52 protein-coding genes (1 of these 52 only partly in view) are annotated in these 57,671 nt (G+C 60.6%); 30 read left to right on the forward strand and 22 right to left on the reverse strand.

All coding sequences use genetic code 11. The annotated features are described in order from the left end of the window. The 4 genes in view from HKD28_RS00245 to HKD28_RS00260 are tightly spaced (each overlapping or abutting the next) and all read left to right on the forward strand, a layout consistent with a single transcriptional unit that may run on beyond the window. Window positions 1–1,061, forward strand: the 3' portion of a protein-coding gene (locus HKD28_RS00245) for an LptF/LptG family permease (protein ID WP_194266415.1). 49 nt of this gene lie to the left of the window's left edge; 1,061 of the gene's 1,110 nt are visible here — the last part of the coding sequence; the start codon falls outside the window, past its left edge; its stop codon occupies window positions 1,059–1,061. Further along, the gene (locus HKD28_RS00250; RefSeq protein ID WP_194266416.1) at window positions 1,058–1,873 is read left to right on the forward strand and encodes a sterol desaturase family protein; all 816 of its coding nucleotides are present in this window, start codon (window positions 1,058–1,060) and stop codon (window positions 1,871–1,873) included. Before HKD28_RS00245 ends, HKD28_RS00250 begins: the two co-directional genes overlap by 4 nt. Next, window positions 1,870–2,625 carry a nucleotidyltransferase family protein gene (locus HKD28_RS00255; protein ID WP_194266417.1) on the forward strand — a complete coding sequence of 252 codons (756 nt, stop codon included), beginning with the start codon at window positions 1,870–1,872 and terminating at the stop codon, window positions 2,623–2,625. Before HKD28_RS00250 ends, HKD28_RS00255 begins: the two co-directional genes overlap by 4 nt. Next, entirely contained in the window at window positions 2,622–3,692 is a 1,071-nt protein-coding gene (locus tag HKD28_RS00260; RefSeq protein WP_194266418.1) for a glycosyltransferase, read from the forward strand. Before HKD28_RS00255 ends, HKD28_RS00260 begins: the two co-directional genes overlap by 4 nt. A gap of 17 nt (window positions 3,693–3,709) precedes the next feature. Here HKD28_RS00260 and HKD28_RS00265 read toward each other — a convergent pair whose 3' ends face one another. Continuing rightward, window positions 3,710–4,600 carry a glucosamine inositolphosphorylceramide transferase family protein gene (locus HKD28_RS00265; RefSeq protein ID WP_194266419.1) on the reverse strand — a complete coding sequence of 297 codons (891 nt, stop codon included), beginning with the start codon at window positions 4,598–4,600 and terminating at the stop codon, window positions 3,710–3,712. Window positions 4,601–4,683: 83 nt separating this feature from the next. Between HKD28_RS00265 and HKD28_RS00270 the strand changes: the two genes are divergently transcribed. From HKD28_RS00270 to HKD28_RS00280, 3 genes are all read left to right on the forward strand, one after another. Next, window positions 4,684–5,223, forward strand: a complete 540-nt coding sequence (locus HKD28_RS00270) for an MmcB family DNA repair protein (RefSeq protein ID WP_194266420.1) — start codon at window positions 4,684–4,686, stop codon at window positions 5,221–5,223. A 9-nt stretch (window positions 5,224–5,232) separates the two neighbouring features. After that, entirely contained in the window at window positions 5,233–6,021 is a 789-nt protein-coding gene (locus HKD28_RS00275) for an inositol monophosphatase family protein (protein ID WP_194266421.1), read from the forward strand. A gap of 86 nt (window positions 6,022–6,107) precedes the next feature. Next, on the forward strand, window positions 6,108–6,974 hold the full coding sequence (locus HKD28_RS00280) for a lipid-binding SYLF domain-containing protein (RefSeq protein WP_194266422.1): 867 nt from the start codon (window positions 6,108–6,110) through the stop codon (window positions 6,972–6,974). Window positions 6,975–7,008: 34 nt separating this feature from the next. Here the strand turns inward: HKD28_RS00280 and mltG are convergent, their stop codons facing one another. From mltG to HKD28_RS00315, 7 genes are all read right to left on the reverse strand, one after another. Next, entirely contained in the window at window positions 7,009–8,058 is a 1,050-nt protein-coding gene (mltG, locus tag HKD28_RS00285) for an endolytic transglycosylase MltG (protein ID WP_194266423.1), read from the reverse strand. Window positions 8,059–8,075: 17 nt separating this feature from the next. After that, window positions 8,076–9,362 (reverse strand): beta-ketoacyl-ACP synthase II, encoded by a 1,287-nt coding sequence (fabF, locus tag HKD28_RS00290; protein WP_062110332.1) that lies wholly within the window; start codon window positions 9,360–9,362, stop codon window positions 8,076–8,078. 134 nt (window positions 9,363–9,496) lie between these two features. After that, window positions 9,497–9,736: an acyl carrier protein gene (locus HKD28_RS00295; RefSeq protein ID WP_011253554.1), complete on the reverse strand. Its 240-nt coding sequence runs from the start codon at window positions 9,734–9,736 to the stop codon at window positions 9,497–9,499. Window positions 9,737–9,958: 222 nt separating this feature from the next. Further along, window positions 9,959–10,699: a 3-oxoacyl-[acyl-carrier-protein] reductase gene (gene fabG, locus HKD28_RS00300; protein WP_194266424.1), complete on the reverse strand. Its 741-nt coding sequence runs from the start codon at window positions 10,697–10,699 to the stop codon at window positions 9,959–9,961. A 12-nt stretch (window positions 10,700–10,711) separates the two neighbouring features. After that, window positions 10,712–11,656: an ACP S-malonyltransferase gene (gene fabD / locus HKD28_RS00305; protein WP_194266425.1), complete on the reverse strand. Its 945-nt coding sequence runs from the start codon at window positions 11,654–11,656 to the stop codon at window positions 10,712–10,714. Between the two features lie 72 nt (window positions 11,657–11,728). Continuing rightward, window positions 11,729–12,475, reverse strand: a complete 747-nt coding sequence (locus HKD28_RS00310) for a hypothetical protein (RefSeq protein ID WP_194266426.1) — start codon at window positions 12,473–12,475, stop codon at window positions 11,729–11,731. A 44-nt stretch (window positions 12,476–12,519) separates the two neighbouring features. Beyond that, window positions 12,520–13,398, reverse strand: coding sequence for a class I SAM-dependent methyltransferase (locus HKD28_RS00315; RefSeq protein WP_194266427.1), 879 nt, complete (start codon window positions 13,396–13,398; stop codon window positions 12,520–12,522). A 255-nt stretch (window positions 13,399–13,653) separates the two neighbouring features. Between HKD28_RS00315 and HKD28_RS00320 the strand changes: the two genes are divergently transcribed. Then, a complete protein-coding gene (locus HKD28_RS00320) occupies window positions 13,654–14,433 on the forward strand; it encodes an acetoin reductase (RefSeq protein WP_194266428.1) in 780 nt (259 codons plus the stop codon). Between the two features lie 42 nt (window positions 14,434–14,475). Here the strand turns inward: HKD28_RS00320 and HKD28_RS00325 are convergent, their stop codons facing one another. From HKD28_RS00325 to HKD28_RS00340, 4 genes are all read right to left on the reverse strand, one after another. Further along, window positions 14,476–15,201 (reverse strand): glycine betaine ABC transporter substrate-binding protein, encoded by a 726-nt coding sequence (locus HKD28_RS00325; protein WP_194266429.1) that lies wholly within the window; start codon window positions 15,199–15,201, stop codon window positions 14,476–14,478. 74 nt (window positions 15,202–15,275) lie between these two features. Beyond that, window positions 15,276–17,372 carry a M13 family metallopeptidase gene (locus HKD28_RS00330; RefSeq protein ID WP_194266430.1) on the reverse strand — a complete coding sequence of 699 codons (2,097 nt, stop codon included), beginning with the start codon at window positions 17,370–17,372 and terminating at the stop codon, window positions 15,276–15,278. Window positions 17,373–17,443: 71 nt separating this feature from the next. Then, window positions 17,444–18,079 (reverse strand): Dabb family protein, encoded by a 636-nt coding sequence (locus tag HKD28_RS00335; RefSeq protein ID WP_194266431.1) that lies wholly within the window; start codon window positions 18,077–18,079, stop codon window positions 17,444–17,446. 101 nt (window positions 18,080–18,180) lie between these two features. Then, a complete protein-coding gene (locus HKD28_RS00340; RefSeq protein WP_194266432.1) occupies window positions 18,181–19,002 on the reverse strand; it encodes an acyl-ACP desaturase in 822 nt (273 codons plus the stop codon). Between the two features lie 103 nt (window positions 19,003–19,105). On the opposite strand from HKD28_RS00340, the gene bioB reads away from it, so the two are divergent. From bioB to HKD28_RS00360, 4 genes are all read left to right on the forward strand, one after another. Continuing rightward, the gene (bioB, locus tag HKD28_RS00345; RefSeq protein WP_194266433.1) at window positions 19,106–20,146 is read left to right on the forward strand and encodes a biotin synthase BioB; all 1,041 of its coding nucleotides are present in this window, start codon (window positions 19,106–19,108) and stop codon (window positions 20,144–20,146) included. A gap of 123 nt (window positions 20,147–20,269) precedes the next feature. Next, entirely contained in the window at window positions 20,270–21,571 is a 1,302-nt protein-coding gene (locus tag HKD28_RS00350) for an Hsp70 family protein (RefSeq protein WP_194266434.1), read from the forward strand. Between the two features lie 259 nt (window positions 21,572–21,830). Further along, window positions 21,831–23,381 (forward strand): carbohydrate porin, encoded by a 1,551-nt coding sequence (locus HKD28_RS00355; protein WP_235993227.1) that lies wholly within the window; start codon window positions 21,831–21,833, stop codon window positions 23,379–23,381. Window positions 23,382–23,529: 148 nt separating this feature from the next. Beyond that, window positions 23,530–23,820 carry a hypothetical protein gene (locus HKD28_RS00360; protein WP_194266435.1) on the forward strand — a complete coding sequence of 97 codons (291 nt, stop codon included), beginning with the start codon at window positions 23,530–23,532 and terminating at the stop codon, window positions 23,818–23,820. Between the two features lie 5 nt (window positions 23,821–23,825). On the opposite strand, the gene HKD28_RS00365 is transcribed toward HKD28_RS00360, so the two are convergent. Genes HKD28_RS00365 through HKD28_RS00385 form a run of 5 tightly spaced genes read right to left on the reverse strand, consistent with a single transcriptional unit; the run spans window position 23,826 to window position 29,433 of the window. Then, entirely contained in the window at window positions 23,826–24,632 is an 807-nt protein-coding gene (locus HKD28_RS00365) for a hypothetical protein (RefSeq protein WP_194266436.1), read from the reverse strand. Further along, window positions 24,629–25,585: an MlaD family protein gene (locus tag HKD28_RS00370; protein ID WP_194266437.1), complete on the reverse strand. Its 957-nt coding sequence runs from the start codon at window positions 25,583–25,585 to the stop codon at window positions 24,629–24,631. The genes HKD28_RS00365 and HKD28_RS00370 overlap by 4 nt, the downstream gene beginning before the upstream one ends. Continuing rightward, on the reverse strand, window positions 25,585–26,304 hold the full coding sequence (locus HKD28_RS00375) for a P-loop NTPase family protein (protein WP_194261415.1): 720 nt from the start codon (window positions 26,302–26,304) through the stop codon (window positions 25,585–25,587). The genes HKD28_RS00370 and HKD28_RS00375 overlap by 1 nt, the downstream gene beginning before the upstream one ends. Beyond that, entirely contained in the window at window positions 26,297–27,121 is an 825-nt protein-coding gene (locus HKD28_RS00380; RefSeq protein WP_062030244.1) for an MlaE family ABC transporter permease, read from the reverse strand. The genes HKD28_RS00375 and HKD28_RS00380 overlap by 8 nt, the downstream gene beginning before the upstream one ends. Next, window positions 27,118–29,433, reverse strand: a complete 2,316-nt coding sequence (locus HKD28_RS00385; protein WP_194266438.1) for a cache domain-containing protein — start codon at window positions 29,431–29,433, stop codon at window positions 27,118–27,120. The genes HKD28_RS00380 and HKD28_RS00385 overlap by 4 nt, the downstream gene beginning before the upstream one ends. Before the next feature lie 234 nt (window positions 29,434–29,667). Between HKD28_RS00385 and ygfZ the strand changes: the two genes are divergently transcribed. Then, window positions 29,668–30,477, forward strand: coding sequence for a CAF17-like 4Fe-4S cluster assembly/insertion protein YgfZ (ygfZ, locus tag HKD28_RS00390; protein WP_194266439.1), 810 nt, complete (start codon window positions 29,668–29,670; stop codon window positions 30,475–30,477). Between the two features lie 12 nt (window positions 30,478–30,489). Continuing rightward, on the forward strand, window positions 30,490–30,900 hold the full coding sequence (hisI, locus tag HKD28_RS00395; RefSeq protein WP_194266440.1) for a phosphoribosyl-AMP cyclohydrolase: 411 nt from the start codon (window positions 30,490–30,492) through the stop codon (window positions 30,898–30,900). Here hisI and HKD28_RS00400 read toward each other — a convergent pair. The 3 genes from HKD28_RS00400 to HKD28_RS00410 are packed head-to-tail and all read right to left on the reverse strand — an operon-like array spanning window position 30,888 to window position 33,615. Continuing rightward, the gene (locus HKD28_RS00400) at window positions 30,888–31,652 is read right to left on the reverse strand and encodes a ribonuclease T2 family protein (RefSeq protein ID WP_194266441.1); all 765 of its coding nucleotides are present in this window, start codon (window positions 31,650–31,652) and stop codon (window positions 30,888–30,890) included. The two genes, hisI and HKD28_RS00400, sit on opposite strands and share 13 nt — an antisense overlap. Then, window positions 31,649–32,497: an S-formylglutathione hydrolase gene (fghA, locus tag HKD28_RS00405; RefSeq protein WP_207728805.1), complete on the reverse strand. Its 849-nt coding sequence runs from the start codon at window positions 32,495–32,497 to the stop codon at window positions 31,649–31,651. The genes HKD28_RS00400 and fghA overlap by 4 nt, the downstream gene beginning before the upstream one ends. A 2-nt stretch (window positions 32,498–32,499) precedes the next feature. After that, a complete protein-coding gene (locus HKD28_RS00410) occupies window positions 32,500–33,615 on the reverse strand; it encodes an S-(hydroxymethyl)glutathione dehydrogenase/class III alcohol dehydrogenase (RefSeq protein WP_194266442.1) in 1,116 nt (371 codons plus the stop codon). Between the two features lie 183 nt (window positions 33,616–33,798). On the opposite strand from HKD28_RS00410, the gene HKD28_RS00415 reads away from it, so the two are divergent. The 5 genes from HKD28_RS00415 (at window position 33,799) to HKD28_RS00435 (ending at window position 38,359) form a co-directional block, all read left to right on the forward strand. After that, the gene (locus HKD28_RS00415; protein ID WP_194261422.1) at window positions 33,799–34,674 is read left to right on the forward strand and encodes a bestrophin family protein; all 876 of its coding nucleotides are present in this window, start codon (window positions 33,799–33,801) and stop codon (window positions 34,672–34,674) included. Window positions 34,675–34,761: 87 nt separating this feature from the next. Further along, window positions 34,762–35,349 carry a CarD family transcriptional regulator gene (locus tag HKD28_RS00420; protein ID WP_194261423.1) on the forward strand — a complete coding sequence of 196 codons (588 nt, stop codon included), beginning with the start codon at window positions 34,762–34,764 and terminating at the stop codon, window positions 35,347–35,349. 173 nt (window positions 35,350–35,522) lie between these two features. Next, window positions 35,523–36,323, forward strand: a complete 801-nt coding sequence (locus tag HKD28_RS00425) for an SDR family NAD(P)-dependent oxidoreductase (RefSeq protein ID WP_194266443.1) — start codon at window positions 35,523–35,525, stop codon at window positions 36,321–36,323. A 5-nt stretch (window positions 36,324–36,328) separates the two neighbouring features. After that, on the forward strand, window positions 36,329–36,709 hold the full coding sequence (locus tag HKD28_RS00430) for a response regulator (RefSeq protein ID WP_194261425.1): 381 nt from the start codon (window positions 36,329–36,331) through the stop codon (window positions 36,707–36,709). A gap of 9 nt (window positions 36,710–36,718) precedes the next feature. Then, window positions 36,719–38,359, forward strand: a complete 1,641-nt coding sequence (locus HKD28_RS00435) for a tetratricopeptide repeat protein (protein WP_194266444.1) — start codon at window positions 36,719–36,721, stop codon at window positions 38,357–38,359. Here HKD28_RS00435 and HKD28_RS00440 read toward each other — a convergent pair. Both HKD28_RS00440 and HKD28_RS00445 read right to left on the reverse strand, forming a co-directional pair. After that, on the reverse strand, window positions 38,356–42,501 hold the full coding sequence (locus HKD28_RS00440) for a translocation/assembly module TamB domain-containing protein (RefSeq protein ID WP_194266445.1): 4,146 nt from the start codon (window positions 42,499–42,501) through the stop codon (window positions 38,356–38,358). The genes HKD28_RS00435 and HKD28_RS00440 overlap by 4 nt on opposite strands. Continuing rightward, complete coding sequence (locus HKD28_RS00445) at window positions 42,501–44,657, reverse strand: autotransporter assembly complex protein TamA (RefSeq protein ID WP_328748492.1); 2,157 nt, start codon at window positions 44,655–44,657, stop codon at window positions 42,501–42,503. The genes HKD28_RS00440 and HKD28_RS00445 overlap by 1 nt, the downstream gene beginning before the upstream one ends. Before the next feature lie 219 nt (window positions 44,658–44,876). Between HKD28_RS00445 and HKD28_RS00450 the strand changes: the two genes are divergently transcribed. The 11 genes from HKD28_RS00450 (at window position 44,877) to HKD28_RS00500 (ending at window position 57,643) form a co-directional block, all read left to right on the forward strand. Then, a complete protein-coding gene (locus HKD28_RS00450) occupies window positions 44,877–45,833 on the forward strand; it encodes a lysophospholipid acyltransferase family protein (RefSeq protein WP_194266446.1) in 957 nt (318 codons plus the stop codon). A gap of 272 nt (window positions 45,834–46,105) precedes the next feature. After that, entirely contained in the window at window positions 46,106–47,506 is a 1,401-nt protein-coding gene (gene miaB, locus HKD28_RS00455; RefSeq protein ID WP_194266774.1) for a tRNA (N6-isopentenyl adenosine(37)-C2)-methylthiotransferase MiaB, read from the forward strand. Further along, window positions 47,500–48,684, forward strand: a complete 1,185-nt coding sequence (locus HKD28_RS00460) for a PhoH family protein (RefSeq protein ID WP_194266447.1) — start codon at window positions 47,500–47,502, stop codon at window positions 48,682–48,684. The genes miaB and HKD28_RS00460 overlap by 7 nt, the downstream gene beginning before the upstream one ends. Next, complete coding sequence (ybeY, locus tag HKD28_RS00465) at window positions 48,653–49,159, forward strand: rRNA maturation RNase YbeY (RefSeq protein ID WP_194266448.1); 507 nt, start codon at window positions 48,653–48,655, stop codon at window positions 49,157–49,159. The genes HKD28_RS00460 and ybeY overlap by 32 nt, the downstream gene beginning before the upstream one ends. Then, a complete protein-coding gene (locus HKD28_RS00470) occupies window positions 49,156–50,103 on the forward strand; it encodes a hemolysin family protein (protein ID WP_194266449.1) in 948 nt (315 codons plus the stop codon). The genes ybeY and HKD28_RS00470 overlap by 4 nt, the downstream gene beginning before the upstream one ends. Window positions 50,104–50,159: 56 nt before the next feature. Next, window positions 50,160–50,789, forward strand: a complete 630-nt coding sequence (locus tag HKD28_RS00475) for a DsbA family protein (RefSeq protein WP_194266450.1) — start codon at window positions 50,160–50,162, stop codon at window positions 50,787–50,789. Further along, window positions 50,790–51,425, forward strand: coding sequence for a thioredoxin domain-containing protein (locus HKD28_RS00480; protein ID WP_194266451.1), 636 nt, complete (start codon window positions 50,790–50,792; stop codon window positions 51,423–51,425). Between the two features lie 34 nt (window positions 51,426–51,459). After that, window positions 51,460–55,995, forward strand: a complete 4,536-nt coding sequence (locus tag HKD28_RS00485) for an AAA family ATPase (RefSeq protein WP_194266452.1) — start codon at window positions 51,460–51,462, stop codon at window positions 55,993–55,995. Between the two features lie 112 nt (window positions 55,996–56,107). Next, window positions 56,108–56,794 carry a metallophosphoesterase gene (locus HKD28_RS00490; protein WP_099285136.1) on the forward strand — a complete coding sequence of 229 codons (687 nt, stop codon included), beginning with the start codon at window positions 56,108–56,110 and terminating at the stop codon, window positions 56,792–56,794. Beyond that, window positions 56,784–57,128 carry a chorismate mutase gene (locus HKD28_RS00495; RefSeq protein WP_194266453.1) on the forward strand — a complete coding sequence of 115 codons (345 nt, stop codon included), beginning with the start codon at window positions 56,784–56,786 and terminating at the stop codon, window positions 57,126–57,128. The genes HKD28_RS00490 and HKD28_RS00495 overlap by 11 nt, the downstream gene beginning before the upstream one ends. Next, window positions 57,128–57,643 (forward strand): SixA phosphatase family protein, encoded by a 516-nt coding sequence (locus HKD28_RS00500; protein ID WP_194266454.1) that lies wholly within the window; start codon window positions 57,128–57,130, stop codon window positions 57,641–57,643. Before HKD28_RS00495 ends, HKD28_RS00500 begins: the two co-directional genes overlap by 1 nt. Window positions 57,644–57,671 lie beyond the last annotated feature (28 nt).

Raw genomic sequence — 57,671 nt, forward strand, 5'->3', positions numbered from 1 at the left:
TCAATCGTGCCTTGCTGGGCCGGTTCTTACTGTGCGGTGTCGTGCTCGTCTCTCTGCTGGAAATTCTGGCCCTGATGGAGAAGACGACGCCGATCCTGAACCGGCATCTCGGTCTTCGCGGGATCCTGACATTCGCGTTCCTGCACCTGCCAGCACTGAGCATCGACATTCTGCCGCTGGCCTTCATGGTCGGCACACTTTTCCTGCTGACGCAGATGACGCTGTCGAGCGAAATCTCCGCCCTGCGCGCAGCCGGACTTTCGACACCCTCGCTGTACCGCCTCCTTCTGCCCGCCGTCCTGATTGTAGGTCTCTGCGGAACCTGCGCCCAGTACTGGCTGGTCCCCGCCTGTGAAAATGCCCTCACCACATGGTGGAACAGGACAGACCCTCTGGCCGGGCAGGACGGACAGCCTGAAGACGACATCCTGTGGTTTCGCGCAGGCCCCACTCTGGTGCGGATCGGGCAGATCGCCCAGGGCGGATATTTCCTGCGGGATGTGACGATCTATCACCGTGACTCCACGGGGCTGCTGACCGGAACCGAACATACGAATACCCTGACCTACACACAGGGCCGGTGGCATCCTGATGGCGCGCAGGATCTGTCCCTTTCCGAAGACAAATCGTTTGTGAACGTCACGAAGGGCGACAGCACCTTCATCATCCCCGCCACCCCGTCCACCATCATGACACTGTCCCAGAGCGGCGCTTTCGTCACACCGGGGCAGATCAGTGCCATTCTGCACAAGGGGGCTCCTGCAAGTCTGCCCAGAGCCACCTACCGCATGGCCCTCTTTGGCGGCATGATTTTACCGTTTGAAATTGCAGTAATGCTTCTATTGACGCTTCCGGTGATCTATATCCCTCCCCGTGCAGGACTTCGAAATCCGCTTCCGGTGTATGTTCTTGCCGCCGGAATGGGCTTCGTCATCCTGCAAGGAATGATTTCCGCACTTGGAAACGCAGGCACGCTGCCAGCCCCGCTGGCTGTCAGCGTCGGGACATTGCTTGGCGCCCTTCTGGGTTTGACCTGGATCCTGCGGATGGAGGAACGATGAGCACTTTCACTGCACCGTGGCGCAACATGTCCGCCATCCGGACTGGCCGCAGCTTTGATCTGGGGAAGATGAACCTCTCCCAGCTCTGGTTCGCCTATCTGACCTATCCGACAATCCTGCTCTATTTCGCCCTGATCGCGGGCGCTGTCTGGGCGGCCCTGCATTTCTCGACTGCCCTGTGGGTGACACTCATCCCCGTTCCCGTCGTGATCGTGGTCTATCCACTGGCCTGGTATGCGATCCACCGTTTCATCCTTCATGGGCGCTGGCTCTATCGCAATCACTGGACCGCCTCCCTGTGGAAGCGCATCCATTTCGACCATCATCAGGACCCGCATCTGCTGGACGTTCTGTTCGGCTCTCCGCTGAATACGGTGCCGACGATGGCCATCATCACGATGCCGATCGGCGGTCTGATCGCGGGCTGGAGCGGCGCGTTCTGCGCCCTTTCGACCGCACTGGTCATGACCTGTATCTATGAATTCTTCCACTGCATCCAGCATCTGGCTTACAAGCCGCGCTGGAAATGGGTGGCGAACATCAAGCAGTTGCACGTCCTGCATCACTTCCACGACGAAGACGGCAATTACGGCATCACGAACTATGTGCCGGACCGTCTGTTCAGCAGCTTCTACCGTGAAGCGCGTGACCGGCCCCGCAGCAAACACGTCTTCAATCTCGGTTACGATCTTGAAGAGGCGCACCGCTATCCATGGGTCATGGACCTGACCGGCTCGCCGCCGAAAGATCGCCCCGACGGGGCCCGTCCGGCAGCATCGCGCAAAACGTCAGACCGTAACCCCGCGGCATGAGTCTTCCGGTTCTGGTGCTCGCTGGTTCGCGTGACGGCGAGAATGATGTTCTCGCAAAACTCGGGCGGGTTTCTCACAAAGCGCTTCTTCCCGTCGCGGGTCAGCCCATGCTGGCCCGCGTGCTTGACACCATCGCCCGCACGCCCGGCCTCGGCCCGGTTACGATCAGCATCGAAAACCCGGATTGCATCCGGGACCTCGCTGGCAATGCCACGATCCTGCGCTCAGCTCCTTCTCCCAGCGAAAGCGTTGCCGAAGCGATCGACCGGATTGGCACGCCCTGTCTGGTGACGACAGCCGACCATGCGCTTCTTCGCCCGGAATGGATTGAGGAATTTCTGGCCAAAGCACAGGGCTGCGATCTGGCAGCAGGCGTGGCCTTGCGCGCAACGGTTGAGCGCGATGTTCCCGGCACGAAACGCACCTATATCCATCTTTCGGATATGAGTTTTTCAGGCTGCAACCTGTTCCTGATCGGGACGCCAAAAGGGCGGAACGTCATCGAATTGTGGAAGCGCCTTCAGCAGAACCGCAAACAGCCGCTTCGAATGGCTCTGACTCTTGGCCTCGGCACGTTATTGCGCGCTGTAACACGTACACTGGATTCCAGCGCTCTTTACCGCCGTATCCAGAAGCTCACCGGCGCGAATGTCCGGCTGGTGACACTATCGGACGGGCGCGCGGCGGTGGATGTGGACAAACCGTCCGACCTGACGCTGGCTGAACAGATTCTGGCGCAGACGACCCCATGAAAATCGCCTACATCATAAATTCGCTCGAATGTGGCGGTGCACAACTTCCCATTCCGGACATCGTGTCCGTTCTGAAAGCGCGCGGCGGTGATGTGACGGTCTTCGCGCTGGCCCGCAAAGACGGCCTCGCGATTCCGTTGCTCGAAGCCGCAGGCATTCCCGTCCGCGTACGCGAAGGCACGACGCGTGACCATATCGCGGCCTATCTCTGGCTGCGCGACGAGATGGAAGCGTTCCAGCCCGACCTGATCTGGACATCACTGAGCCGCGCCACACTTCTGGGGCAACTGGTCGCCCTGCGTCGCAAGACTCCAACAGTCCACTGGCAGCATTGCGGACGCCTCAAGAAGGCCAACGCATTCCTCCTCAGGCTCTGCCGTCCCTACACCACGCTCTGGGTCGCCGACTCCCAGTCGGTCATCACCTTTGCCGCAAAAGAACTTGGCCTCAGCGATAATTTCGTGGCCTGGCCCATTTTCCGCGCCGATCCCGATGCCCCCATCGCAACACCGTGGAAAGAGGGCGAAATTGTCCGTGTCGGCTCTCTGGGGCGCCTCAATCCGGTCAAGGCCTATGACATCCTTTGCGATGCCGTGACTTTGCTGAAGGACCATCCCGACCTGCCGCCGTTTCGTCTTCAAATTGCGGGAGACGGCCCTCTGCATGGCGCGCTTCAGGCCCGCATCACGGCCGAAAATCTGCCGATCGACCTTCCGGGTTATACGTCAAAGCCCATGGATTTCCTGGAAACCCTGCACCTCTACGTCCAGTCGTCGCACTGGGAGGGCATGTGTGTCGCAGGACATGAAGCCATGACATGCGGTCTCCCGGTTGTCGCAACTCCTGCCGGAGAACTGCCGTCCAGCATCCTCGACGGCGAAACAGGGCGCATCGTACCATTCGACAACGCCCCTGCCCTCGCAGCCGCTCTGGCGGATCTGATCAGCAGACCCGCCGATCTGACAGCAATGGGTGAACGCTCCCGCAAGCGGGTTCTGGAACGCTTCGGCCCGGAAGCCTTCACCCGTAACGGTAACGCCGTACTGGATCGCATTCCGGGCTTCTGAACACCCGGATCACGCTTTCAGGCTCCGAAGAGCCGCCGCTTCACATTCAGCAGATCCCGTTTCGGGCCAAGTCCGATTTTCTTGACGTCAATCAGCGTCACCTGCCCGGCTGCGGAGAGCGTGTGCATTCCGTCCCCAAAACGCCGACGCAGGGATGCTGGAATGGAAATCGTCAGCCCGGGCGTGACTTTCGGCAGTTCACGCTCCAGCCCCTCAATTTCCAGCAGTCGAATACCGCGCCCATAGGTGCCCTGACAGTCCTGTGTCGGCAGAATGATCTTTCCATCCACAACAACCGGCGTTCCTGCCGGACGCGCACCTGCACGGTCATTCAGGAAAAGTCCGAGGTTCTTCCATGAACCCGTCAGCGTATCGGCAACTGAAATATTCAGCAGACTCTGCCGCTCGACCTTGCTCCCCGCAGGAGTCCAGAACATCCACCAGCGACCGGCATGCTGGAACGGTGTGGCGTCGATCGCGGCTTCGGGGAAATCGAAAGCCTCGACGCGCTCCCAGCCCTTGGGAAACGATGTTGCACGATAGAGCGAAAGACGCCCCGAAGCGCTCGCTTCGGGCAACAGGTAAACCTCTCCCTCATGCTCAAACACAACCGGGTAAGACAGGTGCCAAGACTCTTCCAGAACGCTCTCGCGGGACAGCAGACGCCCCGTACCGTCATAGATCAGAACCTCGATCGTGCCTTTCGGATGGCGATAATCGAACGCTTCGGCAAAGACATACAGCTTTCCATCTCGCCACAGCCCAAAAGGATCTGCCAGAAAACGATGGTCCCCGATGTCGGGCAGCGTCGTGATGGGAAAACCGTTCAGGCTGGCCGCATCGACGATCTCTGCCAGAGGCGCGTGAACGATGGCGCATCGCCAGTGATCTGTCCGCAGAAATGGCATGAGGCACTCCTCCCGCAAAAATACAGCTTCAAAAAATATCTGCCGGGGCAGACGTAGAGCGCAGATCGGGGCAGGATGGAACCATGAGTGAGGCTCTTTCCGCAATTCCCGCAGACATCGCCTGCGGTCTGCCCGAAACGCAACTGGCCATCCGGCGCGCCGTTCTCCGCCTGTGCCGGACGATGAACTGGGCGGCCATCAATGAATTTTCCCTGCCCGCCGCAGGTCGTCGCGCGGACGTGATGGCGCTTCTGCCCGACCACTCCCTGACCTGTATCGAGATCAAGTCCGGCCTGCGCGATTTTCAGACCGATCAGAAATGGCCCGAATACCGCGACTGGTCCGACCGTCTGTTTTTCGCCGTGGATGATGCTTTTCCCGTGGACATCATCCCGCCGGACGTAGGTCTGATCGTCGTCAGCGTCAGCGCCGTCCCCCCTGCCCTGCGCGATAGCGTTCTGGCAGAATGCACGATCATCCGGGAACCGGCACTCCACAGACTCGCCCCTGCCCGGAGGCGGACACTGCTGCATCTGTTCGCAACAACCGCCGCCAGCCGACTCATGGGCCTTGAAGACCCCGCCATCACCTCATCCCTCCGCGCCGCACGACGCGCTGAATAGGACTGTTCCATGACCTTCGATCCGATTGCCGTCCGCCTCGAAGCCGCCCGCAGCGTCGTCCGCGACGCAGCCCAACTGGCCCTCTCCCTGCGCCCGGCCCCCGGCGGCCCGAGCGGCACTCTCAAGGGACGTCAGGACTATCTGACCGAAGCGGACGGCGCTGTCGAAGCCCTCGTCAGCCGCCGCATTCAGGAGCTTTTTCCCGAAGACGGTTTTCAGGGCGAAGAAAACGGTGCCACCCGCCAGGGCCGCTTCCGCTGGGTCGTAGACCCGATCGACGGGACATCGAACTATGCCCGTGGTCGGGACCGCTGGTGCGTCTCCCTCGGCCTTCTGGAAGGCGACGAACCTGTTGCGGGCGTGATCGAGGCCCCGGCTCTGGGTGAAGTCTTCACGGCCAGCAAAGGCAAGGGCGCGTTCCTGAACGGCAAGCCCATCAAGGCCTCTCCCATCACCAACACGCAGGAGGCCATGATCGAAATAGGCTGGTCCTCCCGCGTCCCTGCCGAAACGTTCAACGAAAAGATCGCCGCCATCATGGCTCTGGGTGCCATGCCACGCTCGGGCGGGTCCGGCGCGCTGGCTTTGGCGGATGTGGCCTGTGGTCGCTCCGACGGCTATCTGGAAATTGTCATCCAGCTCTGGGATGTCGCCGCCGCACTAGCCATTCTCGCGGAGTCCGGCGCGGCCGTCTCGCCCTTCCTTCAGACTGGTGGCCTGACCGGAGGGGCGACCATCCTCGCAGCCGCTCCGGGCGTTGCAAAGGCCCTCTCAGCCGCGGTCAACGTGGAAATCTGACATCTCCTTTCCCGCACTCGTGATTTGGCCGCATTTGGCGCATAGTGCGGGAAACATCCTTTCGATGACTGCAGAAGGTATCTTTCATGACCCTGTCCGGTCTCCTGCGTACGACCACGCTCGTCGCTTCGGGCTGTCTTGCCCTGTCAGCCTGCTCCGACGCACCCCAGACCACTGCCAGCCAGCAGCAGCTTATCGTTGATCGCGCCACACTGGCTGTTCAGGACCTTTTTGCGGGGACCACGCCCCAGTCGCGCTCGCAGAAACTGCTTGCCGAAGCCAAGGCCGTCATGGTCTGCCCGTCCGTGCTGAACATGTCGTTCGGGATCGGCGGCTCCGGCGGTCGCTGCCTGCTGCTCAGTCGCGACGCACGCGGCTCATGGTCCGATCCGGCATTCTATCGTCTGAGCACAGCTTCGCTGGGATTACAGGTTGGCGTGCAGAGCGCGGAAACCATCCTGTTCATCATGTCCCAGCGCGGCATTCAGGCCATTCTGGACAGCCAGTTCAAGTTTGACGCCTCCGCTTCCGCCTCCTTCGCCAGCATTGGCACGGGTCTGGAAAACAGTACGGCCGGTGCGCACAACACCGACATTTACGCTGCCCAGAAAAACGAGGGCCTCTATGCCGGTGCAGCTCTGGGTGGCTCCAAACTGACCGTCGATAGTGGTGCAAACCGCGCTTATTACAACCAGACGGTCGGCCCCGAGGACATCGTCGTGACGATGCGCGTCAACAACCCGTCTGCTGATCCGCTGCGCCGCGCCCTGATGTCGGTCGCCCAGACGCCAGCAGCCTCCACAGTCCCATGGCGCGTGACGCAAGCGGCCACCACAACCGCACAGGATGTAGTCGGCAACAGTCCGTACCCGACGACCTACGATGCATCGCGCCCCTATTCGGCGCAGGCCGCAGGCGTCCAGAGCCAGAGCCTCGCTCCACTGAAGCACTGAAAACCCGTCCCGCTCTCTTCCAAAGAGCGGGACATCAGTTCGGGGTCTGCGTAGCCCCGGACAGATGCGCGCGATAGGCGCGGATGTTTTTATCCTGATCGGCAAGGGTTTCGGCAAAATTATGCCCGCCCGATCCTGTCGCCACGAAATACAGCATTTTGCCATCAGCCGGATGCGCCGCCGCATCCAGAGAACTCTGCCCGGGTGAGCAGATGGGTCCGGGGGGCAATCCGGCCTGAAGATAGGTATTGTACGGCCCCGGTGTTTGCAGGTCCTCATGGGTCAGAGGCGCATCAAGCGTCCCCACGCCGTTGCTGAGCCCGTAAATTACGCTCGGATCTGTCTGTAGTCGCATTCCCAGCTTCAAACGGTTGAGAAATACGCGCGCCACCATGGGGCGCTCCGATGGAACTGCCGTTTCACGCTCGATTAGAGACGCCAGAACCAACAGTTCCTGCGGAGACTGTATCAACCCGTCCAAAGCCTCGACATTGCGCCCGTCCCATGCGGCGGCCAGCCTGGTTGCCATCATTTTCTGCAATTTTTCGGCCAAAGCCTGACGCGACGTTCCCCAGACATAAGACACCGTCTGCGGAAAAACCGTTCCTTCAACGAGCGTCGGTAATGCACCACTCAGTGCCGGCGCCTTATCGAGAATGGTTGTGATTTTAAGCGCCGTCAGTCCCTCAGGTACCGTCACCTGATGGGAGACAGGCTTGCCGTGACGCAGGATCTCAAGAACATGCGCGACCGAGACGCGGGAAGGAAACTGGAGTTCTGCCGCATGAATCTGACCGTCGCGATGCGTCAGAAAGGCAGCGATCCGGAAAAATGTGCCCGACGCCCAAGTCGGCGACAGGATGCCATCGTCCTGCAGGGCTTTTGTCACGCGGGCATTGTTGCCGTGCGGAATAACAAATGTCTTCGCGTCCTGTAGCGGACCGGGATCGGTGTAATGGCCATATCCCGCAACCAGTCCGGCCACGAGAAGCAAAGGCGCTCCGAAGAACGCCAGCTTGCGGCCAGCCTTTGGAGGAAGAACGAGCTTCCGCAGTTCCTCGCCGTCAGACTGACCTTCAGACATGGGAAACGAACCCTTCCTCAGTCCTTGAAGCGCTTGAGGATGATGCTTGCATTCGTCCCGCCGAAGCCAAAGCTGTTGGACAGGGCGACGTCGATCTTGCGCTGCTGAGCGACATGCGCCACGCGATCGATCACGCTTTCCCGCGCCGGGTTATCCAGGTTCAGGGTCGGCGGCACAACGCCGTCACGGATGGCCTGAAGGCAGAAGATCGCCTCAACCGCACCGGCCGCCCCCAGAAGATGGCCAATGGCCGACTTCGTGGAGGACATAACCAGACGCTTGGCGTCTTCGCCGAAGAAGCGCTCGACCGCATCAAGCTCAAGGTCATCCGCCATGGTGGAGGTGCCGTGCGCGTTGACATAGTCGATATCGGCCGTAGTCAGGCCACCGCTGTTGCGCAGCGCGGCCTTCATGGCACGGAACGCACCCTCATGCCCTTCAGCCGGAGCCGTGATGTGATGGGCATCGCCGGACATGCCGTAGCCGCCGATTTCACCGTAGATCTTCGCACCACGGCGCTTGGCGTGCTCAAGTTCCTCAAGCACGACTACACCGGCACCTTCACCCATGATGAAGCCATCACGGTCCTTGTCCCAGGGGCGCGAAGCCTTGGTTGGATCGTCGTTGGAAGCGGTGGACAGCGCACGTGCCGAGCAGAACCCGGCAATGCCGAGCGAGCAGATCGCAGCTTCCGCACCACCGGCAATCATCACGTCCGCATCGCCATACTGAATCAGACGCGAGGCGTCGCCAATGGCATGAACGCCCGTCGCGCAGGCCGTCACGACCGCATGGTTCGGTCCTTTGAATCCGTAGCGGATCGAAAGATGGCCGGAAATCAGATTGATCAGGGCCGAGGGAATGAAGAACGGCGACAGACGGCGGGCCTTACCGCTCGAAACCGTCAGGGAGCCGTCATAAATCGTCTGAAGACCGCCGATCCCCGAGCCGATCATGACGCCAGTGGCGCAGCGATCGTCTTCGTCCTCAGGCTTCCAGCCTGAATCCTCGACAGCCTGAATGGCTGCGGCAAGGCCCAGATGGATGAAGCGATCCATCTTCTTCTGGTCCTTGACCGGCACCCAGTCGGACAACGTGAGACCACCTTCCGCCGTCGGGCCGTCCGGAACCTGTCCGGCAACCTGGGCAGGAAGTTCGGAGGGATCGAAATGCGTGATCCGGCCAATGCCGGACTGTCCTTCGATCAGCCGCTTCCAGGTCAGTTCCGCGCCCACAGCCAGTGGGCTGACAACACCGATACCGGTTACGACGACACGCCGCCCGTTAGTTGCAGTCCCGCTCATCGATGCCTCTTGTCTCACGTTATGTCCGGGTCTTGCAGCCGAACCTCATGACAAGGCCCGGCTGATCTTCCACCCCTGAATGGGGTAGGAATCCGGGGCCGAAAAAGCAGCCCCGGTCAGTCTGAGGACTGGCCTCAGGCTGCTTTCTGCTTTTCGATATAGTCGATGGCATCCTTGACGGTTGCGATCTTCTCGGCTGCATCTTCCGGGATCTCGACGGAGAAGGCTTCTTCGAAAGCCATGACCAGCTCAACCGTGTCGAGGCTGTCTGCGCCCAGATCGTCGATGAACGACGCGTCCGGCGTTACCTTGCTTTCGTCCACACCGAGGTGCTCGACAACGATCTTCTTTACCTTGTCAGCAATGTCGCTCATCTGTTCGTTCCTTATGCCCATCCGGGACCCTGTTGCCCGTCCGGTGCGTTACATCAAAACTCGTACTGCCGCCTGCCAGTCCGGAAGCCCAGTGGTTCCTCCAGAGCAGGGCCGCCCCCGTTGAAGGGGAGGCGTTGCCGCCGGAAGAACCGGACATCAGCCTTCAGCAGGCCGGGCAAAGCAGCGCGCGATTAGCATGCTTTAACCAAAAAGGCCAAGCATTCACACCATCGCCATGCCACCATTGACATGCAGGGTCGTACCCGTGACCCATGCTGCCTCTTCGGAAGCCAGATATACCACTGCGGACGCCACGTCACCAGTATTCCCCATCCGACCGAGCGGAATAGAGCCAACCAGCTTTTCGCGGACTGCTTCCGGCAGCACATCCGTCATCGGCGTTTCGATGAAACCGGGTGCCACGACATTGACCGTGACACCACGCGGACCGGCTTCCTGCGCCAGAGATTTGCTCATGCCCACGATACCGGCCTTGGCGGCAGCGTAGTTGGCCTGACCGGCATTGCCCGTCGTTCCCACCACGGAGGCGATCGAGATGATCCGCCCCGCACGACGGCGCAGCATGCCCTTGAGCGCAGCGCGGGCCAGACGGAACGGGCTTTCCAGATCGACGGTCAGAACCTGCGACCAGTCGCTGTCCTTCATGCGGATGGCCAGCGTATCGCGCGTCAGACCGGCATTGTTGACCAGAATGTCCAGCGGCGCGCCCGCAGCGGCTTCGGCCTTGGCCACGAGACCGTCGGCCTCGGTGGGATCGGACAGGTTGGCGACGGCGATGTGGACGCGCTCGCCCAGGCTGTCGGCCAGTTCCTGAAGAGCCGCTTCACGCGTGCCGCTGAGCACGACCGTCGCGCCCTGTTCATGAAGCTGGCGGGCGATCGCGGCACCAATGCCGCCTGATGCGCCCGTTACGAGGGCCGTCTTGCCGGTAAGAGAGAACATGATCGGTTGTCCTTAAAGGGTCTTGAGCAGGGCTTCGATTTCGGCAGGCGTTCCGGCATTGCTTGTGGCCAACTCGGGAGCGATACGACGTGCCAGACCGCACAAGACCTTGCCCGCACCAAGCTCGTGCATGTTCGTCACACCCATTGCCACCATCGCCTGCACGCTCTCGCGCCAGCGCACAGTGCCCGTCACCTGCTTCACGAGAAGTTCGCGAATGGTTGCCGGATCGGTCACCTTGGCAGCCGTGACATTGGCAATCACGGGAACGGACGGCGCATTCAGCGTCGCAGTCGCCAGTGCATCTTCCATCTCGCGTGCGGCAGGCGCCATCAGCGACGAATGGAAAGGTGCAGAGACCGGTAGCTTCACGGCGCGCTTGATGCCATGCTCTTTGGCGACAACGATGGCACGGTCGATGGCGCTCATCACACCGGACACAACGATCTGACCACCGCCATTGTCGTTGGCGATTTCCAGCGTCTCGCCTTGGGAGGCCTCGTCACAGATCGCACGGGCCTGAGACGCATCCACACCCAGAAGAGCCGCCATGCCGCCCTCCCCGGCCGGAACAGCGCGTTGCATGGCCTGACCACGCAGACGCAGCAGACGCGCACCTTCCGCAATCCCAAGCGTGCCAGCAGCGGCGAGAGCGGAATACTCACCCAGCGAATGCCCGGCCAACAGGGCTGCCTTGTCCGCCAGTTTGAAACCGCCTTCGCTTTCCAGAGCACGCACGGCGGCCAGCGAAACCGCGAACAGCGCGGGCTGGGCATTTTCCGTCCGCGTCAGTTCATCCGCATCACCAGTGAACATCAGGCGCGACAGATGATCGCCAAGCGCCTCATCCACTTCCTGAAAAACCGCACGCGAGGATGCAAAAGCCTCGTGAAGGGCCTGTCCCATCCCGACGGACTGGCTCCCCTGTCCCGGAAAGACGAACGCGTGAACCGACATGGATCCCCCTGCTGGCAGTGAATTTAAGGTTTTGCGTGATGCGTCCTCACGCTCCATCTGTCAAATCCGGCATCAGTTTTTACGCTTGAGCGTAAAGAATTCATCAGTCGGAATTTTCACACGGATCATGGAAAACGGCCTGTCGGAACGGAATACGGTGCCATTCTGATAATCCTGCGGGCGGAGAATGAATGTGTAAGGCACCGCACCTTGATTATCGACCAGAAGCCGCGCCGTTCCGTTTTCCACGGCTTCAAAACGCGCGCCGGGAGCGACATCAATCTTCAGCCGATGTGCATCAGGCGCCAGAAAAGCAAGGATTACGCCAAAGAAATCGCGGATGGCGGCATTGATCTCCCCCATCCAGCCCACGGCCTGCTCTTTTGTAAAAGACGGCACCGGGAGAGGATCGACCTCGATCGCCAGCTCAAGCTGGACCTTCCGGTTGGGTGGCAGCGTCAGCAGAACGGGAGGATTTTCCGCCAGAAGGGCCGCGGAACGGGGAAAATGCATCTCCCGATCCTGACCAACAAAAAGCGGAATATCGCCCTCTTTGGTATGGAGGACGACCCGCGCCTCAGACGGTGCAGCATGGTCAGGCACGATATCGCCCAGAAAATGCAGCGACAGATTTTTCCCTGCCTTGTCCGGCAGGCGGTCAAACCGGTCATACACCCGGTAAATACCCTTGTAGCTCCCGACCCGCATAGCGTGCTGGCCAGTAACTGTGACAGTTTCTTCCGGTTCGGCAGAAACGCTGGAAAACGGTGCGACCAGAAGAACTGCGAGCAATCCCATGCCGATGCCGGTTTTTTTCAAGCCCCTCTCCTCCCGCTCTGCCACATCTTCGTGACAAACGATGACTATCCGATCTTCTGCATCACAATCAGGACCTGTGGCAACCGGACGGGATTGTCCATGTATTCGATCAGACGAAACAGACCGCCCCATGCCTTGATGATGTAATTCCGCGGAATGATCGCCTCACCATAATGCGACTGGGGCTGAGGCGGTTTCGAGGATGCTGCGTGAAGGAAACGCCCAGCCTCGAATTCCGCATTCGCACGTGCTTCATCCGTGAAACTGTCAGCACAGGCTTCATGCCACGGATGCTCCAGGCGGATACCCGAGGCACGTTTGAGCCGCTGTTCGGCGCAGAAGGCGATGAACCGGCGGCTCTGCGTCGTCATGACCAGAATCCCGCCCGGTCTGAGCAGACGGTGAAACTCCCGCACCCAGTGCCCCGCAAGAAACTCGTCCAGATGCGAGAACACTGACCATGACGTAATCAGATCAAAGCTCTCCGACGTCAGAAGCATAGGCGGCACCAGATCGCAGCCCAGAAAATTTAGCGCCGGATTGCTCAGTCGCGCCGCCATGAGAAAACGGTCCGTGGTTTCCGCGCCATACAGATTGGAGGGCCGGATATCTTTCATGAACAGCCGGGCAATACGTCCCCAGCCGCAACCGAAGTCCAAAAGACGTGTCTCGGGACGAACCGGCCGCCCGGCATAAGCACAGTACGCCTTGATTTCCCGGAAGAAGACATGCGCTTCGTGGATGGAAATTTCTCCATGATGCCCATGAATTTCCCGTTGCAGGTCATCGGGGGGGAAGGACGGCATCCTCACACCCTGAATTTCAGGAATGTGCACTGACGACACCAAAACCTGAAGCCATTCCTCATCGCTGATGCCACCGAAAGTTTCAAAGACGGCGCTAATACTTTCAGAATGGCTCATTAATTCCCGCCGAAGCCGTGTCATAACGTTTATTTAACGCATTCTTGCAGTCCCTGCCTTCCATGACCAGAGCTGGTTTATGAAAATTACGTCCTTCGCCAGCTCTGCGGGCAGAGCTTCTCCAGACCGACACAATTCCGTGTAACATTTAGAAAACAGGCGATTTTTTGTGGAATCCCGAAAATAAAGAACCGATGGTTTGGGCTGTCATGGCATTCACATGCGGATGACGGACAATCGAAGGATCTTTTTTCAATGTCCCTTTCTGGAAAAGTAGCTGCCGTCACGGGTGCCGCCCAGGGCATCGGCAAGGCCATCGCACTTCGTCTGGCCAAAGATGGCGCGGACGTCATTCTGCTGGACGTCAAACAGGACATTCTCGCCCAGACCGCCAAGGAGGTTGAAGCCCTCGGACGGCGTGCCGTCGCGCTTACGGCCGATATCAGCAACCGCGACCGGTTCGCCACGACCCTGCGCGAAGCCGCGGATACGCTGGGCGGGCTGGATATCATGGTCAACAATGCTGGTATCTGTCAGGTCAAACCGGTTCTGGAGATCGAGCCGACAGAGATCGAAAAGATCTTCAGCATCAACGTGCAGGGCGTGTTGTGGGGCATTCAGGCCGCTGCGAAGATTTTTCAGGAAAAGGGCACGAAAGGCAAAATCATCAATGCCTGTTCGATTGCCGGACATGAAGGCTACCCGCTTCTGGGCGCCTATTCCGCCACCAAATTCGCCGTCCGCGCCCTGACACAGTCAGCAGCCAAGGAACTGGCGTCTTCGGGAATCACGGTCAATTCCTACTGCCCCGGCATTGTCGGAACCGATATGTGGGTCACGATCGACCAGCGCATGGCCGAAATCACCGGCACGGAAGTGGGCGCGACCTACAAGAAATATGTGGAGGGAATTGCTCTGGGCCGCGTGGAAACTGCCGATGATGTCGCAGGTTTCGTGGCCTATCTCTCCAGCAGCGACGCCGATTACATGACGGGTCAGTCTGTGCTGATCGACGGTGGCCTCGTCTTCCGCTGAGAGCAGAAAAAAGGGGGCCGGGTTCCCGCGCCCCCTTACATATCAGCGCCCGATCAGACGGCCGCGCTGCCACGCTTCAGCCGCACTCTCAGGGTCCTGCCCGTCAACGGAAATGACGTAATCGAGGGCACTCATGACCTTGTTGCCCAGCATCATTTCCGAAAGTTCGTCCAGCAGATCGCTGTCCGCCTGACGCGCCACATCCTCACGCAGGATCATCCGCGCAGACATCTCGCCACCAAGCAGACGCGACGGGTCTTCGAGCACGGTCAGCAGATCGGTATGGAACACAGCGTGCGGCTGTGTTGCAACCACAAGCGGCCTTTCGCCAGCATCGCGAGCCTTCTCCAGACGCTCGATCAGAGCACCCTCGCCAATGCTTTCAATAGACAGAACCGAAAGCGCCGGAAGCTGCTTGAGCGCCTCTTCCAATGCCTGACGGCTGTCATCGGCCACGATGATCCGATCCACATCCGTTGCAGTCAGGGTTCCGACAGCGCCCAGCGGCGTCAAGGCTGCGAAGCTGACAACCGGCTGATAGAGGTCTCCCAGAACCCGAAGGCCCGGGCCGGCGAGACGCTCGTCACGCGGGAACCAAGCGGAAACCAGAAGGTCGACCTCCCCCTGTTCCAGCGCATCTTCGACATCATCGGGATCAAGATCGACATACTCGACCTCGACCTCATAGGCCTCAAGCACGCGCGCGACCGCGCTGGCACATCCCGCATGCAACGAGGTGTACAGATGGCCGATCGTCATTTGTGTCATGAGAATGGGTCCGTCAGGCAGAAAATTGAAACGTGAGACCGTGATTAGGCCCCACGTTCCAGTTTGTCACGACCTTACCAGATCTTTACGCGCTGATCCGGTGCCAGATAGAGCTTCTGGCCGGGTTTTACATCAAACGCCCCATACCAGGCATCAATGTTATGAGCCGGGATGTTAACGCGCGTGATCGCCGGGGCGTGTTCGTTGGAGAGAACCTGCTGACGCAGCGCATCCGGACGGTCCTTCTCCCGCCAGACCTGCGCCCAGCCAAGGAACACGCGCTGATCGCCCGTCAGACCATGTACGACCGGCGCGGGCTGACCGTGCAGCGAGTCATGATAAGCCTGAAGGCCGAGGTTCAGACCACCGGAATCCGCGATGTTCTCGCCCATGGTCATCTTGCCGTTCACATACAGGCCCGGCAGGACTTCCTGTGCATCGTACTGCGCGGCCAGACGGTCGGCCAGCTTCTGGAAGGCCTCTGTAGACGCCTTGCTCCACCAGTCGTTCAGACGTCCATGTTCGTCGTAGTGACGACCCTGATCGTCGAAGCCGTGGCTCATTTCATGGCCGATCACGCCACCGATACCACCGTAATTGACGGCTGTATCGCCCTTCGGATCGAAGAACGGGGGCTGAAGGATCGCAGCCGGGAACACGATCTCGTTCATGGTCGGATCGTTATAAGCGTTCACCGTCTGCGGCGTCATGCCCCATTCGTCACGATCAACCGGCTTGTCGAGCTTGTCCAGATCGTGCTGCCAGCTGAACGCCGCACCACGCACGGCATTGCCGTAGACGTCGCCCTTGCGGATGTCGAGCTTGCTGTAATCCCACCATTTTTTCGGATAACCGACCTGAATGGCAAAATGATCCAGCTTGTTCAGAGCGGCCTTGCGGGTCGGCTCGTCCATCCAGCTGTTGTGCTCCAGACGGTCATGGAACGACGCTTTGACCTTCTGCACCAGATCCGTGATCTGCGCCTGTGCGGAAGGCGGGAAATAGCGCGCAACATATTCGCGGCCCAGTGCCCAACCCAGTGCACCATTCGTCACGCGCACGGCACGCTTCCAGCGCGGAGACTGCTGCGCCACGCCCGACAGCGTATGGCTGTTGAAGTCGAACGACGCATCATAGAAGTTGCTGGACAGATAACCGGCAGCATTGTCTCCGAGATGGAACGCCAGCCAGGCGCGCAGCGTCGCAGGGTCAGCAGCCTTGAGAACGGCCGTCATCGCCTTGATTCCGGCGGGTTCACGCACGTCGATCTTGCGGCTTTCGAGCCCTTCTGCCGGAAGGCCGGCGCTGGTCAGGAACGTGACCCAGTCGAAGTCCGGCGCGAGCTTCTGAAGCTCGGACACCGGCATCGGGTTGTAAATTTTGAGCGGATCACGGGTCTGGTCGCGCGGCACTTCGACCTTGGCCAGAGCCGTTTCGAGATCAACCACGGCCTGCGCGTTCTTTGCAGCGTCCGGCCAGCCCTCAAGCGTCAGCATCTTGGCGATATAGGCCTGATAGGCCTTCTTTTTGTCCGCCAGCTTGGGGTTTGTGTAGTAGCTCGTGTCCGGCAGACCGAGGCCACCGCTCACGCCGATGCTCATGCCCTGATCGAGCATCAGCATATACCGTTCCGGGTCCTTTTGGTCCTGCTCCACGCCGATCTGGAACGTGGAGAACATCATGGACTTCAGAGACGCACCGAACGCTGCGGCAAGTGACTTGCCATCGTTAACGTTACGAATTATTTCAAGATCAGCTGCAAGAGGCTTGCCCCCAAGGCGGTCCACGGCCTTCTGGTCAAGGAAGCTGGCGTAATAGGTTCCGATTTTGCCCATGTCGTCCGTGGGCTGTTCAGTAACCTTCTTTGCGGCTTCGTCGAGAATGGTCTTCTGACGCGACAGGGAGAGTTCATACAGGATACGGAACGGGCCGTAGCTGCTCATATCCCCGGGGATTTTGAGGTTTTTGAGATAGGTACCGTTGGCATATTCGAAGAAATTGTTGCCCGGCTCAACGGCGCGGTTCATCCCGGCTTCATCAAAGCCCCAGCCCGCATTGTAGCCAGCAGCCTGTGCACCGGAAACCATCAGGCCTCCAGCGAGGGCGAGAAGGCTGGCCCCATATTTCAGAGTATGTCGTGACGTAAGGAATCGTTTCACAATGTACCTCATTCCAGAGTGGTGCCTTTAGAATGAGGTATAAAGTATCATTTCGTCAAAAGGACAAAACGCCTCCGCTCCGCTCAGCGGGTTTTGTGGACTTTTTTGGATTTTGCGCCCGTACCTTCCGGCGTCACGACAGCCGCGACCGGGTAATCGAAAGCGACGACCTTTTCGAGATAAGGCGCGGCAAATTCCTTGAAGGCTTCATGGGCGGGATCAATGAACGCCACGTCCGTTACGACAGGTTTGCCGACATAATAATTCCGGTCTCCTTCGGAACGAAACGTCACAAGAAATGCCTGCTGAAGACCGGCATCTACCCCCTCGCCACTATTCTGAAAGCCGGTCTCGATGCTGACGACAACCGGCTTGCCATCAGAACGACGGCTGTCCTGCGCGAGATGCAGGAAACGGCCCGACACTTCAGCACGCTGGGCCGTTGTGGAATCCTTGGTGTAGCGAAACATGACCATGTGCCGGACCGGACCAACACGCCAGTCTGGAGCAGTGAACTGCGCATAGCCGACCTGTTTGGCCAACTGCTGGGCAGACAGGGTGGCGGGGCTCACCGTATCGGTTTTGACCGGACCGGAGGACGCGATCGGCAGGGAATAAGGGTCCGCTTTCGCTGTCGGAAACTGATACAGTCCGGCGGCACAGAGGGACAGGGTTGCGCCGTAGACGGCACGACGGGAGAAAATGGCGGAAACGGTCATCGAAATCTCCGGACGCAGGCGAAAGAATCAGGCGTCTTTCATGGCACAGACGCCCGGTTTCGTCTTCTGTTTTCCAGTTTCCGGATGTTGCGTGGAAGTCCTCAGGCCTGAACCTGTTTCCTGAAAACTTTCCGGCGCCACTGGATCAACCGATAGACCAGCGAAGATGCCAGCTTCTGCCAGCGCGAATGCGGCGTAAAACCGATCGTCTTGAAAATCATCGCCGTCACGCGGTCGATATGTTTGGGCTGATAGAAGCCCATCGCCTTGGACATATAGGCCGCGATGCAGCGCTGATGGTCATAGGCCATGCCCGGTGGCTCGTTGGTCGTGTGATAGGCCGAGGCGAGTTCGTCGTCTTCGCTTTCCGTCACACGGCCCAAGGCAATGCGCGTCCGTGCCCACACGCCGAGCTTCTCGCGCTTCAGATAACGGCGCATGTGATCGTAGAACAGCTTGAAATGCCGGTATTCGTCCGCTGCGATCTGCTTGCAGATGGCCTTGAGCAATGGCTCGTCCGTCGCGTCCGCAAGTGCCGTATAAAAGGACGACGTGCCGGTTTCGACCATACATCGCGCAATCAGTTCGCCAGTGCGGGAGCCACGGATCGAAGCATCCACATCGGCGTCGATCTTGTAGGACGCACGGTAGCGGTCGAAAGCCTTTTCATAGTTCCAAGACGGATCGGCCAGCATGGCCCAGCGGCCAAGCGCATCGCCGTGCTGAACTTCTTCGACGGCCCAGTTTGCAGCAGCAGCACTGAAATCCGGGTCTCCCACAAAAACGCGACGCAGATATTCGGCATAATCGAGACCGTTCTTTTCCACCACGGAAGCAGCCTTCACGAGGGGGATAATCTCGGGGTCCACGCGGGACGGATCAAAGGAGTTCCAGTCCATCTGATCGATATGCCAGTGTTTCATTCTGCAACCTCGTCCGTTTTCCGGCTCACCAATAGTGACGATCAGATGACACGGTGGGACAATTTTGGGTAGGTGTGATGCAGCAACCCTTGGAGATTGATCCGTGACGGCCACCCATACGCCCCTCCCAGACGTCCGCCACGACTGGACCCGCGACGAAGTCGAAGCCCTTATCAGCCTGCCCTTCCCCGAGCTGATGTACCGCGCACAAACCCTTCACCGCCGCTATTTCGACCCCACGAAAGTGCAGATTTCCACGCTTCTTTCGATCAAGACGGGCGGCTGCCCGGAAGACTGCGCCTATTGTCCGCAGAGCGCGCTTCACGAAAAAAGCGTCAAGGCCGAGCGCCTGATGGCCGTGGAATCCGTCCTGAAGGAAGCACGCGCTGCCAAGAAAGCCGGTGCGGGCCGATTCTGCATGGGCGCCGCCTGGCGCACGCCGAAGGATCATGACCTCGACACCGTCTGTGAGATGATCGAAGGCGTGAAGTCGCTGGGGCTGGAAACCTGCGTGACGCTCGGCATGCTCGACGCGCAGCAGACGGAGCGCCTGAAGACGGCGGGCCTAGATTATTACAACCACAATCTCGACACGTCCGAAGAGTTCTACGGCTCCATCATTTCCACCCGTACCTATCAGCAGCGTCTCGACACGCTTTCGAACGTGCGCGACGCGGGAATCAATGTCTGCTGTGGCGGAATCGTGGGCATGGGTGAAGACCTGTCCGACCGCGCCGGCCTACTGATGACGCTCGCCAACCTTCCCAAGCACCCCGAGAGCGTGCCCATCAACCTGCTCGTCCGCGTTGAAGGCACCCCGCTGGGCGAGGCCGAAGCCGTTGATCCGATCACCTTCGTCCGCATCATCGCCACGGCCCGCATCATGATGCCGGAAAGCCATGTCCGCCTTGCCGCAGGCCGCGAAAACATGACCGACGAAGCCCATGCGCTGTGCTTCCTCGCGGGTGCGAACTCGATCTTCTGCGGCGAAAAGCTCCTGACCACGCCTAACCCGGCCGAACATCGCGACCGCCAGCTTCTCTCCGCGCTCGGAATGTCTCCGATGGTGCAGTCCGAAGCCGAAATGGGCACGATGCGCCCGGCTGTGGTGGAAGAAGCCGTCTGCGAGATGGCTGCGTCCTGACCGTCAGATCGACCGCTATGGGGAAGCACTCGAAAGGGCGCTTCCCCTTTTTTTATGCTTGGCGTGCGGCCGCTTCTTCCCTAAACCCACGCCCTTTGCCCATACCGGAAGAAAGCAGAACCGATGACGACGCCCGGACACAACCAGACCAAAATCCGCGTCGGAATTGACTTCGGCACCACCAACAGCGTGGTCGTGATTGCGGATGAGAATGGCAATACCCACCCTGCCCGCTTTGTCTTCACGGATCACGCCACCAGCGAAACCTGCCGCACGCTGCTCTGCCTGTGGATGGATCAGGACGGACGCCGCCGTATCATGAAAGACGCGATCGGGCTGGACGCCATCGAGGCTTATCTGGACGACCCGGCCGAGAGCCGTCTGATCATGTCCATGAAGACCTATCTCGCGCAGGGGTCTTTTCGTGAGACGCGGGTTTTCAGCAATGTCATGACGCTCGAAGCCCTGATCGCACGCTTTCTGACGTCTCTCATGGACAAGGCCGGACTGAACCCGTCTGATGTGAGCGCCACGATCGGTCGCCCCGTGCGATTTGCGGGTGAGCTGGCCGATGATTCGCTCGGTGTGGACCGTCTGCGGGAAAGTTTTCTGGAAGCGGGTTTTCCCGAACCCAATATTGTTCTTGAACCCGAAGGCGCGGGCTGGCGCTTCATGCAGCGCCTCGACCGTCCAGCAACTGTTCTGGTCGGCGATTTTGGCGGCGGCACCAGCGATTTCTCGATCATGCGCTTTGATCCGCAGGCGACCCAGCGGGTTACGACACTGGGCCATTCGGGTGTGGGCATCGCGGGCGACCAGTTCGACTACCGTATCATCAGCCATGCCGTAGCCCCGGCGCTGGGCCGGGACGCAACCTATCGCGTCATGGGTGGACAACCCCTGCCCGTCCCGGCGGAATGGTTCGCAAGCCTCGGCCGCTGGCATCGGCTGTCGCTGATGCGGACTCCCCAGACGCTGCGGGACATTGCGGACGTCGCCAAAACATCGTCAGAGCCGGAGAAGCTCCGCAGCCTGTTGCGTCTGATCGAAGATCAGGAAGGCCAGAATCTTTATCGTGCGGTTGGACAGGCCAAGAGCGATCTGTCGCGTCAGGACAGCACTGTTCTGCGCTTCATCCATCGGGATCTGAAAATCGAAGAAACCATCACCCGCGCGGATTTTGAAAGCTGGATTGCCCCTGATCTGAGCCGTCTGGACGACGCGATCGAAGACGCCATGCGTCAGACTGGTCTGGGGCCGAGTGATATTGACCGGGTCTTCCTGACAGGGGGCACATCTTTCGTCCCCGCAGTCCGCAACCTGTTCGACCGGCGTTTCGGCGCGGAACGCGTGGATGGAGGGTCAGAGTTTGTGTCAGTTGCCGAAGGGTTGGCCTTGATTGAACGTGAGCGCCATCTGGCCTGAACCGACGCCTATACAATCAAAATCACTATCCCATTCAGGACGATACAAAAGACAATTACTTAAAGAACACTATATTATACTTTTTTATTTAGTGAAGAAGGTTCCAGATTATGTGATTGGGAATTTTCTTCAATAAGGATTTTATCTTTCCTTGGAGAACCAGAAACGCACCGTGGGAATCCCTAAGCGTTCTGCTTTTACAGGCCAGATTTACAGTCATGCATCATGCAGGCCATGATCGCAGGAAAGAACAGCAGACATGTCTCGCCCGCGTTTTTTGAAAATATTCCTGCAGATCAACATTTTTTCAGTATTCAGCATCCTTCCCCTGACTGTTCATGCGCAAGGTACGGAGCCAGGTCTTCAAGAGCGCGCGCGCCAGCCAACGGCCCGGGTGCTGCCCTCGACCGCACCCGGGATTTCACATCCAGCCAGCGCGGCGCAGCATAAGCATCCCCCCGCCCCTTCGGCAGACCATCTGGGCGCGATTTTTGATACGGAGAGCATTTCCTCGCTCCTGAACCGCAACAATGACGCCCTGCGCCGCAGCGATCTGACAGCCGGTTATTATGTGCCAGCCGAAGCCTTCGGCCATCTCGTGCCCCAGCTTTCGCCTTATCGAAACTGGTTGTCGGAACGCGGCTTCAGCTTTGAGTTCTCCTACAAGGGAGAAGCCATGGCGAATGTTGGCGGCGGCATCAGCAAGGGAATGTCCTACGCCCACGAACTGACGTTCAACACGCGCTGGGATCTCGGACGACTGCTCGGGCTGGATGGCTGGATTCTGCACGCCGTGATGATGGAACGCGCGGGTCGTCAGATCTCTTACGACCATGTCGGGGAGCATCGCATCCTGCTGAGCGAGGTCTACAGCCTTTCGGGCCATGCAGCCGCGCATCTGGCGGATATCTATGTTGAGAAGTCGTTCTTCAACAATCGCGTCAACATCAATATCGGTCGCATCACGCTGACGCATACCTATGCAACGTCGGTGCTGCTCTGCACCTTTATGGTCCAGTGTTCTGCTCCCCCAGCAATCAAGGCTGACGAAGGCTGGAGCGTCTACCCTAAGGCCACATGGGGCGGCACGCTGCGAATCAAGCCCACCCGCGACCTCACGCTACGCACCGGCGTCTACAAAGTCGGGCCGCTGACGGAAAATCCGAGCGGCTGGGCCTGGGGCAGTGAAACCTCCACGGGAGTCATGCTTCCCATCGAGCTGACCTGGGAGCCCTTTATCGGTAAAGACAATCTGCCGGGTCATTACAAACTCGGCTTCGGCCACGATACCTCCCCTTATGCTGATCGTCTGGGAACGATCCCGGCAATGTTCGCGCATGACGTTTTCCATGATGCCAACAAACCGCGGGATACGTTCTATATCGAGGCCGACCAGATGGTTTACCGCAAGGGTGGCCAGCACCAGATGGCGGGCGGATACATTCTTGCGGGCTATGTCCACAATACGCCTAGTGTTTCGACATTTTCCGATCAGGTCTATGTCGGCGCATCGCTTCTGGGCATCATTCCGCGCAGACCGTTCGACCGTTTTGGCGTGATGTATTCTTACTACCAGATGAGTCCCGCCATTACGCTCGGGCAGCGTCTGAGACAGCTTGCAGGCATGTCCATGGGGGCTTTCGTCAACGGCCCACAAACCCATTCCGCCATTCTGGAAGCGTATTACGGTATTCCCATCCACCCCGGCCTCGTGGTGCAGCCTGAGTTCGAATACATGATGCGCCCCGGCGAGACGTCCATCATTCCGAATGCAACGCTGATCGGTCTCAAGGTTCTTGGAAACCTTTAAGACAAAATCACAGGTAAGCGATCCGTTATTTGTGAGTTAACAGCATTGTTATTCTTCAACACTGACATTACCCCTTCGTGATTGGAGTATAAATATTTATTTACATACCCTGACAACAGATAAGGACACCTGACAAAGGATTTTCCGAATGAAAACGATGTTCGCTTCTTTTCTGGTTCTTGGACTTCTGGGCGGAACCGCACTCGCACAGGATCCGAAAGTCGAAAACGCGGTGGCCAGCGCTTCTTCAGACGCGAAGGTCCCTGTCACGCAGGTCGCGGACACAAAGAACAGCGAGACCTGCACTCAGGTCTGGGTCAACACAGTGACCCATGTCTATCATGTACCGGGCAGCTTCTGGTACGGCGCGACGGCGCATGGAACCTATATGTGCGAAGACGACGCCAAGCGGGCGGGGAATACACGCGGCCAGTTCTGAGCCTGTCAGGGGGTTTTTGCAGCCCCCGCTTGTTTTGCTTCCACCTCCCGGCTGGCACTTTCCTGTTGCCGCAGGGCTTCCGCCTGACGTGGATGTCCCGCGGCCTCCGCAGCATCCGCTGCCAGAGTGAGCGCCTGACGCATTCCGCGATAATCCAGAGCATCACGGCGGTTTTTCACGACTGAAAGCGCCTCCTTGGAAGCGAGTTCGGACTGCCCCTGTAACAGATACAGACGGGCCAGAAGTTCCTGCCGGTCAGTCGCAGCCCCATTGTCATGGAAGGTCGCCAGATCGTTAACACGCTGCGTCAGAGCAGCAGACTGCTTCTGATCTGCGGCAATCAGGCCAGACAGATAGAGCGCTCTCTCGCGGATGCCGATATCGGGGGATTGCAGCGCGCGCTGTACGGCCTGCGACGCGAACACCGTATCATGCAGCCTGTACAGGGCAGCCGCGCGGATCACCGCCAGATCAGACGTGTCGGAGACATTGCGCAGGCTCAGCGCGGTCTCGGTTTCGCCGAGACTCTGAAGAGCCTTCTGAGGCTTGTCCTGCGCCAGAAGCACCGTCGCAAGATTGAACCCGGCTTCATGAATGGCGACTGCATCGTCCCGCATCAGCGCCCGATCCATGGCCGTTCGATACTGCGCCTCAGCCTGAGACGCCTGACCGATCCCATAAACGGCTTTGCCCGTATCCATGGCATCTTCATAGGACTGATCGGGCTTGGGTCCCTTCGTTGCAGTTGAAGACGAACAGCCGCCCAACGTCAGAACGACCAAAGCCGTGCAGACCAGAAAACCGTCCCTCATGGCCGCACCGCCTCAGCCGGAAGACGACGGGAAGGCTCCTGTTTTGCACCTCCGCCTCCCAGCAGCCACAACCCCCGGAGCTGATCGGTCAGCTTCCGTAGACTGCTCGCACTTGCTTCGGCCTGCGCAAGCAGGGCCGGAAGCTGAGCCGTAGCGGTGTTGGCATGGCTGATGGTCTGCTGGATCTGGGGTATGCTCTGACGCAGACCCGCAGTCGCGGCCCGCGCGTTGTCCATCGTTCCGTCAGCCTTGGTCATAATCCCCCCGACCTGTTTTTCAATGGGCCGTAGATCCGCAATGACGGCATCAAGATGCGCCAGAGCCGCGTTGGCCTTGTCCAGAACATCATCCTTCACCAGTAGGCCGCCGATCGTACCCTGTCCCTTGCGCATATCGGTCATCATGTCATTCACCTGCGCCGTGATGAGCTGGACGTTGTTCATGGCCGGTACCAGCTTGCTGCGTAGATCCATGACGGTCTGGGTAATCACATCCGCCGGGTTGGCCTCCACCGTGGCCTGAAGGACCGCATAGTCCCAGTCCAGCGGCTTGCCCTTGCCGCGCCCGAGTTCGATATAGCTCGCCCCGGCCACGATCAGGCGATGGCGGATGACGGCCGTGCTGTCCTGACGGATGAAGTTTGCAAATTGCGGGTCCAGATCCCCTTCGGCATACATCCGTCCCGTCTCGTTGAGTTTGAGGCGGCGGATTTCACCGGCATGGACGCCCATGACTTCGATATCGTTGCCGATCGCAAGCCCCGCCACGCCGCTTTCGGGCAGAATGAAATGCAGCTTCTTTTCCGGGGTCAGCCACTGACGCAGGAATCCGGCCTCCACGACCGCAACCGCGAACATGACGATCGCGGCAAGGACAAGCAGTCCGACCCATTCATCCGCATAGCGGTTCTGAAAGAGCGGACGGGCGGTCTCGGTCTGGCGCAGGCGGAACATCAGGAACCTCGCATCGAAAACAGTCCATCATCGTACAGTCTCAGGCGGATCGTGGCATCGGACGCATAATCCCCCCACCCACTTTCATCCGGAGCCATCCACACCACCGCGCAGCCACGGTCCCGCAGATCGGTTACAAGAGACAGAAACGCATTCATCAGGCTGGCGGAAGCCCCTTCCATCGGGTGTTCCAGCAGCAGGAGCGCCGGTTCCCCCAGCATGGCCCGCACACAGGCCGCGCGCTGCCGGTCCATCGCCGACAGGCGTCCCGGCGGAACCACCGGCAGGCCCGGCAGACCCAGCGTGACCGCCAGATGCACGGCCTGTGCCTGAAGTTTTTCAATCGGCGTGCGTGTATGATGAAGCTGCGGCCACAGGATATTCATATGCGTCCCATACAGGTCCACCCAGCCTCCTGTAACCACGATCCGTCCGATCCGCCCCCGCAAGGCGTTGGCGCGCCGCTCGTCCAGATCGGCCCAGTCCATGCCCATGCAACGCACATGGCCGTCATCAAGCGGAATAAGGCCCACGCACATATCGGCGAACAGTGCCGCCTGCCCCATGTCCCGACACTCGATCAGCGCGCACTCGCCGGGGTTGAGACGCAGATTATAGCGGCTCGACACCAACCCGCTTTCATCAAACCGCGGACGCGCATCCACCAGTTCGAGCCGGGCTTCCAGCGCATCGGACAGGACGTCGTCGTTTTCAGCCATCGAAGCACACGCTGAACACGACATTGATGACCATGATCGACAGCATTCCGCGCGCAAACCCGCGCGGCAGCATGCTTGCCAGATCGTCTTCGGTCGTCACATCCATGCCGGAGAGGCACGAACAGACACCCACCGCGTAGCCGCTGAAAACGAACTTGGCCGGAATCACGAAATAGTCGATCGGCTTTACGCTCCCCGCGACCTGATCCATGAACGCCCAGATCGGCATCGTGATCGCATCTTCCACACGACAGACTGCATAACCCACGACAAGCGCCGTCAGACTGAAGATGATGCCCAGCGTAAAGCCGCTGATCGTCATGGCGAGGCTGCGCGGCACCAGAAAGGAAATGAAGGGATCGACCCCCATTCCGGTCATGGCGCGCATCTGCCCACCCGTCGTGAGGGTTCCAAGTTCGGTCAGCATCAGCATCCCCGAACGTCCCAGCAGGATCACACCCACCAGAACCGGCGCGATTTCACGCACCAGCACAGTGGACAGGATGGACCCCGTCATCTGTGCCATGCCTGCAAAGCCGAGCCAGTAGACAGTCTGCGCCACGATCCCGAACCCTGTCAGCGCGGCGGTCACGAGCGTACTCAGTAGCCCTCCGCCCACAGCCTGATGCAGGGATGCCCAGAATTCGATCCGTACCGTCCGCCGCCATGTCGTCAGGCGGGTCGCTTCGCGCATGATGCCCCATCCGGCCCCGATCATCATTAGCGTAAAACGCATCTGCGTGCGGGAAAAATATCCCAGATGGACCAGCATGGTCCGGACCATCGTAATCCGGTCGAGGTTGCGCAGACCTTTCATCGGCGGCCAGCCAGAATGAAGCTGCGGGTAATGCCGCTATTGGGAAGATAGAACATGCCGCGGGCCCGGAAGAGGAAATGCTCCCGCAGGATCAGATAGGCCTGTTCGGACACCTGGATCGTCCCTGCATCCGGCGCACTCCCGGTCAGGAGTTCGGCTCCGTTGAGCGCATCGCCCCAGATGTTGAAGACGGAGGGAGCCTCTCCCAGTTCGGAGGCCATGACAGACCCCACATCCATCCCGATCCGGAACACGGGGTCCAAATCCGCTGCCGCCAGAGACGACAGGCAGGCCTCACGGATCGACACCGCCGCATCCGCAAGACGCACGGCGGCTGACGGGTCCGGCGTTTGCGAGCAGCCGCCCACGAGAACGAGCCTGTTGCTTACCACCTGCACGGAGAACAGCCCGCTGTCGCGGGCGATTTTCTGGATTTCCAGACTAAGCGTGCGGATGACAGTCATAGCGCGCGTGATGCTGTCACGATCCGGCGCATATGGGTCTACGAAGGAAATAACCATGACCGGAACCTGCGGGTAGAACCCGGCCGCAACCGGCTCTCCCGCTGTGGGCGACGGCTCCAGAAGGAAGCCTTCGCCAAAACGCGTCTCGTATTTCTCGGCCGGAACCGCAAATCCGGACGTGCCGTCACCCGCCGCATCGAACGGCTTGGCAAAGCGCAGGGCGACGACCGATCCCACGATGGCAATGATATGCTCCATCGTTTCGACCTGCCCCGGATCTTCCAGAACAATGGCGCCGACCGTCCGGTGAGCATTGCGGACCGGCTGGAACAGCAGCGTGCTGGCACCCACGGCCCGCATGATGACGCGCTGGAAGTTCTGCGTCCGCTCGTCCTGCGAGGCATCCGCGATCGAGAGCGTATGTCCTTCGTCCAGAGCCTCGAACAGCTTGCCGTTTTCACGACGGCTGATCTCAACGCCCGTACTGTGAACATCGCGCGACGGATCGAACGCATCTTCACATAATAGGCGGTCGCCATCCGGCAACAGTCGCCACAGGCTGGCGCGACGTGCGCTGGTCCGCGCGGTCAGGGCTTCAGTCAGAATAGGCGCTTCATGGGCAGGGTCGAACAGATCCGGCGTGCTGGCGATCTCCAGCAACGAGGCATTTTCCGCCCTGATCTGCTCCCGTCCGCGCAGGATCCGCTTTCGCAGACGCTCCACATGCCGCCCCTGCGCCACCAGCGCGAACGCCAGAACGGACGCCAGCATGACGATCAGGAGCGAAAACCCGATATTCTGCCGCCGTGCCGTCTGCGCGAAATCGGCAAAATCGCTTTCAGGCGCATTCAGCAGCAGAACCCACTGCCGGTGTACGAAGGGCAGTTCGGAGGCAATCGTAACGTAGTTCTTCCCCCGGGCCCGCACCGTCCCTGTCCCGGGCCCCTCGATGCGATACCGGTTGAGCGCCTGCGTGAAGACAGGCTGCGTCTTGGGATCGAGAAAGACATTTCCCGGATCGAAGGTTTTCGGGTCCTGTCCGGGAGCCATATTATGACCAGCAATTATCTGGCCGTGCATGTTCACGATTACGGCCTGACCACTGCGTCCGACCTGAAGTTTATTGAGAAACGACGTCAGCTGGTTCAGCGAAACATTGATCGCAAACACCGATTTATGCCCGTCATGCCCATCATAGGCGAGAGACGCCGTGATGATGAACTGGCGCGTTGACACAAAGGCATAAGGATCGGTCCAGTGGAGCTGACGACCCGGGTCGTTCTGATGCTTGATGGCCTTGGCGAACCACGGACGCACCACGACATTATAGCCGTCAGCCGGGTCCGCCGCTTCTCCCGTAATATTGCCATCACGATCTGTATAAACGTGATGATAGACCTGCTTGCCATCGTCGGTCTGGAAATGGGTTTGCTCGAAACCATCCTTTCCATGCCGCGTGATCATCCAGAACTGTCCCTGATCGTTCGCGATATAGAAGCTGTCCACCTGAGGCGCGTGGGCCAGAATGGAGCGTCCGTAGAGCATGAACGTCGTGGGGGTGGCGTTGGTCAGCGGATCGCGGAACATGTCCCGTGCGATCATGGCGCCGACAGAGGCCGGGGCCAGATAGTCGCTCACTTCCTGCGTCACATAGCGCTGCTGGCTGCGCAGAAGATCGTTGGACAGCGCAATCGCGCCTCTCCGGGTTGTCTGGTAATTGTGAAGACTGATGCCCGTGATCGCCGCGATGACCAGCAGAACGCCCACGAACGGCCCCAGAATCTGAAAGATCCGACGACGGTCGCTGGCGGGGCTCTGTGTAGGGTCCACGATCTCTGCGGCTGACAACGTCTTTTCTCTCCGGACAGGCACGGGGTCGCGGAACAGGGCCATACTGCCGCGATAGGTTAATATCCTCCGAGTATTGCGAGACTGCAACCCGCCGTCACGGACTGAAACAACCCTGCGCTCGAAAATACCCTCATGTTCCCGAACTGGCGGTTTGCAGGGTTCCTCGTTATGGTCAGACGTTTTTCCGGCAGGATGGTTTTGCTGGACGCTGTCGGAATTGCGGTCTCTCCCATGAATCAACATCTTTCCCACCGCGCCGTCCTGTCCTTCACAGGTGCGGACCGGACCAGCTTTCTTCAGGGCCTCATCACGAATGACGTCCAGAGCCTCATGCCCGCGACCTCCGTTTGGAGCGCACTTCTGACGCCGCAGGGCCGCTGGCTGAGCGAATTTTTCCTGTATGACGCATCCGACCGTATCCTGATGGATTGCGCGGTCGATCATGCCGACATGCTGGCCAAACGCCTCTCCCGTTTTCGCCTTCGCGCCGATGTGCAGATCGAAAAAACAGACCTGCGCGTCATCACTGGCGCAGAAAGCCGACCCGTTCCACCCGATACGATCACACATGCCCCGGACCCGCGCTGTGATGGCGCGGGCTGGCGGGCCATCGTGACCGGAACGGGGCAAAACGAGGAAACACCTACTGAATTTCTGGAACGCCGACTCACGCTGGGCCTGCCAGACGTCATGGATTTCGAAAGCGAGCAGACACTGGCGCTTGAAGCCGACATGGACCTTCTGAATGGCGTCTCATGGAAAAAGGGCTGCTACATGGGGCAGGAACTGACCGCCCGCACCCATTACCGTGGCCTTGTCAAACGCCGCCTGTTGCCCGTTGTGCTGTCGCACGGGACGTTTCCCGATGAAGGCGGCATCATCATCGCGGGAGACCGCGAGGTTGGAGACATCCGCTCCCGCAGCGGCAACCGAGCACTCGCGATGCTGCGGCGGGACGCCTGGTCTTCCCCCGAACTGACCTGCAACGGGCAACCGCTTTCTGTCGTCTGGCCCGCCTGGTTCCCACCGGAAATGCGTTGAGGAGATGCGTTCGTGACCTATACCCCCCCTTCCCCAGCGATTGTCGATGACATCATCGCGCAGGTGAAATTCGATGCGAACGGCCTGATTTCAGCTCTCGCGCAGGCGCCGGACGGCATGGTGCTGATGCTGGCATGGATGAATGCGGATGCCCTGCGCGAGACGCTTCTGACCGGTCGCGTCTGTTACTGGTCCCGCAGTCGCCAGAAGCTCTGGCGCAAGGGCGAGACTTCGGGCCAGCAACAGAAACTGATCGAAGCGCGCCTCGACTGTGACATGGACGCCATTCTCATGATCGTGGATCAGACCGGCGTAGCTTGCCACACCGGACGCCGGAGCTGTTTCTATCATGGCGTGACGCCGGACGGACTGCGCGATACCGCACAGCCCGAAATCAGCGCCGAAGAACTTTACGGACGCTGAGCAGCCTGACCCGACAGGCTCCAGCCCGGTACGAGGAACGTAGCCGGGCAGCCATTCTGGTCGTCCGGTGAAGACAGATAGGCGCCCTCATAAGGGAAGCGCGACAGCTTCTTCGGGTCCAGCGTGAACCAGAGCTGCGTCAGGACCATCTGTCCGTTATGCGCGGGCTCGCAGCGGACCTGCAGCGCCCGGTCGTCATGCACGTTCATCAGGCGCGAGAACATGACGAGAAGATCGTCGCGCTTGACCTGAAAACCCTCCTGCTGCGACAGCCACACTCCGAAAGCCGACGCCGCGAACCGGTCCCGCAGTTGCATGGATGTGACGAAAAAGCTGTCCGCATCATAGCCGAAGCAACGGGCATGCTTGGTGTATTCATGCACATAAAGCGGCTTTTTCAGATGCGGCACGACGCCCCGCAACGCCTCGACCGTCGTCGGCAGGAGTTGGGGCGGGGTGTCGTCATGGTCGTAAAGATCGCAACCTTTCGACCACCATTCCTGTACCGGCACGCCCTGCGCCTCCAGAGCATGCGGTTCCGAGGCCCACAGCCCGTGCAGACCAATCGAGATCCGATGCGTCTGGTCCCATTCGCACCCGCCGCCCGTGGCGCAGAACCCCGGCTGCCAGGTCAGCGCCAGCGTGTCGTGCCGGAAATCGGTATGGGCGGTGGGCGTAAGCGAAGGCCCGGTTGGCGCCTGAGACACACAGCCTGCCATCAGAAGGAAAGCAGCAAGAACGGAACGCTTCACGCAGAAAGCCCTTTGGCATGATGGGTCAGATGGTCGGCAATAAAGCTCTGCACAAACCAGTAGGAATGGTCATAGGCGGTATGGCGACGCAGTTCGAGCGCCTGTTTGCCCTCTTTTGCCGCCGCCTCCAGCGCGTCGGGGCACAGATCTGCCAGATATTGATCCATCAGCCCCTGATCCACGAGAATGGTTGAGGGATGCGTGCGCCCTGAGCGCAGAAGCAGCGTGGGATCGCAGCTCTGCCATTTCGCCGGATCGCCGCCGAAATAGGCATCGAACGCTTTCTGGCCCCAGGGAACAGTACTCGGATGACAAATCGGCGCAAAGGCCGAGACCGTCTTCCAGCGGTCTGGGTATTTCAACGCCTGTATCAGCGCACCCATACCGCCCATGGAATGTCCCATGATGCCGCGTCGGGTACCATCCAGCGGATAGAGCCGTTCCGTCAGGGCCGGAAGCTCTTGCCCGACATAGGTTTCCATCCGGTAGTGATGGCTCCACGGAGCGGACGTGGCGTCAATATAGAACCCGGCCCCCGATCCCAGATCATAAACGTCATCCTCGCCCTCGATCCCGGTATGGCGCGGGGAGGTGTCGGGCGCGACCAGAGCGATGCCGTGTTCGGCGGCAAAACGCAGGGCATTGGCCTTGATGAGGAACGTCTCCTGCGTCGCCGTCAGCCCGCCAAGCACATGAATGACCGGAACCTTCTGCCCCGCCAGCGCCTCTTTCGGCAGAAATACGCCGAAAGTCGCGGGTATGCCGAGCGCGTCTGACTGATGCCGTACGAACCTGAGTGAACCGTCAAAACAGACGTGGTGCGCCAGAACTTCAATATCCGACATGCTCAGTACTCCACGACGGTGCGGATGCTTTCGCCGCGGCTCATCATGTCAAAGCCCAGATTGATGTCCGCCAGCTTCAGCTTGTGCGTAATCAGGGAGTCGATATCGATCCGGCCCTCCATGTACCAGTCCACGATTTTCGGCACATCGGTCCGGCCGCGTGCGCCACCGAAGGCCGAACCGATCCAGCGTCGTCCTGTCACGAGCTGGAAGGGCCGCGTGCTGATTTCCTGTCCGGCACCGGCGACACCAATGACGCAGGATACACCCCAGCCGCGATGCGCGCTTTCCAGCGCCTGACGCATCAGGGTCGGATTACCGACACACTCGAATGTGTAGTCCAGACCGCCCCCCGTCATCTCGATCAGATGTCCGACAAGGTCTCCATTCTGTCCCAGTTCCTTCGGGTTCACGAAATCCGTCATGCCGAACTCGCGCGCAATCGCCTCGCGCTCGGGATTGATGTCGATGCCGATGATCCGGTTCGCCCCGACCATTTTCGCACCCTGAATGACATTGAGACCAATGCCGCCCAGCCCGAACACCGCAACCGTCGAACCGGCTTCAACCTGCGCCGTAAACAGCACAGCCCCGATGCCCGTCGTCACGCCGCAGCCGATGTAGCAGACCTTATCGAACGGCGCGTCAGATCGGATTTTCGCCAGTGCAATTTCCGGCAGCACCGTGAAATTCGCGAAGGTCGAACAGCCCATATAATGATGGATCGGCTGGCCTTTGTAAGAGAAACGGGACGTCCCATCCGGCATCAGCCCCTTACCCTGCGTGCTGCGAATGGCCGTACACAGGTTGGTCTTGCGTGACAGACAGGACGGACATTCCCGACATTCGGGCGTGTAGAGCGGAATGACATGATCGCCGGGCTTGAGATGCTTCACACCGGCCCCGACCTCCCGAACGATGCCCGCTCCTTCATGGCCCAGAATGGCCGGAAACAGACCTTCAGGGTCCTGACCGGACAGCGTGTACTTGTCGGTATGGCACAGCCCCGTGGCCATAATCTCGACGAGAACTTCCCCGTCGCGTGGGCCTTCAAGCTGAACCGTATCGATTTCCAGCGGCCGACCGGCCTCGAACGCAATGGCTGCGGTCACGTCCATAACATCACTCTCCTCTGAAACGGTGAGAACAGGGTGTCGTATTGGAGGGCATGGCGGCAAGAGGTGCGGCTGCAAAAGAAAGTAAAAAGACAGACACCCTTTGCTGTTGGCCGGACAGACTGTTCGCCGCTACGCTCGACGGGGACTTGTCTGCGTATTCCGCCCATCCGAGGAGACAGCCGTTTGATCGTCAACCGTCCACATGGACTGGCCATTCTTTTCCGGGAATCCCTGCCCCCGCTGTTCATCCTGACACTGTGGGATTTCGTGGTGGTCATCCTGTTCCAGATCTATCATCAGGACTGGATGGAGCAGCCCTCCCTGCCGGTGCCACTCATGGGTACCGCGCTGGCCATCTTTCTGAGCATGCGTAACAACGCCGCCTATAACCGCTGGTGGGAAGGCCGAACCCTGTGGGGCGCGATCACCAACAACTGCCGCTCTTTCGGACGTGAAGCCGCGACACTGCTGGGAGGCCGTCCGGATCTGGCCCGCGCCATGGCTGCGTATCCGCATGTCCTGCGCGCTGCTCTCAGAGGCGATCCCCCCAATGAAGACGCCAAAAGACTCCTGGCGCCAGAAATGTATGAGAAGGTCTTTTCCTGCTCGAATACCGCCAACATGCTGCTTTACCAGATCGGTCTTGGTGTCCGTGAGGAAGTTGAGCTACGCGGAATCGATGGCGCCGTTCACGGTACGGTAGACCGCATCCTGTCAGATATCGCCAACGCACAGGGCGGTCTTGAGCGCATCAAGAACACGCCCCTTCCTGCGCAGTATTCCATGCTGCCCGAAATCGCGACGCATCTGTTCTGCATCATCCTGCCGCTCTCCGCCGTACAGACCCTCGGCTGGATCACGCCGCTTGGATCCAGCATCATCGGGATGCTGTTCCAGATGCTCGACCGCAGCGGCCGTGACCTTCAGGAACCGTTTATAAAGAGCGTTCACGCCCTGCCCATGCTCACCATGGCGCGCACGATCGAGCGCGACCTGCTCCAGCCAATCGGCGATACACCGCCCCCGGCCATTCAGGCCAGCAACGGAGTCCAGCCCTGAGGCAGTAGTAAAAAGCACTCCGGGACCGAAAATACCTCTTGCGATCAGACAAGACAGCAAGGGGTTTTTCTGCTATGAACCGAGCCTATGAACACGTTCAAAAGCCCCCAGAAGGGCGGCATGACCGATGAAATGGCTCGTGTCGCAGCCAACAACACGGCCCGTCAGACCGATCCCGAGCAGGATGCTGACCCTTTCCACGAAGGTGACTCCATTGTCTACGCCGCCCATGGCGTTGGCCGCGTGGAAAAGATCGGCATGGTCGAAGTCGCCGATACCGTGATCGAGATGATCCAGATCTCTTTTCCCGGCAACCAGATGATGCTGCGGATCCCCCTCGCCAAAGCCCGCAAGGCCGGTCTGCGCAAGATCGTCACGCGCGATATCGTCGACAAGGCGATGACCGTCATCAAGGGCAAGCCGCATGTCAGCAAGGGCATGTGGGCCCGTCGCGCTGTGGCCTATCAGGAAAAGATCAACTCTGGCGATCTGATCCAGATTGCCGAAGTGCTGCGCGACCTGCGTCGCAATGTGGATAGTCTCGATGGCAGCTTCTCGGAGCGAAAGCTGTTCGAAGCCGCGCAGGAACGCTTCGTGGCCGAGGTTGCCGTTCTGGAAAATGCCGATCCGGCACAGGTTCTTGAAAACCTGACCAAGACGATGAAGGCCGCCTGAAACGCAGCCTGGGATGCGGTTTGAAAAGCCTGCATTTCTTCAATATGGATCAGGGTGTGGTTTTCTTCGCATCCCGGACGGGGTTTCTCGCGTTGGCGACACGAGAAACCTTTTCCGTGATGTGTTTTCAGTCACGGTTTCAAACCTGCATTCTAAAGGAGAGGTGAGGCCATATGCCTGCCCCTTACAAAAACCGTTTCGCCGGCAAGAAAGTCCTCGTTACCGGGGCATCCCAGGGAATTGGCGAGGCCACCGCGCTTCGTTTTGCCGAAGAAGGCGCGCAGGTCGCCCTCAACGGCCGCAAGGAAGACAAGCTGATCGCCGTCCGCGACAAGCTGCCTAAAGTCCCTGGCGGAGAACACCCGATCGCCACGGGTGATATTTCCAAGGAAGACGACGTCAAACGTCTGGTCGCTGACAGCATCAAGGCCATGGGCGGTCTGGACGTTCTGGTCTGCAATGCGGGCTATCAGATCCCGTCCCCTTCCGAAGACATCAAGCTCGAAGATTTCGAAGGCGTGATGGCCGTCAACGTCACGGGCGTGATGCTGCCGTGCCGGGAAGTCATCCGCTACTGGCTGGAGAATGGCATCGAGGGCGCGATCATCGTGAACTCCTCCGTTCACCAGATCATCCCTAAACCGCATTATCTCGGCTATTCCGCCTCCAAAGGTGCGGTTGGCAACATCGTCCGGACGCTGGCGCTGGAATATGCAGGGCGTGGTATCCGGGTGAATGCCGTGGCACCGGGCGCCATCGTAACGCCGATCAACATGTCGTGGATCAACGATCCGGAGCAGTACAAGGCCGTTTCAAGCCATATTCCGATGAAGCGTCCCGGTGAAAGCCGCGAAATCGCGGACGCCATCACCTTCCTTGCCGCCGAGGACAGCACCTACATCACGGGCCAGACCCTGTATGTCGATGGTGGTCTGACCCTCTATGGCGACTTTGAAAAGAACTGGTCCTCGTAATCCAAATGCCCTCTTCCCTGACTGTCCTGCTGATCGAAGACGATTTCCTCATCCGGACATGTCTGGCGGAATTTCTGCTGGATAATGGCCTGACAGTCAGGGAGGCGGATCATTGCGCCGAAGCCCGCGCCATCATCGGCGCGGAGCCTAAACTCGACGCCCTCGTGGCGGACATGACCCTTCCGGACGGGGATGGCATGACGCTTGTCCAGCCTGCCCGGGAACGCTGGCCGGACCTTCCGGTCATTTATATCAGCGGTCATGGGGATTTGCGCCGAGGGGAAACATCCGGTGACCCGGCCCGGGACCGTTTCATCTCAAAGCCTTATACGCTAGCCAGTATTCTGGAGGCTCTTGAGGATATGACATCAGCGGCCTCGGACTAGGAGATCCGCATGTCCGACAGTCTGGACAAATCCGCCCTCGATACTCCGGTCCCCACGATCGAGGACAACCAGCCTGACCCATCGGACATTCTGAACCGCGCACAAAACGCCATGACCCGTGGCGCTCCGGAAGAAGCACTTGCCATAGCGCGCGCGCCTCTTGATGGAACGCCTGAAATCCCGGCCCTGCATTACGTCAGGGCGCGGGCATATTTTCATCTTCGCCGCTATCAGGACTGCGCGGTGGAGCTTGAAGAGGCCAGTACGAATACAGGGCCTCATGCGATTTCCCTGCTGCTGGATGAAGCTGTTGCCATGCGGCGGCGGGACGATCTTGTCCCGCTTCTGAAAATCTGCCGCAAGCGCAAGCCTGACGATTTTCGCCTGATGAATGCCGGAGCCGCCGTCCTGATCCAGCTTGCGCGGTTTGATGAGGCCGAACTGCTCCTGCGCCTGAGCCTGCAACGGCGCCCCGAAGATCCGTCCACCCTCAATCTGCTCGCTTTGCTCCTGACAGAAACCGGCCGCTTCGACAGCGCGCTTTCAGTAATGAACCGTTTGCGGGACGCGGACCCGCAGGATTGGGAACCGCTCTGCAATATGGCCTGCATTCTCAGCAACATGGGCCGGATGGAAGAAGCCGCCAATCTGTACCGGCAGGCCGTTCCGATGGCGCCCCAGAATGCCCGCCTGCGCCTGAACCATTCTATCACCATGCTCAAAAGCGGCCGGATGGCTCAGGGCTGGACAGAGCATGAATGGCGCTTCGGTCTCCCCGGCCATACCAGCATGCCGCTGGATCGCCTGTTGCCCAACATTTCTCCATCACTGGACCTGAGGGGCAAGCGCGTCCTCATCACGCAGGAGGAAGGTTTAGGCGATACGCTTATGTATCTGCGCTACATCCCGCCCCTCGCCCGTACGGGTGCCATTATTCATATCTGGGGTACGGAAACGCTGGCTGCGATCTGCGACCGCGTGGCCGGGGTTTCGGAAGTGCAGTTCGGTGGTGAGACGCCCGATTATGACTATCACTGCCCGTTCATCAGCCTGCCCCGCGCTTTTTCGGGAACGCCGGATGCCATGGGAGCGCCTGTTCCCTATCTCAGCGCCGATCGCCGGAAGGCCGAAGCATGGCGCCAGCGGTTTCAGGACGATCACAAGTTGAGGGTCGGGCTGGTCTGGGCCGGTGCGGCGCGGCCCGAAGATACGGCGGCGCTTATGGTGGATCGCCAGCGCTCCATGCCACTCTCGGAACTTGCGCCCCTGGCAGGGATTGAAGGTGTGAGCTTTTATTCCCTTCAGAAAGACACCCCAGCCGAACAGATCCCGGATTTTCCGGCCGCGCTGGTAAATGTCATGCCAGACTGTCACACGATGGATGACACGGCGGCCCTGATGGTGAATCTCGACATCATCGTCTCGGTCGATACGTCAGCCGTTCATCTGGCCGGGGGCTTGGGCAAGCCCGTCATCATGATGGACCGCATCAACAACTGCTGGCGCTGGCTGCACGGGCGGGACGACACGCCCTGGTATCCACAGATGCGGATCGTCCGCCAGACCCGTTTTCAGGACTGGTCGGACGTTGTGGCGCGGGTCAAACAGCTTCTCGAAGACGCCGTTACTGCCCGCCGCCACAAACCTTAGTAACTGTAGCCATAGGACAGGCCGATGCTCGATCCCGGATCGTTTTCCGGCGTCGTGAAGCCCGTGACCTGACCACCCGTCCCGACCGTCGTGTTGAACTTCAGCCGCTTCGTCAAGTCGATCTGCACCTGAGCCTGCGTGCCCGAGCCGGATGTCGCCTGTTTGGCGCCAACATAGACGCCCTTCATGACGTATTTTCCGGCCTCGACACTGGTGCCCCCGTTATCGACACCGCTGCCCCCGCCAACAGCCAGACGATCCAGTCCCAGCAGGTTCTGAACCTTGGCCAGCGGATCGAACGCCGAACCGCCTGCAAGCTGCACCACCGCCGCACCCAGTTCCGCAAGCTGCGTGGTGGAGAGCGAATGGGTGTCTGTTCCGAACAGCAGAATGGACAGTACCTGATCGCGCGGCAGGCTGGGCGAGGAGACGAAATCCAGTTTCGGTGCGCTGGCATAGCCCGTCACCAGAAGGCTTGCGAGCGTGCCACTGGCATTGCGGTCCGCCCGGAAATCCAGCGTCGGATCGAGTTTATGGTTCACGCCCGAGCCGTTGAACGCCACGCGCCCGTTCGTGAAGTTGAGGTTGATCCCACCCAGATTGAAATTGCCGCGCTTGAGATCAAACCCACCATTGATCAGAGGCACCGCACTTGTCCCACGAATCCGCAGACGGCCCTGCATTTCAGCGAACACACCGTGCCCGCGCACGAAGAACTCGCCGGGCGAAATCACATCCACGCCCAGTCCGATGATCAGGCTTGATCCCGTCCCGGAGGCTGGCTTCTGCCCCGGACGGATCACGTCCAACTGCGGCACGGAGGCGGGCATGGAATTCGGAATATTGACGGTCGCGTTGGGAATATTGACCTTCCCGTCCACATCCAGTCGTGTCGTGGCCTGACCGTGAATGTGCAGATCGGTATTGATCGTCGCGGTCAGCAGTTCACTGGATACGGGACGGGCTTTGTCGGACGTAATGTGCAGATCAACGGGCAGATCGGGCCGGAAAGCTCCGACCGTGCCGTCGAGCGTGATCGTGCCGGGCCCTGCATGGGCGATGATGTGGTTGACGTTGATCGTATCCCCCGAGGCAACGAGCGCCCCGTTGATCCGGCTGAGATGCACGCCCTGCGCATAATTGTCGAAAGAGGCATTCTCCAGCCCGATCTGGCCTGACGCCCGCAGCTGCGCGGCTGTCCCTGCGACATTGAGGTTGATGCCGATTTTCCCGGCCACAGCCATGCCGTTCGCGCCCAGAACGGCATTTCCAACCGACAGATCGACATGGCCCGTGGTTGCAAGGGCGATCGCACCCGTTTTGGAAAGCGGCGCGGTTCCGCGGACTGCGAGCGCGACGGACGGGCCCGCACCAAATGTTGCATCCACCTTCGCGGACTGTCCCGCAAGGCCGATATTCGCGAGGATCTGCGCCGCTGGAAGGGACGCCGCCGGGCCGGTCTTCATCCGCAGATCACGCCCGTTCAGCGAGACCGTTCCGGTTGGTGCTTCCAGCGTGCCGCCCAGTTTCGCCGCAAGCGAGATTGCACCCGTGGCTGACAGATCCGGCGCAAAAGGCTTTGCGATGGCGGGTGTGAGGTGATCCAGCCGCGCCGTGAGCGCGAGTGCGGGCTTGAACGTGCCCGCAATATCAACCGTTGCGGGCGACACACCCTGCGGTGCGAGGGTCGCTACCAGATGATCCACGCCCATCACATCGCCAAACGATACCACCGCAGGGCGGCTCAGACGCAGGCTCTCTCCTTTAACCAGAGCCGCCAGTCGGCCGAGGCGCACTGTCTTTTCGGGGACGTTCAGGACAAGGGCGGTGTCGATATTGGCCGGGGCATCCATCACGTTCTGGAAAGCCGCATTCAGCGCGACGGCCATTGCGGTCTGGGGTCCCTTGATCGTGGCATGCGCCCTGCCCGTCATGGCCTGATAGCGCAGTCCGGCGAGATCCAGCACCAGAGAGGGTTCGGGCGCATCAATCGGGTTCGCGATGGTTCCGCTGACCTTGAGAGACTGGACGGCGGCCTGCGCCATCCCCAGCATGCCGTCCAGCCCGACCTTGACGACAGGCGGCGCGCCCTCGGTCTCCGTCGTGTGCAGTCCCAGCGTCAGATGGCCGGAAATCGCCTGCCCGATCAGGCGGCGGAAATCACCCAGATTGCGGATCGAGACATCCAGATCCCCGAGCGGGACCTTCGCCCCTTTCGGGAGGCGCAGCTTGCCTTTGCCGCTGAGGCTATTCCAGTCCAGCGTGTTGAGATCCAGATGGTATGCACCCGCGTCATCCTGCTGGAACGCGGTATCAAGCACCAGTGGCGCATGATCGAGCGTTCCCTTAGCCGTCAGCACACCTCCCGGATGAGATGGCAGATGCTGGACATCGGCATGGAGCGCCACAGGACCTTTCGCCACGTCTTTCGTGCCGAACTCCCCGCTCAGATCGGCTTTGACGGCCAGATCGTCGGTCGGGCCATCGGCCGTGGCGGTCAGCGTCGTATTGCCAAGAATGGCGGGGCTGGCCTTTGCAAGATCCGGAAGCTGAACGGAAGCCTTCGTCTGCATCCGGTTGCCATGCGCCATGTCGATCGCGGACGACACCAGCATGTGCAAGGCCGCCCCCTCCAGCGCGAAACTCTTCAGCGTCAGGACATTGGCTGGAGATTTCGCCAGATCGAGCGAGAACGTGCCGCTTTTACCGACCAAATTCAGGGCCTGCGGCTGCCCGCCAGTGATCGCAAGCGTTCCTGTGCTTTTCAGCGTCAGGTCATCCTGTTTCGTCACCGGCATGGCAAAATCGGTATGCAGTCCGGCTGTGCCGCTGAGATCCGTGCTGCCCATTGCCGCCAGCGGATGCAGATCCGGCAGAGCGAGGTCCAGCTGACCTTTCGGCGCAGGCTTCAGATCCGCCGTTGCCGCGGCGTGCAGGAGAGGATGATCCAGCTTCGCCACGACCGGGACAGAGGCCGCCAGCGGATGCGCCAGAACGTCCAGCGTCAGCGGTGCGGACGCCAGAAGCGTGGGCTGTGAACCCGGAATACGCAAGCCATCCAGCACAGCCGCCAGATGAGCGGTCGTGTCTTCGGGTCGTGTACCTTCCACACCGTCAAACCGCGCATGCAGATGCCCGATTCCGGCCCCTGCTGCGGTCAGGGCATCGATATCCAGCACGCCCTGACCGTTCGGCGCCATGAGCGGGCCATGTAGATCCGTGTCCAGCGCGATGCTGTTCCACGCAATGCCCGGACGCAGCGTCATGGACGGCGCATCCGCCTTCACATGCAGGTCCGCAACCATGCTCAGCAGGTTCATCGTTCCGCTGGCGACGGCCTTCACCGGCCCCGCCCCCAAACCGAAATCCAGCACAGCCGCCGTGAGCGGTCCGTTGAGATTCAGATGCAGATCCAGCGGGTCAAGCTGCGGCATCTGGCCCAGCGTGGTGGCAAAGCCGTTTTCACCTTCCTGATATCGCATGCCCACCGCGATGCGGTTTTTGGGCGTCTGGACACCAAGCGTCAGATTACCCGGCTGATCCAGCCGCTTCAGGGCCAGAGCGATGTCCATGACCGGGAGCGTACGCATCGTCACGCCGTCCAGAAACGGCGCGATGCTGTGGATATGGGCGTGTCCGTCCGCTGAAAAGACGGTCGGGGTGACGGTATAATCCGGGCTGATTTCCAGCCGCCCGACATGCAGCGATGCCAGATCGACCCGCAGATGCAGCTTTGACGGCGCAGTACTTGCAGGTGTCGGCTGCGCGGGCGCGGTGTCGGGAGCCGACACCATCTTGCGCAGAACGGTCACACGCGATGCGCTCAGGTTGGTAATCTTCGCATCCAGATGCAGCAGCGACAGCGGAGACCAGCGCAGATCCGCGTTGTCCAGTTCGATCCAGGGGCCTTTCTCATCCTTGATGAGGAGTTTCGTCACCGCGAGATGTTGCGGCAGAAAGCCTGAAAGCCCCGAAATCTCGACCATACCGCCTGTCAGCGGGCCGATTTTCTGTTCGATCAGCCGTTGCCCAACGGGCAGGTTGATCCCGACCAGAACTCCCGTAACCGCCACGACCACCAGCCCGGCAGGAACGATGACCAGACCGGCCGCGACACGGAGAAGAACCTTGCGAACCCGCATCAGAACGTCTCCCCGAGGCCGAAATACAGTTCCCATTTATCGCCCTGCGGCGGCCGGTTCATCGGAAGCGCCACGTCAACGCGGATCGGACCGATCGGCGTGAAATATCGTACGCCCCCACCATATCCGACCCGGAGCGTTCCCTGCCCCGGCCGTGATCCCGTTCCGACCTGCCCGGCATCCACGAAGCCGGCAAAACCCAGATTCATTGGCAGACGCTGACGGAATTCGACACTGCCCGCATCCATGGACGTCCCGCCGATCGCATATTTTGTGCGGCCGTATTGCGGCCCCACGCCCTGATAGCGGAAGCCGCGCACCGTTGCCGGGCCACCCGCATAGAGCCGCTGATCGGGCGGGATCTGATAGGTCGACGCGCCCTGCACGGAACCGACGATACCCCTGACTGCAATCACGCTACGGCCGGGTCTGGAAATCCCGAGATGGTGCAGATCGAAATAGGTCGAAGCCTGTGCGGAGAGAAGCGTGAAGAACGTCGATCCGCTTTCCAGAGATTCCGAGGGCGTGATGGACAGCGACGCCCGCACGCCGTGCGTGGCCGGGTCGATCGGATTGGACAGGCGCGTATTATCGAATGTCGCGTTCAAAGGCGCTGCAACGATGAAATAACTGCGTGTGTCGCCGAACTGTTTGATCTGTTCCTGCTCGCCCATCAGGCTGCCCGAGAGGTTCCAGTATTTCCCCACATGCCGGTTCAGCCCTGCGCGGGCGATGATGGCGGTCTGGTGGTAGGAATAGAGAAGCTGACGCACCCCTTCGAGGCGCACGCTCAGATTCTGTCCTTTCGACAGAAAGTCCGGCTTCATGAAATCCGCATAGACATCGTAGCCCAGCCCCTGCTGTGCGGAGCCGCCAAGCCCCGTGACCAGAGCTGTCAGTTTTAGCTGCTCGGCATTGCCGAACAGATTGTGATGCGTCCAGCTTGCCCCCAGACGGCCGCCAAGATCGGTCGAATAGCCAACTTCAGCCGAAAGCGTACGCCGCTTGGCTTCCTTGAAGCTGAACTCGATGGGCATGGCCTGAAGAATTCCCGGCATCAGGGTACGACTGGGCGGCAGGGTAATGATGGGCGGGGCATTGCGAACCTGCACGGACGCGAACACACCCGTACTCACCAGATCCTGACGCGCGGCCTCGATCCGGGAGGGGCGATACAGTTCGCCCTCTTTCAATTCCAGCCGGTTACGCAGGAAGCTCTGGTTGGTATGGACCAGCCCCTCCATTCCTATGGGACCAATCACCACCCTTGGCCCGCGCTGGACGCGGAACACGATGTCGAGCTTTTGTGCCTGAGGCTCCAGATAGGCCACGGGCGTCGAGACACTTGCGGTCGCGTAGCCGTCTTCCTGGAGCTGATTGAGAAGGGTGTTCTGAGCGGCCAAAACGGTCTCGGCCACTGCGGGCTGGCCGGAGGACAGATCAAACGCCTTACGCTCATCTGGTGCGAGCGTGACGGACTGAGACTGTGCAACGGCCTGCGCGAAGGTTACCGGAGCAGTGGCGGCAGAAGCGGCTTCGGTCGGGACTTTGGTTTTGGCTTTGGACGTGGAGGCCTTCGTGGTGGGCGCTTTCGCGATTTGAGAGCCTGCTACGGGTGCCGGTGCGACAGCCTTTTCGAGGGGCGCAAGGAGCGCGATGCTTCCAAGACTGAAGCGTGGCCCAAGAGTGGCGGAAATCGTGATGGCGACTTTCTGGTTTTTTTCCAGCGCCTTGAGAATATCCGGCAAGGATGGGTCCTTGCCGTTTACGACCCGCGTCCCGACCCTGACGCTGATCTGCACGGAACCCGCATAATATCCCTGCGATTCCAGCGCGATATTCACCCGGTCATAATCGCTGCGGATCCGCCCGGCGAGCGCATAGGCCCCGACGGCATGGGATGCCTGAAGGGACTCAAGCTGGGATGATGCGCTGATCGCGGCATCCAGTTCCGGATGCTTCGTGGGGGTCAGTGTCACGGTGTAAGGGATGGCGGGCTCGGAAGTTCCATCTGAAACCGGCTGAGCGGTCGCAGCCGTTTTGGGTGCCTTCGCATACAGGGGCAACGGCGCACAGAACACCGTTACGACACCCAGCATGCAGGACATCGAAACGACTGATACAGAATAAGAAACTGAGCGGCGGCCTGACTTCACCGTGCGTCCTGAAAATCTGTCTTGAGGGTATTTCCGGCCTGTAAAAGCCGGATACGGGCGCGCAGACCGAACGACAGGACTGCATAATCCGAGGAACCTTGCACGGCGCTCCCTGTCAAGCCCTCCATGGCGGAGACAGCCCGGAAAAATGCTCTGTTTGAAGGCGTGGAAACAAACAAGATTGTGTCGTCCCTGCGAAAACCGTATCACTCAGCACCCATGTCCCATCGTGATGCCAAGACCCCGAAGAGCCGACGCGGTCACAACCGTCCCGTCGTGGATGAAAATGCCGCCTTCCCGGCTTTTCAGCCGACAACATCCACATCCTTCTACAGCCGTCTACGCTGTGCGCTGCGCCTCTCCCTCGTCCTGATCTGGACGTTCTGGGCGTGCAGTCTTCAGGCCGTTCTGGTGCGTCTGCCCGGGCGGTTGAAAATCATGATGCCGCGCATTTACTGGAGAGGCGTGTGCCGGATTCTGGGCATCAAGACAAAAGTCATCGGCCAGAGCGCGGGTGGCGTCCGGACTGCAAAGGACGTCCGGAACGGCAAACGCCCGGTGGTGTTCGTGGCCAATCACTGCTCCTGGCTGGACATCGCCATTATCGGCAGCGAGCTTCCTGTCGTCTTTGTCGCCAAGGGCGAGGTCGGCAAATGGCCCCTCATCGGTACGGCGTCCCGTCTGGGCCGCACGATTTTCGTCAGCCGCAACCGTCAGGATACCGGCCGCGAGCTTCAGGAAATGGCCGCACATCTGTGGGATGGGGACGATATTGTTTTGTTCCCCGAAGGCACGTCCTCGGACGGCTCGCGCGTTCTGCCGTTCCTGTCGTCGTTTTTCGCGGTCGCGAAACCCGGACGTCTGGAAAAAGTCGGCCTGCCCAAGGCCCCGCCCGTTCTGATCCAGCCCGTTTCCGTCGTTTATGACAGTCTGGAAGGCCTGCCGGTCGGACGAAGTCGCCGGAATGTGTTTTCATGGTATGGCGACATGGACCTTGCGCCGCATCTCTGGTCCTTCGGCCAATGGCGGACCATGGGAGCATCTTTGATGCTGCATGAACCGATCACGCCGGATGAGTTCCTCTCCCGCAAGGACCTGTCCCGCGCGACGTACGAGGCCGTCAATACCGGCGCCGCAGACCTCCGCCGCGGCCAGCCCAAAGCGGCCGGGGCCTGAAATGCAGGCTGCAATCCAGTCTGCCATCAGGTTTATCTTGACTTGAAGCCTGCCTCCACGCCACTTTCGGATTATGACACGGCGGCAACCCGGCTTTCGTGTCCGGAGGTGGTATTACCCATTCAGGCCCGTCTGATCATCCGTCGGCCCGTTGTGCTCGGCCAGCCGTTCTCCGGAACAGGCTTGACCCCGAGGATGCCTGCCCCGATGTGTGTGCCTGATTCTGCCATTCCCGGACCGAGACCTTGACCGCCACGCCGACTTCCCCAGCCATGCCCGCTTCTTCCGATCCCGCGTCCGCCGTGCAGGCACCGCGCGGCCTTCATGTCATCACATGGGGCTGCCAGATGAACGTGTATGACAGCGCACGCATGGCCGATGTCCTGCGTCCGCTTGGATATGGTCCGGTCGAGCGTCCCGAAGACGCGGACATGGTCATTCTCAACACCTGTCACATTCGCGAACGGGCGACCGAAAAGGTCTTTTCCGAACTCGGACGCCTACGCAAAATCCGTGACGAGCGGATCGGCAACGGTCAGGATCGGACCATTATCGCGGTGGCAGGCTGCGTCGCACAGGCCGAGGGCGAGGTCATTCTCTCCCGCGCGCCTTATGTCGATCTGGTTCTCGGCCCGCAGACCTATCACAAACTGCCCGAAATGGTGGCCCGCGCCGCCCGTGCGGGTGGTGCGGTGATCGAGACGGACTTTCCGGTCGAGCAGAAATTCGATTTTCTGCCCACGGAAGCAGCTCCCCAGACGCAGGGCAATCTCACGGCGTTCCTCACCATTCAGGAAGGTTGTGACAAGTTCTGCTCGTTCTGCGTCGTGCCCTACACCCGTGGCGCGGAAACGAGTCGTCCGGTTTCTTCCGTTCTGGCGGAAGCGCGACGGATGGCTGAAAGTGGCGTGCGTGAAATCACGCTGCTCGGGCAGAACGTCAATGCCTATCATGGCGATGACGGCAACGGCGGCAGTGCGACGTTGGCGGGACTGGTCGAGCAGCTCGCACAGATCCCCGGTCTGGGCCGCATCCGCTACATGACGTCCCATCCCCGCGACGTGGATCAGAGCCTGATCGACGCGCATCGGGACAATCCGGCACTGATGCCATTCCTGCATCTGCCGGTGCAGAGCGGCTCGGACCGGATCCTCAAGGCCATGAACCGTGGCCACACGGCGGACGAATATCGCGAGAGCGTCCGCAAGCTGCGCGAAGCCCGCCCGGATCTGGCCCTGTCGTCCGATTTCATCGTCGGTCATCCCGGCGAGACGGAAGAAGATTTCGAAGCAACCATGCAGCTCGTGCGCGATATCGGTTTCGCCATGGCCTACAGTTTCAAATATTCTCCCCGTCCGGGCACCCCCGCCGCAGGCCAGCCGATGCAGGTGCCCGAGGACGTGAAGGACCGTCGTCTGGCTGAGTTGCAGGCGCTTCTGCGCGAACAGCAGGACGCCTTCAATGCCGACATGGTCGGGACGGTGCAGGAAATCCTGGTGACGAACCGGGGCCGCAAGCCCGGGCAAATCGCCGGACGTTCGCCTTACCTTCAGCCAGTTCACTTCGACGGCCCCGATCATCTGATCGGCTCCACCGTCAAGGTCGCCATCACCACACGCCGCACCAATTCCCTGGGCGGCACCCTGATCCGGGAGACAGCCTTCGCTTGCTGACAACGCACCCGACCCGTCCCGTCGCCACCAGCAGTGGCTCCGAAGGCAACCGCACCGTTGCCTTGCGTTTCAACGACAACATCCTGCTCCAGCGCCTGCTGGGAGACCATGACCGGCATCTCGTCCGATTGGAGGAAGGGTTCAACGTCAAGCTGTCCTGTCGTGGCAACAAGATTGCCATTTCCGGCGAAACGGACACGGTCGGGCGCGCGCAGGCGGCCATCATCGCGCTGTACAACCAGCTCGAACAGGGCGGTACGATTGATGCCTCGCAGGTCGATGGCGTCATTCGCCTGACGGCCCTCCCGAGCCGTCCGGAGCGTCCGGTCGATACACGGCAGGCCCGGCCGATTGCTTCGCAGGAGCCTCCTTCGCGCGGCAATGGCCAGCGCCGTCCGGAAAAGGGTCATGGCAAACCGCAAACGCTGCCTGCCGCTCCGTTCGGGGACCTACCCGCCATCCGGACCAAACGCGGTGTCATCGCGCCGCGCTCGCACGGTCAGGCCGCCTATATGGAAATGCTGGCCAATACCGACATGGTGTTCGGCATCGGTCCGGCTGGCACGGGCAAGACCTATCTCGCAGTCGCACAGGCCGTTGGCATGCTGCTCGCGGGACAGGTGGACCGGATCGTGCTGTCACGACCGGCCGTCGAAGCTGGTGAGCGCCTCGGCTTCCTGCCCGGCGATATGCGCGAAAAGATCGACCCCTATCTGCGCCCGCTTTACGACGCCCTGCATGACATGATGCCGGGCGATCAGGTGGTGCGCCGCATGGGGACGGGTGAGATCGAAGTGGCGCCGCTCGCCTTCATGCGTGGACGCACGCTTGCTCATTCCTACGTCATTCTGGACGAAGCCCAGAATACGACCGCAGCCCAGATGAAGATGTTCCTCACCCGCATGGGCGAAGGCACACGCATGGCCATTACGGGCGATCTGAGTCAGATCGACCTGCCGAATGGTGTATCATCCGGTCTGCGCGAAGCGGTCGAGACCCTCGAAGGCATCAAGGGAATCGGCATAACGCGTTTTTCTTCCGAAGATGTGGTGCGCCATCCGCTGGTTGCCCGTATCGTCGATGCCTATGAACAGAAAGCGCCAGCCCCCCGGGACGTGTTCCGGAACAGGCTGCGCCGGGAAAACAATGGAACCTCCAAGTCGACACGCCGGCACTGACATCATTATCGAGGACGCGCGCTGGCGCGCCTCGGTGCCGGGAACGGAGCGTGCAATCCGGCGCGCTCTCATCGCGGTCGCCCGTCAGGGCGGCCTCGATTTCACGCAGTCTCCGGCCCCTTCGATCCTTCTGGCAACGGACCGGGTCGTCAAGCGCCTCAATGCGCGCTTCCGGGACAGGAACAAGCCCACGAACGTCCTGACGTTCGAGCCGCTTTCGCCGGAGCATGGCGGAGACATCGTGCTGGGCTACGAAACTGTCCGCCGGGAAGCAGACGCCGCACGACGCTCGCTGAAGGCGCATCTGTCGCATCTTGTGGTGCATGGCGCATTGCATCTCGCTGGCTATGACCACCATCATCCCGGTGAAGCCCGGGAAATGGAGGGCATCGAAACCCGGACGCTCCGCTCCCTCGGCTTTGGCGATCCATGGCAGCAGGGCAACGGGCAGATGGCGGGGAGTGTCCGGATATGAGTGACGATACCAACGACCGCTTATCGGAAGAGTCGGGCAAAAGCCGCTCCTCACGCGGACTTTTCGGACTATTCAACCGTCGCAACCGCGATCAGGGCCTGCGCGAATCTATCGCGACCCTCGTTCACGAAGCCAGCCAGCCGACTGAGGATTCCAGCGACGAGCCCGAACTCGACCGGCAGGAACGTGCCCTCATCATGAACGTGCTGCGTCTGCGCGACATCACGGCGGATGACGTCATGATCCCGCGTGCAGACATCATTGCCATGCCCGAGGCCCTGCCTTTTCAAGAAGCGCTGGATCTGATGCGTCGGGAGAACCACTCCCGCCTTCCGGTCTATCGCGACCAGCTCGACGACATTGCGGGCATGATCCATGTGAAGGATCTGATTGCCTATGTCGGCGAACCGGACGCCTTCGACATCCGCCCGCTGCTCCGTCAGCCACTGATGATCGCGCCCACGATCCCGGTGCTGGACCTGCTGCTCCAGATGCGTCAGCGCCAGATGCACATGGCCCTCGTCATTGACGAATATGGCAGCATCGACGGGCTCGTGACGATCGAAGATCTGATTGAGACCATCGTTGGCGATATTTCGGACGAACATGATGACCCGGTGACGACCATGTGGGTGGAGCGTCCGGACGGGTCCTTCGATATCGACGCCCGCCTTCCCGTGCGGCAACTTGAGGAGCGGCTCGGCGCTGTCCTGACGGATGCCGAACGCGAAGCCGAAATCGAAACGGTGGGTGGTCTGGTGTTCCGTCTGGCCGAACATGTCCCGGCCCGGGACGAGGTTCTGACGCATGAAAGCGGTCTTGAATTCCGCGTTCTGGATGCGGATGCCCGGCATATCCGTGCCCTGCGAATGCGGGTTCCGGAAGGCTGGGAAAACAAGCCTCTTCCCGCTCTCAAGACACAGGAAGACGACCGGGGCTCTTGACGGAGCCGCGCGTTCGTCGTTCGAGTATCTCCATCGATTCCAGCGGAGCCCCGTTCATGCCTGCCGCCCAGCTTCTCGGCCGCCGTACTCTCCTCGCCTCCGGAATGGCCCTTGTAGTGGCCGCGCCCTTCGCCCACGCAGACGATGTGCCTGCCAGCGACCCGCGCATGGGACCACGCGTTATCGGCTCGCCGGATGCGAAGATCATCGTGGACGAGTGGTTCTCCCTGACATGTTCGCACTGCGCCCATTTTTCGAAAGAGATCTTTCCGCAGATCCGCAAGAATCTGATCGACACAGGAAAGATCCGTTACCGCTTTCATGATTTCCCGATCGATCAGGTCGCCCTGCTGGCTGCCATGGTAGCCCGCTCCCTGCCGGCGGACCGCTACGAAGCCTTCGTGACGGATCTGCTGGACCATCTGGACGAGTGGGCGTTCGCACAGAATATCGATCCGGTTGCCGAACTGAAGAAGCGTGCTGCCCTGTTCGGGGTGAATTCTGCAGAATTTGACCGGATCAACGCGGATAATGCCCTGCGTGAGGCCATTATCAACAAGCAGGATCACGACGGCGCTTTCCTCCAGATCCAGGGCACGCCATATTTCCGCATCAATGATGTTCCCGCGCCTGACGTGGTCGGGAGTTATGATGATTTCGCAAAAGCAGTCGCAAAGGCTTCCTGAATGACCCGTATTTCCCTTTCCCGCCGCTTTTTCGTTTCCGCCGCTCCGGTTCTTGCTGTTGCGGGAACCGCTGTTGGTACGGCCCACGCCGCCGATGCAAGCTCCACTGACGCCCGGCTGAGCCCGCGCATTCTCGGCAACCCGAATGCCAAGGTTCTGGTGCAGGAATGGTTCTCGCTGACCTGCACGCATTGTGCGCATTTCGCGACGGAAGAATTCCCCAAGATCAAGGAAAAGCTGATCGACACGGGAAAGATCCGCTATCAGTTCCATGATTTCTGCGGCGATCGCGTGGGCCTGACGGCGGCTATGGTGGCCCGCTCCCTGCCGGAAGAACGCTACGTTCCGTTCATTGAGGCCCTGTTCTCCAGCCAGATGCAGTGGGCTTTCGCCGCAGGTGGCGATCCGATGCAGCGCCTTCAGCAGATGTCTGCTCTCGCAGGCGTCTCCGCAGCCCAGTTCGACGCCATCAGCAAGGACAATGCCTTCGCCGAAGCGCTGTTCGATCAGGTGAAGAAGGATGCGGACACCTACAATATCCAGGGTACGCCGTATTTCCGCTTCAACAATACGCATTACGACCAGGACCCGGAAACCTACGAAAAGTTTGCCGATCTCGTCGCCAAGGCGTCCTGATCCACCTCTCTAGGACCGGTATTTCCCTCCCCTGATGTCGAGCCGTACCACGACGATCGACCGCCTGAGCATTGGCGGTTTCAAGAGTTTCGCCGATGAGGTGCGTCTCGATATCCTTCCGGGCCTGACGGGGATTATCGGGCCGAACGGCTGCGGCAAATCCAATGTCGTCGAAGGTCTGCGATGGGCGATGGGCGAAACCTCCGCCCGCGCCCTGCGGGGCGGAGAGCTTGATGATCTGATTTTCGCGGGGACTGGCGCCCGCTCGGCCCGAAACATCGCACAGGTGACGCTGCATCTCAGCAATGCGGCAGGACTGGCGCCCTCGCCGTTTCAGGACGCGGAGGAGCTGGAAATCAGCCGCCGGGCCGAACGCGGATCGGGCAGCGAATACCGCATCAACGGCCGCGTCATGCGCGCGCGTGACGTTCAGACCCTGTTCGCCGATCTGGCGTCCGGCGCACGCAGCTCCGCCATCATAAGCCAGAACCGCGTTGGCCAGCTCATCGCCGCCAAGCCCGAGGAACGGCGACTGCTGCTGGAGGAAGCCGCGGGCATCACAGGTCTGCATGCCCGTCGCCACGACGCCGAACTCAAACTCCGCCAGACCGAAACCAATCTCTCCCGCGCCGAAGATCTGCGTCTGCAACTTGAGGAACGGCTTGCGAGCCTCGAAGGCCAAACGGTTCAGGCCCGGAAATACCGTGAGCTTTCCGAAAAAATCCGCGAGACGGAAACCGCGCTTCACGCCCTGCTTCATGCCCGCGCCAATCTGGCCGTGCAACGCAGCCGAGACGATCTGGCCAAGGCGCGCGAAGATCTAAAAAAAGCCGAGCGCACCGCAGAAACCGCAGCCATCGCCGAATTCGAAGCCCGCAAGGCCGCCCCGCAGGCGCGCGAGGAAACGGACCGTCTGCGCAGTACGCTTGAACGCCTGAAAGTACAATCTGAGACCCTGAAACAGGATCTCGACCGCGCCCGACAGGCTGAGTCCGAAACACGCCTGCGCCTCGAACAGGCGGAAGGGGATCTGGCCCGAAGCCATGCCAGTCTGACGGCGGACTGGGCGACACAGGAAACGACTGCCGCAGACTGTGAGACGCTTGAAGCAGAGATAGCTGCGCTCCCGCAACTTCGCTTGGCCTGCAGCGCTGAATGCGAGCGTTTGGATGCGCTCGAAAAGGAGCAGGCGCTTGCGCTGGAAGACGCAATCCGTCTGCGGGATGCCGAAGCCATCCGCAGGGATGCGATGGTGGAAGGGCTTGAGGCCCTGACACTGCGGCTCGATACGGAAGCCAGCGCACTCGACGCGATTCAGGTGGAAATCGCTGCTCTGGACGCAGCCACGCCCGATGATGCAACGCTGAACGCGCTGCGCCAGAATGCCGCCTCGATGCAGGAACAGTCCGAAGCCGACAGCCGCAGGGAACAAGACTGTATAACGGCCTTGCAGGAGGCACGCCTGAAAGCAGAACTGGACGGACGGGCGCTGACAGACGGCAACAATCGTCTTCAGGCGCTGGAAGCTACGGAAGCCGATCTGGACAGACGCTTGCAGACGACGCAGACCCAGATCACGCAGGATCGGACAACGCGTGAGACTGCTCAAGCCGGTCTGCTGACGGAGACGGCCCGAACGGATCTTGAAAAAAACCGTGACATCACAACACTGGCGCTAAGCGAAGCCCACGCTCAGGAAGCGCAGGCAAGGCAGGAACAGGAACGCCTTGGCACGATCTGGCTGGAAGCCCGTGCGGCAGCGGAAGAAGGCACTCAACGCCATAAAACGCTGCTGCGGGCCGTCGAACAGAGCCGCCAGACACGCGATCAGGCGCGCCAGAAAGTACAGATCGCCGCAACGGCGGAGGCTACAGCCCGAACCGCTCTGGTTCCCGAACAGACGGTTCAGGACGTCCGCGATGCCGTGATGCAGGCGGAAGAGCGCCTGAAAACCCTTCAACAGTCTCTTGCGGACGCAGACCCCACCCTCACGACCGCTCGTGAGCGGGAGGGACAGGCCCGGCAGGCACTTTCCGTGCTGGAAACGCTGATCCTGCGCACACAGGGCGAGTGTGAAGGGCTGGAGCAGAGCCTCAATGCCGTGGCCGCGCAGCCCGACCCGCTTGAAGATGTGCTGGACCTTCCCGCAGACATGGCGCGGGCCGTCGCAGCAGTTCTGGCGGACGGGCTGGATGCCTCCCTCGCTCCGGATAATGTTCCAGCCGATCGGCGCTGGCGCTCTCTGGAGCGGCTTACCCCTGCAAAACTGCGGGACTGCGCTCGGCTTTCGATGCTGGTTCAGGTTCCTGAGGCGCTGCAACGCTGTCTGGACGCCGCTTTCCTGCTGGACGATGAGTCCGCAGGGCCTAATTTGCAAAAAACTCTCCAGCCGGGACAGGTTCTGGTCTGCCGCAGCGGGGCGCTCTGGCGCTGGGACGGCTTCACACGCTCGGCCGATGCCCCGGATTCCGGTGCGGCACGGCTGGAGCAGCGTCGCCGTCTGACGGACGCCCGCGCGCTTCTTCAGTCCCATCTTGCCTCACAGCCCGCACTGGAAGAAAGTTGTGCCGCAGCCTTGCAGGCCCGCGAGCGGGCGGAAGTGGCTCTCACCGTCCTGCGACAGGAACGCGCGACACTCGAACCCCAACTGGCCGAAGCCCGGACCGTCTCGTCGCGGATGGAACAGAAAGCGGCCCTTGCGCTCGCCCACTGGGAACAGGCCAGCGAACGCCTGAAAGACGCGGAAGGCGCGCTGACAGCCGCACAGACCAGCGTCACGCAGACAGAAGCCGAACTGGCCGCCCATCCCGATCCCGAGAACCTTCAGGCGCAGGCCCGAAACAGCACAAAGGATGCCGAAGCCGCCCGCGAAACGCTCCGGGTGGCGGGAACGAGACTTCAGGACGCCCGAAATGCCGCCGATACCGCCGCCCGGACTCTGGATCAGGCTCTTCTGCGCCACGACACCACGCTGGCGCGTCTGCGGGATCTGGATGAAGCCGTAGCGCGGCTGGAATTGGAGCAGGCCCGTCTTGCAGAACAGCGTGCCTCTCTTCAACAGCAGGAAAACCGTCCTGACATTTCCGCCCTGAGGACCGCCGCCGAAACCTCGCAGCAGGTTTTCGATCTGGCACGATCTGTGGCGGATGCGGCGACACAAACCGCACGAAACAGCCGTGAAGAAACCCAGCGCCTGACGCGCGAACTCCAGACTCTGAACCAGACCGCCGCAACCGCACTCGCCCGCCGCTCCGCACTGCAACCGCGCCAGACGGAGCTTCAGGCGCTCGTCACCCGCCTGCAGGACGACCATGCGAAACGAATGGCCGAGCTGGCGGATCGTCCCGAACCCGAACTGCTGGAACAGTCTGTTCTGGACGCCACGGCCCCGCTCCATGAAACCCGGCATCTTCTTGAAAGCGCCCGAGCCGAAAGCGGGCGCCTTTCCCTTGAGGACGTTCGCCTGACCGGCGCGCTGACTGCGATCCGTGCCAGACTTGAGGTGCTGGGCAGCCAGATCGCGGCCGGAGAAGCCAGCCTTACGCATCTGCGGGAGCGACGGGACGAACTGCACACCAGCTTCCAGACAGTCAGCGCAGTTCCTGCCGAACTGGAGCGCAAACTCGCCGGACACGACCAGATTCTGATGGACGCCCAGAGCGCTTACGATGCGGCACGGGCTGCTGATGAGGCAGCGGGCGCAGCCGGGCTTGAAGCACAGGAACAGCGCCGCAACGCCGATCTGGCGCTGGCTGCGGGGCGTGAGGCGATCGCACGTCTGACCGAACGCGCGGAACAGGCTGTTGCCGCCCGAGAGCGCCTGCTGGCCGATAGCGAACCCCCGGAAGGCGGCGCTCAGGGTGCGGCTTATCCGTCCGACCTCTCCGAACAGGCCGAGACCGCGACCCGCCGGCGCCTCTCCCGCCTGACACGCGAGCGCGAAGACCTTGGTGCGGTCAATCTGCGCGCCGAAGCCGAATTCGAGGAAGCTCGCGAGACGGCGGAAACCATCGCCCGCGAGCACGCTGAACTGACGGCTGCCATCAACAGGCTGCGCGGCGGGATTGGCACGATCAACCGCGAAGGACGTGAGCGCCTTCTGGCCGTCTTTTCGGAAGTGGACCGGCATTTCCAGTCCCTGTTCGCCCGGATGTTTGGCGGCGGACGCGCCCATCTGGGTATGGTCGGAAGCGATGACCCGCTGGAAGCCGGGTTGGAAATCTTCGCGCAGCCTCCGGGCAAGAAGCTCTCCACGCTGTCCCTGCTATCGGGTGGCGAACAGGCCCTGACCGCACTGTCGCTGATCTTTGCGACCTTCCGCTGCAATCCGGCCCCGATCTGCGTGCTCGATGAAGTGGACGCGCCGCTCGATGACGCCAATGTGGAGCGGTTCTGTTCGCTCCTGTCCGACATGACCAAGGAAGCCGGAACGCGGTTTCTGGTCGTGACGCATCATCAGCTGACGATGGCGCATATGGATCGTCTTTATGGTGTCACGATGCAGGAGCGTGGTGTAAGCCGGGTTCTGTCAGTCGATCTGGGGCGCGCAGCCGCGTTGATGGACGGCTAAGGTCAATTTTCTCAAACAGATAAATTGACCTTGGACCGTTCTGGCCCTTTGATAGAAGGAAAATCAGAAAGCACGCGCCATCTTCGTTGATCCTCCCCTTCCCGACCCTGTCATGACGCGAATCCGTGAACACGGCATTCGCGTGGTGGGGGACGTGCATGGCGATCTGAATGCTTTTCGGCATGCGACGGCGACGGAACGCTTCGTCATCCAGCTTGGAGACCTCGTCGATCACGGACCGGACAGCGCGGGCGTGATGGAGCTGATGCTCGATCTTCTGGAGCAGCAGCGCGGGCTTTTCATTCTCGGCAATCATGACCGCAAACTCGGCCGCGCCCTTGAAGGCCGTCGCCTGAGACGTGATCCGCCGCTTGAGGAAACGCTGCGTCAGATTTCGCTGCCGGAATATGACGGCCTCCCCGAACGCATCTACAGGGCAATCGATCAGGCCCCGACATGGCTGCGGATCGGGCGCTCGCTGTTCGTCCATGGAGGGTTTCATACCGCCATGCTGTCCCACTCCCCCGTGCCGGGTCTGGGCGAGATGTCCGCGCCCTTGTCCCGCGCCCTTTTTGGAGAAACCACCGGCCGCATGCAGCCGGATGGCTATCCCGAACGCCGCCTGACCTGGATCAACCGTATCCCAGAAGGGATGACGGTGTATGTCGGCCATGACCGCCGCTCGACCGACGGACGCCCCTGGCGCCGAACGGGACGTCTGGGGGGCACGGCCGTCTTTACCGATCTTGGCGCCGGAAAAGGCGGCCATCTTGCATGGATTGATCTGAATGAGCCCTGAGCCTGTGTCTTCCACATCCCGCACTCCCGATCCTGCTCTGGCTGAACTCGAACGCCTGCGCGGCAGCATCGACAATATCGACGCCGCCCTGATCCATATGCTTGCGGAACGGTTCCGCTGTACGCAGGAAGTCGGACAGCTCAAGGCCCGCGCCCACCTGCCGCCTGCGGACCCCTCCCGCGAAACACGGCAGATAGAACGCCTGCGCCAGCTCGCCCGCGATGCGCATCTCGATCCGGATTTCGCCGAAAAGTTTCTGGCCTTCGTCATTCACGAAGTCATCCGCCATCATGAAGCCATCGCCGCCAATGCGCGCAAGGCTTCGGAAGCCTGATGCCCCTGCACCGCCTCCTGTTGCTGCGCCACGCGGAGGCCATCCCGCACGTCCTGACGGAAGACGGCGACCGCAGTCGCGCGCTGACGTCCAGAGGGCACGAACAGGCCGCGAGCATCGGCAGACAGCTTGCTGCACTCAATCTGCTCGATCCAATACAAATTCTGTGTAGCCCTGCCATCCGCACCCGACAAACGGCTCAGGGCGTGATGGACGCGCTGGATCAGGCGGCTTCAGTCTCAATCGAAGACAGTCTCTATTCCGCCACCCCGGACACGCTTTACAGCCTCGTACACGCCGCATCCGAAACCGTACGAACGCTTCTGATCGTTGGACATAATCCGACCATCGGTGAGTTCGCCTGCGACCTCCTTGGCCCGGCGCTTCAGAATACGCGTTTCTCGGCTCTTTCCCGGGGCTATCCGCTCGCGGGTCTGACAATTCTCGACATTCCGGGACACTGGCTGGATGTTCGTCCGTCGACCATTCAGCCGGCCACACTTCTTTTGCCCTGAAAGCTCTGTTCAGAGACGCTCTCTGGAC

It is taken from the genome of Gluconobacter cadivus (assembly GCF_015244745.1).
GTDB lineage: Bacteria > Pseudomonadota > Alphaproteobacteria > Acetobacterales > Acetobacteraceae > Gluconobacter > Gluconobacter cadivus.

Excerpts from the sequence above, each read along its gene's own strand:
- HKD28_RS00265 (WP_194266419.1), bottom strand. The coding sequence starts at position 4,600 with ATGCCATTTCTGCGGACAGATCACTGGCGATGCGCCATCGTTCACGCG.
- HKD28_RS00295 (WP_011253554.1), bottom strand. The coding sequence starts at position 9,736 with ATGAGCGACATTGCTGACAAGGTAAAGAAGATCGTTGTCGAGCACCTC.
- HKD28_RS00440 (WP_194266445.1), bottom strand. The coding sequence starts at position 42,501 with ATGCGGGTTCGCAAGGTTCTTCTCCGTGTCGCGGCCGGTCTGGTCATC.
- ybeY (WP_194266448.1), top strand. The coding sequence starts at position 48,653 with ATGGAACCTCCAAGTCGACACGCCGGCACTGACATCATTATCGAGGAC.
- HKD28_RS00330 (WP_194266430.1), bottom strand. The coding sequence starts at position 17,372 with ATGAGGTACATTGTGAAACGATTCCTTACGTCACGACATACTCTGAAA.
- HKD28_RS00365 (WP_194266436.1), bottom strand. The coding sequence starts at position 24,632 with ATGAGGGACGGTTTTCTGGTCTGCACGGCTTTGGTCGTTCTGACGTTG.
- HKD28_RS00320 (WP_194266428.1), top strand. The coding sequence starts at position 13,654 with ATGTCCCTTTCTGGAAAAGTAGCTGCCGTCACGGGTGCCGCCCAGGGC.
- HKD28_RS00490 (WP_099285136.1), top strand. The coding sequence starts at position 56,108 with ATGACGCGAATCCGTGAACACGGCATTCGCGTGGTGGGGGACGTGCAT.
- HKD28_RS00335 (WP_194266431.1), bottom strand. The coding sequence starts at position 18,079 with ATGACCGTTTCCGCCATTTTCTCCCGTCGTGCCGTCTACGGCGCAACC.
- HKD28_RS00250 (WP_194266416.1), top strand. The coding sequence starts at position 1,058 with ATGAGCACTTTCACTGCACCGTGGCGCAACATGTCCGCCATCCGGACT.
- HKD28_RS00480 (WP_194266451.1), top strand. The coding sequence starts at position 50,790 with ATGACCCGTATTTCCCTTTCCCGCCGCTTTTTCGTTTCCGCCGCTCCG.
- miaB (WP_194266774.1), top strand. The coding sequence starts at position 46,106 with ATGCCCGCTTCTTCCGATCCCGCGTCCGCCGTGCAGGCACCGCGCGGC.
- HKD28_RS00275 (WP_194266421.1), top strand. The coding sequence starts at position 5,233 with ATGACCTTCGATCCGATTGCCGTCCGCCTCGAAGCCGCCCGCAGCGTC.
- fabG (WP_194266424.1), bottom strand. The coding sequence starts at position 10,699 with ATGTTCTCTCTTACCGGCAAGACGGCCCTCGTAACGGGCGCATCAGGC.
- HKD28_RS00425 (WP_194266443.1), top strand. The coding sequence starts at position 35,523 with ATGCCTGCCCCTTACAAAAACCGTTTCGCCGGCAAGAAAGTCCTCGTT.
- HKD28_RS00355 (WP_235993227.1), top strand. The coding sequence starts at position 21,831 with ATGTCTCGCCCGCGTTTTTTGAAAATATTCCTGCAGATCAACATTTTT.
- HKD28_RS00340 (WP_194266432.1), bottom strand. The coding sequence starts at position 19,002 with ATGAAACACTGGCATATCGATCAGATGGACTGGAACTCCTTTGATCCG.
- HKD28_RS00410 (WP_194266442.1), bottom strand. The coding sequence starts at position 33,615 with ATGGACGTGACCGCAGCCATTGCGTTCGAGGCCGGTCGGCCGCTGGAA.
- HKD28_RS00280 (WP_194266422.1), top strand. The coding sequence starts at position 6,108 with ATGACCCTGTCCGGTCTCCTGCGTACGACCACGCTCGTCGCTTCGGGC.
- HKD28_RS00495 (WP_194266453.1), top strand. The coding sequence starts at position 56,784 with ATGAGCCCTGAGCCTGTGTCTTCCACATCCCGCACTCCCGATCCTGCT.
- fabD (WP_194266425.1), bottom strand. The coding sequence starts at position 11,656 with ATGTCGGTTCACGCGTTCGTCTTTCCGGGACAGGGGAGCCAGTCCGTC.
- HKD28_RS00370 (WP_194266437.1), bottom strand. The coding sequence starts at position 25,585 with ATGTTCCGCCTGCGCCAGACCGAGACCGCCCGTCCGCTCTTTCAGAAC.
- HKD28_RS00470 (WP_194266449.1), top strand. The coding sequence starts at position 49,156 with ATGAGTGACGATACCAACGACCGCTTATCGGAAGAGTCGGGCAAAAGC.
- HKD28_RS00350 (WP_194266434.1), top strand. The coding sequence starts at position 20,270 with ATGACGACGCCCGGACACAACCAGACCAAAATCCGCGTCGGAATTGAC.
- HKD28_RS00500 (WP_194266454.1), top strand. The coding sequence starts at position 57,128 with ATGCCCCTGCACCGCCTCCTGTTGCTGCGCCACGCGGAGGCCATCCCG.
- mltG (WP_194266423.1), bottom strand. The coding sequence starts at position 8,058 with ATGTCTGAAGGTCAGTCTGACGGCGAGGAACTGCGGAAGCTCGTTCTT.
- HKD28_RS00360 (WP_194266435.1), top strand. The coding sequence starts at position 23,530 with ATGAAAACGATGTTCGCTTCTTTTCTGGTTCTTGGACTTCTGGGCGGA.
- HKD28_RS00435 (WP_194266444.1), top strand. The coding sequence starts at position 36,719 with ATGTCCGACAGTCTGGACAAATCCGCCCTCGATACTCCGGTCCCCACG.
- ygfZ (WP_194266439.1), top strand. The coding sequence starts at position 29,668 with ATGAATCAACATCTTTCCCACCGCGCCGTCCTGTCCTTCACAGGTGCG.
- fabF (WP_062110332.1), bottom strand. The coding sequence starts at position 9,362 with ATGAGCGGGACTGCAACTAACGGGCGGCGTGTCGTCGTAACCGGTATC.
- HKD28_RS00475 (WP_194266450.1), top strand. The coding sequence starts at position 50,160 with ATGCCTGCCGCCCAGCTTCTCGGCCGCCGTACTCTCCTCGCCTCCGGA.
- HKD28_RS00380 (WP_062030244.1), bottom strand. The coding sequence starts at position 27,121 with ATGAAAGGTCTGCGCAACCTCGACCGGATTACGATGGTCCGGACCATG.
- fghA (WP_207728805.1), bottom strand. The coding sequence starts at position 32,497 with ATGTCGGATATTGAAGTTCTGGCGCACCACGTCTGTTTTGACGGTTCA.
- HKD28_RS00420 (WP_194261423.1), top strand. The coding sequence starts at position 34,762 with ATGAACACGTTCAAAAGCCCCCAGAAGGGCGGCATGACCGATGAAATG.
- HKD28_RS00430 (WP_194261425.1), top strand. The coding sequence starts at position 36,329 with ATGCCCTCTTCCCTGACTGTCCTGCTGATCGAAGACGATTTCCTCATC.
- HKD28_RS00255 (WP_194266417.1), top strand. The coding sequence starts at position 1,870 with ATGAGTCTTCCGGTTCTGGTGCTCGCTGGTTCGCGTGACGGCGAGAAT.
- HKD28_RS00325 (WP_194266429.1), bottom strand. The coding sequence starts at position 15,201 with ATGACACAAATGACGATCGGCCATCTGTACACCTCGTTGCATGCGGGA.
- HKD28_RS00315 (WP_194266427.1), bottom strand. The coding sequence starts at position 13,398 with ATGAGCCATTCTGAAAGTATTAGCGCCGTCTTTGAAACTTTCGGTGGC.
- HKD28_RS00375 (WP_194261415.1), bottom strand. The coding sequence starts at position 26,304 with ATGGCTGAAAACGACGACGTCCTGTCCGATGCGCTGGAAGCCCGGCTC.
- HKD28_RS00450 (WP_194266446.1), top strand. The coding sequence starts at position 44,877 with ATGTCCCATCGTGATGCCAAGACCCCGAAGAGCCGACGCGGTCACAAC.
- HKD28_RS00270 (WP_194266420.1), top strand. The coding sequence starts at position 4,684 with ATGAGTGAGGCTCTTTCCGCAATTCCCGCAGACATCGCCTGCGGTCTG.
- HKD28_RS00260 (WP_194266418.1), top strand. The coding sequence starts at position 2,622 with ATGAAAATCGCCTACATCATAAATTCGCTCGAATGTGGCGGTGCACAA.
- HKD28_RS00485 (WP_194266452.1), top strand. The coding sequence starts at position 51,460 with ATGTCGAGCCGTACCACGACGATCGACCGCCTGAGCATTGGCGGTTTC.